Genomic DNA, 54,085 nt, shown 5'->3' on the forward strand with positions numbered 1-54,085 from the left:
CAAACGCGTAATCAATCGCTACTTGATATCTTGAAGGAGGTTTATGACGGTGCACGCCTTTAGAAGACTGCTGTTAACCGAAATTCGTAATCGGAGAAATGTGTTATGGATTCTGCTATGCGCCCACATCCTCCTGAATATCGCGATCATCTTCCTTACATCGCATACAAGTTCAGATCAGCTTTCGTATTTGATGTCGCTGAATATCACGCTGCTATGCGCCATGCTGATCCTTCCTTTTTTACGCTCCTTCTCCACTTGGCGGGATGAATGGAAGCAGCATTCCATTTACCAACTATTTGTTTTACCCGTTCCTCGCTCCTATCTGCTTCTAACGAAATCCTTCGTTATTCTTCTTGAGGCCTGCATGATCTTCACTATCACAGCGATTTCATTATGGATTCAATACAAGGTTAGCCATGGACTACTATTCCGCGCGGAACCCTTAATCACAATCGATGGTCCCAAACTATTGTTCATCATTAGCATCGTACTCAGTGCCGTTTCTATCGTCCTGCTGTGTGCCATGAGCCTATTCATTGGTCAATGGGTCGGCAAGCTCCCGCTCCTCCTCACCTTCATCAGCTTTGTCGCTGGATTACTCTTATGGTTCATGGTGTTCTCGTTATTCCCTTATTTCTTCACGGTGCTCATGCTAACGATCGGATTAGGCTGGTTCAGCCATTTTTTACTGGAGAAGAAGGTGTACGCCGAATGAGAAAACCTTCCTTTATCAGAGAATTTCTTAGCCATGCAGGACAAGTGGGGAGTATCATCCCAAGTTCACCGTTCCTAACCCGCAAAATGCTGCCGAAAACGATTCCTTGGCATAAGATGCGGCAAATCGCAGAGCTCGGTCCCGGTACCGGTGTATTTACGCAATCGATTCAGCAGCAGATGCCTGCGCATAGTCAACTCTATTTGTTCGAAGCCAACGCTAACTTTCGCGAAATGTTGGCACGGCGCTTTCCATCCTGTTATATGCTGGGCGATGCGCTGCAGTTAGGAGAGGTGGTGAGTGCATCGGGGCGGCCCTTTGATCTCATCGTCTCGGGACTCCCCTTCGCGAATTTCACTGAGACAATAAGAAATCGAATATTTGACGCGATTCATGAATCATTGACACCTAATGGAATCTTTGTCGCCTTCCAATATACCCTACTTCTTAGGCCACAATTCCAGACCCATTTCTCGATGATTGACATCGGGTATACTTGGTTGAATGTGCCCCCCGCATGGGTTTTCAAATGCAAAAAGAGATGCGTTTGATCGCACCTCTTTTACTTGTATCTTCGCATGTCGATAGCATCTCCAGATGCGCTTCGCTGACAACCACTGAGATTATCCTTCTGCTACATCCGCCCGTAATTCTCCCGCAACCTCCATCATCTTGGGAATTACCGCTTCATTGGTACCCGATACGTATATATCCCCTTGATAATACCGGAATGGGATCTTGGTATCATTGTAACTCCACATGAAAAAATCTCCCTCAATGGACATGCTGCCGGTAGCGTTTGTTACTGTAAAAACAGATGTATACGAAAAATCAGGTTTGGATGCAAAATACGCTTGGCACTCTTCCAAAGAAATGGTTTGTGCTGTATTGTCATTTTCCTGAAATTCTCTAGTAATGCGATAGCGTTGACTCATTAAAATGCCTCCATGATCATTCATATTACTCAACTGATGGTTGAAAAATCTTAACATCCTCATGAAAAATTGTAAAGCTGCACATGTCACATCACCATCAGTTCAATCGATGCACCATCTCATTGGCTGCGCATCTCCTCTTCACTGTCCCCATGAATCAGCGAACTTGTTCGAACTGCAATCGTCGCTAGTACTTGTTCCCAGTGCAGCTTCATTTGCTCACGTGTATCTGCATCTGCTAGCTTCTCTTGATGAAAACTGATCGTGATTCTGTCCGGTTTATCGGATAACAGTCGAATTTGCAGTGTAGACGGGCGTTCCCATACCCTCGTGCTCCATGCCATGCGAAGCTGGTGAAGCGGCTTCAATACCCGCAATTGTCCAGAGATGCCATCCCGGGATTCGAAGAATTCCCCGACTTGCAATTGTTGAAGCGTGTTCTCGTCTCCAATCCATAGCGACTTCCCTTCCGAAGAGACGAGATACGCCCACGCCTGTTCTCTCGTGATAGGCAATGTTCGCCTTACACCAACCTGGAAACCGACGCTCGCCGTCTGTCCGACGATTTTATCTGAATTCGAACTTGAAGAGACTTTATGGTTCACCATCACACCTCATCCTTCAATGGATTATTAGCACGAACATAGATGTTCATCAAATAACGAACGTTTGTTTGTATCATAATAAATCTCAAAGGAATTGTCAATTATATCCACAGGATTCACTTCATTTCGATCATTGTTTATCTTCTATACGGATTGCCAATAGAAAACGGCAAGCCACCTCCATGAAGGAAGAGCTTGCCGTTCTTATGCGGTATTAACGATCCACTCGAGCAACGGTGAATCCTGAGGCGAGTGATCGCACACGATTCATCGCCGCTTCAGGCGAAGGACAGTTCGAGTCATACTGCATGCGATAGTGGAATTCGTAGAATCCGCCCACAGTCGCTTTGAAATTGGTCTCCCAATAATTGCTCAATGCCCACACATATAGATGTCTCGGTTCATCACCCGTCTGCTGGGTATGGACAATCCGCTTGTCATGTGCAAGGGAGCCTAACTGAATCAACGGTGTATCCGGCGTCGCTATGAGCAGTGCCTCCTGATCGCCGTTCTCTTGATTCGTAAGACTGAGGCCCTCCTGAATGCAATAGTAATCGAGACACGTGCCAGGCAGTTGATCCACACCCGGTCGAATTGGCGCACCAGCTTTATCGAGCCAGAGCGTCTCGTGGTCTTTCACACCCAGCGTAAACGGCATCGAGATGTAGAGATTCTCCGGATTCCATACGCTGTCCTTATGCAAACGAACGGATACGTCCACACGATTCGAATCAGCATACACCTTCAGATGGACCGAATAATAAGTCATGCCAGCGACTTCATAATGCAGTTCAACCGTTGCGAACAATGACCCTTTGTTGCCTTCCTTCATTTGCACGATTCGTCCAATAGAGCGCTGTACATTCAAGCCCTTACGATTACGGCCCATCTGCCTGCGAACTGCGCACTGGCTTCCCCCATCCCTCGCATCCGCTGCCGGAGTCACCTCATAGATCGGCGTAAACGCATGATGATCACGATCTGCCCGCAGCAGGTCTTCTCCCGTTTCCTTGTTCAACCAGCTTACGATCCCCTCATCGTTCCAGCTGATCCGCACATAATCCGATTCAATCGCATGCCGACTGACCTTAATGCCTTGCTGATCGCCGCCACCTGGATAAATGTCTGCGATATCATAGACTTGATCGGCACCAATCAACTGCACATTGTTCGTTGTTCTCGGTTCAACATGCTTCACGGGCTGCAGATAGAATTCTTTGCTTGCCATTGAATCCAATGCTACATTCACCGTATAGCTCTGATACCCGCTCTTCTGATGAGGAATGACACTCCCCGTAGCCGCATCGATCACTTCCAGCCCATCCTTGAATCGAACGACTTCGTACCCCTCCAGGTTTAATTCAACGAGTTCACGTGAAGGCGTAGGATTTGTATTCAACACCCGATATCGGAAAGGACGATTCGGATACAGAAGTGCTTCACCCTGACTGTGAAGGAGCTTATCCCACGCACGATATGCGAGTGTGCTTGCGTTAGATGCATAAGCTTCCTTGCGAATGCCGAGCCGCATGACCTGCGAATGCCATGGTTCAAAGATCGAAGAATGGAAGCCCCACGTATGTTCCGCGTACATGACCAAAGGCTGCTCGATCGCCGCAATTTCTTGAGACGAAATGACTTCGTGGCTAGGGTCCATCTGCCGAATTTTCCGAAGCGTCCGCTGTGCATCCCGGAACATCTGCGTGTGAAGCGCTGTGGAATTCACGCCGTCCGACCACCAATCCGGCCAATCGCCGCGATACACCGGAATATCGATATCGGATTGTTTGACGATCTCGAAGAAATGGCTTAATGTTGTCATTTCGATTTGAACAGAATCGCCATGCTTCGTATTCCATTCATGGATGAATGCCATTAATTGGCCGTTCGGAGCTCCATTATCTGTCGCAAGGCCCGAGATCATAACAGGGACGAAATCAGCCGGGTACGCTTCCGTTTCCAGCTGCGCCAAATACCGCTGAATCCGTATCTCCGCAATTTCCATCTGATTCTCAACGATTGCAGGCGTCACGAGCTCATCGCGAATCATATAGCTGCCGACCGCATCCGGACAGAGGGCGAGCTCATTGCCGAGCATATAATGATCTCCATTCCAGACGAGCAGCTTGTCCCCGCGGGATGTCTCCCACCAGAATGGGGTCTGCTTGCGGCCTAACGGGAACATCCCGTGATGCGTATGCACGCAAGAGAATAGATGCTGTATTCCTGAATCGATCAAACTCTGCGCATAACCCCAGCTATAACCATTGATATCTGCCGTCATCGCAGAATCCACGTTATGTCCGATACTGCGCCCGTACGTAACCGCCTTGCTAAGAATGCTCCGTAGAAGATGTTCATCTGGCAATTCGGTCATATTCAAATAGGTCCCGGATAGCTCGATATCCCCATTGCGTACTGCTTCTGCAAAATCGGATTGCTCCTGCGGTGTCGCCTGTTCCAAAAATCGTTCCACAGCCCAAAAGGTCTCGCAGCACCATTTGAATCCCTGCCAGGTCGGCTGTCTGCCAGACGATGCATCGCTAAGAATCTGCAAAGCCTGACGAATAAACCCGACATGATACTGCTCGATTTTCTCTTGACGGTCGGTATAACCAATATCGGTATGGGAGTGATGAATCACATAAATTTTCCAAGGTTTCTTCAATGAAATCGCTCTCCTTTGTTCTTCGGTGATGCCCTCATTGTATCGACGATGCGCATGGATGTATTTATGAGAACAAGTCATTTTTTTATAATTTGGAGACATCCCTCGGATCCGGATTTAGATAATAATAGTTCACCATCATATAATCTAAATAGACATTACCCTGATCCCCTGCATCGAATTTGTATTCGCTTCTGCCGGTTACACGAAACTCCATTTCCCGCACAAGTAACATTCAAATTGATCCTATGTTGAAAGGAATGACAGACGATGAAAAAGGAACAAACCGAGGCCGCCATCACAGAACTTTTTTGTAAAAAAGTACATAACGACTCGAAAATCCAGCATGCATCTCTACTGGTGCACTCCGATCGGCTCGGTATTCACTTGAACTTGGCGGAAGGTCGAGCCGAACATCACACGATCCATCCTCAGCAGCCTTTCTACATTGCAAGTATCAGTAAATTGTTCACGTCCGTTCTTATTGGGATGCTGGTAGAAAAGGGGCAGCTCGCCTATGAAGACCCCATCTCACGGTATCTGGACGAAGATCTGCTGCATCAACTGCACTTCTATAAAGGCAAGGATTATACGAGTGAGATCCAAATCAAGCATTTATTAAATCATACGTCAGGGCTTCATTGCTTTTTCGAGGATCAACCGAAGCAGGGGAAATCGATGATTAATTTGATTGTCGACGAACCAGAGCGAACATGGACGCCGCAGGAAGCTCTGCTGTGGGCCAAAGCCCATCTACACGGACATTTTCCACCGGGAAAAGGATTTCATTACTCAGATACGGGCTATCATCTCTTGGGGCTCATCATTGAGAAAGTTACCAGCCTACCTTATCACGATGTTCTGCATATTTATATTTTCGCGCCACTCAGCATGTATGACTCCTATGTTGCACCCGGTAAACCGATGCGCCGAAGTGAATATCCATTAGCACGTTTATTCGTTCGACACATCGATGTGACGGATTATAACAGTATTAGCTTCATGTACGCCGGTGGCGGGATTGTATCGACGACGGAAGACCTGCTGCGTTTCATGCGAGCTCTTGTGCGATATGAGTTGGTTAGCGTACAGACGATAGACACGATGATGAGGGATTGGGCGAGATTCTTTCCAGGGATTGATTACGGCTATGGAGTGATGCGTTTTCGAGCCATCCCCCTCCTTATGCCGGCCAAATACCATGCCTGGGGCAATGCCGGCTCAACAGGGTCCTTCATGTTCTACCATCCCGCTACTGACGCATATCTGATCGGCAGCATGAATCAGTTCCGATACCATCAGAAGGGTATCAGGCTTATGATGCAGACGATCGATAAGCTGCTGAAATGCGATGCCTGAACGAAGCTATCAGATCCCCCCAACGCATCAGAAAGAGCTCCGCGAATCGCGGAGCTCTCGATGCTTATCTAGACTTTCCACTCGCCGGATGGGATCGAATGTACGAGCTAATGCTGCCTATGCTCTATGCAGAAGGACGCTGCAGCTGCTGCAAAATAATAAGCCAATCCCGTCTGCTGACCTTCTAACATTTGAAGATGGAAATCATCCGTTAAGAAAAACTGGGTCTGCGCAGCAAAATCAGTCGGCGTTATCGTATGCCCGTGTGCGTTCAGAAAATCAAGATGACTGTCTATCCGCTGCCGTATCTTCTCATCGTGATGCTTCACGCCATTCCTTAGCGATTCCGCCATTCCCGCCATAAACGTCATTGCTTCCTTGGCTTGTTCATTCATCTCCGGTACATCAATCGGACCCGCTTCATCAAGATCATAATCATAGGCTTGCTTCAAGTGCTGCCGCTGCGCATCCAGCGCCTCTCTCCAGGCTTCGTCACTCTCAAACCCCCGGAATAATTCTTGCGCATCCGTCCGTATCCCATCCTTGGATTCACGTAGAGTCTGAAGAATACGTTCCAGCCTTTGCTGACGTGCCTCAAGCAGCTTCTCCTGCTCAGCCAGAATTTGATTGCGATCGGGTTCACCTTCAAGCAATTGCTTGATTTGTTCGAGCGAGAACTCCAATTCACGATAGAACAAAATTTGCTGCAGACGTTCTAGCGCTTTGGTTCCATATAACCGGTACCCCGCATCGCTGATCTCCGTTGGGATGAGCAAGCCCATTTTATGATAGTGATGTAGGGTTTTGATCGTTACGTTAGACATTTTCGATACTTCGTTGACCGTATAATGCATGTAAATGCACCTCCTTTGCTCAGTGTAAGGTCTCCCTTTAGGTAAGAGTCAAGTCATGAAATTCTCAGTTAAAAAAGCACCCATTCATCCCGAATGGGTGCCTTGCTTCTTTAAATCACCGTTTACTTCACTATCAACTTCGCGATAGCCGCCAAGTCCGCGATATCAATCTTACCATCGCCGCTCAGATCACAAGCCTTAATCGCCGCCCAGTTCGGATCTTGGCTGGTCCGGCCATAATTTGCCGCCGCGATGGCCAAATCACCGATGCTGACCTTGCCGTCACCGTTAACATCGCCAGAATTGCCCGGTGTAACGACAGTCACTTGAATCGTCAGCGATGCGGCCCTAATGCTTGATTCCGCCCCTTGATCGTCTGCGACAAGCGCATTCGATACGGCAATCGTCCCCGTTATCGGCGCCGTTACATTCTTGGCCCGGAATGTCAGCTTCAATACGTTCGCTTTATCGCGAACGCCATGTGGTGCCCCTTCACTCACAACGATGAACCGAAGTTTGCCCTCTGACGTTGTCGTTTTATCCACAATACTCACGCCTGGCAAGATGGATTCTGCACCGACATACGTCATCGCAGCCGCATCGTAATGCAAGGACAAATCTTGTGCGTATACGGAACCGCTCACTCGATCGAGTCCAAGAGTAACCGTGAACTCTTTTCCTGCCACAACCGAGCTTTCACCCGTTAGTGTCGTCGTAGGCGCATCCGGCTTCGGCGGCACGATTGCACTTCTAAACTCCTTCACTGCGTCGCTAAGTGCGTTCACTGCTGCATCAATTTCGGCTTGCTTCGCCGCGCTGTTATCGTACACCGCCTGCGCTGAAGCGATCGCAGCAGCCATCTTCGCATGAACCGCTTCGGAGACTTGCCCCGGCGCTGTGCCAACGCTCGTCTCGTCATGAAGCTTCTTCGCTTGATCGATATCCGATTTCAACTTGCTCTTATCGACCAGTTTATTGTATTCGAATGAGATCTTAACCGGTGCCGACATTCCCTCCATCGAGAGATAAGCGTCGAGTTTCCCCTTTAGATTGTCGGTAAGCTCGATCGTGAATAGGAAGCTTCCCGTTTCCGTACTTGTCGTCTGGCCTTCGTAGCGAACTTTCCCTTCTGAATCGACCACTTTCAAATTCACTTGGGTCAGGCTGCCGTTCATGACAAGACCGTCAATCATCAATTTCTTTGCATCGGCATCCACCACGGCTCTTGCCCCGTCGATTGAAGTTACCTCGCTACCTCCTGCAAGGTTGTAGAGGCCAAACTCATAGAAGGAGTAACCATAATCCGAATTTCTTTCAACACCTTGGAATTTGACGTATCTGGCTTTGCCCGGTTCAAAACGAACGGTTTCTTTTCCGTCATGCGCCGTAATGATTCCGCCATTGTCCTTGATCACGCTGGTCCAGTTCTGATTGTCATCGGAGACTAAGATTTTGTACGTTTTTGCGCGGGCGAATTCCCAGTCGATTCTGACCGTATCGAATGTTTTGGCTTCACCAAGATCGACCTGGAACCAGCTGTCATTGTCGTATTTGCTCGCCCATCTCGTCCAAGCGAATCCGTCCACCGCTTTTTCCGGCGCTAATCTCGGGCCGGCAACTTCAACGGAGGACGCCGTCACTGGTTTCTTTTCCGCCAGATTGCCGACAAGGTTATATACCTCTTCTTTCAGCGCGCCGTATGCCGTGTCCGAAATGATATGATTCGAAGACAGATTTTCAAGCTTCACATTGAATCCTTTTAAGTACTTGTCAAATTGTGCTGCATCCGTTCCTTCAGAACGTTTCATCAGTTCCAGAACATTGTTCAGCGAACGTGGGGCCTCCGCATTCGTGAACTGCCCCTGTTCTGCGAATCGGTTGACAAGGGTTTTCAAGCTATCTACACTCGACGCCGCTTTGATGATATACGTCGTGGTCTTGGATTTAGCAGCGGATACCGTGATCACCAGTTCATGGTTGCCCGGCTTTCCTGCGAGATCAATCGGCGTTCCCTTGGTGTACGGCTTGCCGTCAAAGATGGCCGTTACCTTCGTTAGCCCGCTTCCGTCGTCATCTTTGACTTCCCATGTAAATTGAACGGTTTCCGTATTCGGTACGACCATTTCGTCATGTAACGTGTGTCCGTTGATGAATACGTCTGCCTCCGGCGGCGGACTGTTGTTGATCACGTAAGTTCCGTTCAAATATTGGTACAACCAGTCATACATTAAACGCAACGTCGGATCCTTGCTCACCCCTAAGTTGTACACGGCATTATTGCCTTGGTAATAAGCTCTAAAACCTTTTTGCATCAAACCAGTTGAGACGCCGCTGTTCAAGTAGTCGATATAACGTTCGAGGAATACGCCATCGGTCAGCATCCGGTCATCAAACTCGACTTCGATCCCCATCCCGTACCGCTTAGCATTATTCGCGGCATCTTCCAGACGATCAACATCCATTCCGCCGAAGAAGTAGTTCGGCTGGTAGGCAACGGCATCAAACCCTACATCTTTCCACATATAGCTTTTGTATGCCAAGGAGTGAGGAATCCAGAAAAATTTCAGGTTCATGTCATGGACTTTGCCGCTTACGGCTTTAACTAGGTCCGGTCCCGCAGCGCTTGTGCTGATTTGTTCTTCCAGCCAGTACATGCCGACAAGCTCCAGATTGGAATAATGCTCGGACTGCCATCTTTGGTGGACCTGATCCAACCACCACTTCACCGCTTTTTGCCTGTTTTCTAGCGCTTTCGCTTTGCCGACATCGGAATCGTTGAAGCTTTCGGATACGCCGTCACCGTCAACGTCGCCAAAATTTTTCAAGTATTCGCCTGGATTCGGAATCATTAGTACAACCTTCACTTTATGATCAGGCTGGTTCAGCTTGGCTCCGACTTCCACGGTAGCCTCATTCAACTGCTGCATATCCCCCTTGGCTGCAAAGGTTTTATCTAAATACCATTTCCAGTCCTCCAGGATCGTCTGCCCAACACCGAAATCCCGTCCGGCAGGCGAAGCCAGCCCGAGATATAACACGCCGTCAAACAGCCAATCGGTCGGCTCGCCATTTTTATTCACATAGCTGATGTTCGGGATAATCCGTTCCTTCTTCCAATCACCCAGACCATCCGCATACTGTCCGTTATACAGCAGATTCAGATTTCGGATACCGGCCGTAGCTTCCCCCGGTGCCAAAAAATGAGGCTGCTCGGCAGGAACCTTCACAGCTCCGCTCAGCTCACCGTCCGTACCCATAATTTCGATTTCATCAATGTATTCCCATTGCGATTGATGCATCGTAAAGATGACTTTCACATAACGCGCATAAGCCATCTTGCCATCCGTATTCCCGCCTTTGATTCCGTCCCGGCTGCCGTCCCACACAAAGGTCTCCTGTCTAGGCGGTCCTTCCCCCCAGAGCAGTTGGGTGGCGTTATGGGAGAGCAATCCCCAATTCGCCTTATCGTCTGAGACATACATCGATACCGTCAGCGGCACGAGGATCGAGTTGGTAGGATAATCTTGGAAGAAATGAGCTGAAATCTTTCCGATCGACTTTTCCTTACCCAAATCGAACACGACTTCGCGCGATTTGCCGCGCAGATGTCCTACCCACGCCGGGTCATTCATATCCAACTTGGCGTATTTTCCATCTGTAAGCTTGTGCCCGTCGTCGGGATGTGAGGCTTCCGGCGCTTCTGACCATTCATAGGAAAGGCCTGCCGCGAGATTGCGGAATTTCACCTTGTCCGGGGTAGGGGGTGTTGCAGATTTCCTGCCATCCGCCGGTTGATTCGGTACGGCCTGTGGACTGTCTGTATCATTTCCTTCCATCTGGTCTGCATCTCCCGCCTGCGCGATAGTCACGGCCTGAACAGGCGATTTCGCCTGCACCGCAGAAACCGGGGCCATCAGCAATACTGCCGCCATCAAGACGGATACCCATTTTTTATTCGAATTCATCAAGGCCAGCTCCTTTTAAAATTCTCTAAGTACAGAAATACCTGAAACCTTTACACCCATTTTCCTGTTCCGGGTGAACGCTCGATTTTGATCCCCCCTTTCACGAAACCCGTAATAAAAAAATCGATGAAGTTCTGCAGACCAACCCGTTAGCGCTTTCAAAAGAGAAGAAAGGTTTTCCCGGGTAATAATTCTGAAAAGAGATTTCGGGCCTGTGCTTCCGCATGGATTCATGATAATGGGGGATTTTAAAGGAAGGCAAGCAACATAATTTGATAGGCTGCGCAATATTTTCGCAAGCAACATTAGGCGTATTTGTAAGTATAAAATGGTTAGAAAGTAAAAAAATGTATATCGTTGTAAAGAAAAGTGCATGGTCTTGTGTAAGGAGATAGACACACGAAAAAAGGCCCTGTCCGGAATGGACAAGGCCAATTAAAATATATATCATTCCAAATTTATTCTCTTAATACGATGCATAACGAATGGCATTGCTCAAGCTTGTCCAGATATCGTCGGTTTCCGCTCCTATATACCAAAACGCAAAACCCGCTACCCCTCGCTTGGCTGCCATCATCGTTTTTAGTCCGAGGGATCGTCCGTCTTCCACCCAGATCCGGTGCCCGCTCCCTTGGCGGATGTAACTGAGGACATACTGCCCTAGGTCCGAATCCCATGAGCGGTTATAGGCTACGGAGCGAATGCGATAACCCTGCTGAATCAAAGAGAGCTCTTCGGACGACGCCCCGCCCGGCTGAAGCGTCCAATCCCTCGTATAAAACGGAAGCGCCAGAATAGTTTTGGAAGCCGGAACGACGGAAAGTAGCTGATTTAAGGCCGATTGAACCCAAGGGAACGAGGATACAGAACCCGCCACGGGATCGCCGGCCCAATGCTCGTCATACCCCATCAATACCACATAATCCGCATATCTTCCAAGCGCTTCATAGTCAAAGGCTTCGGTCCAATCTGTACCCAGGTCCGGGGAAACATCAATAGACAGCACCGCCCCTGCCTTCCGCAAGCTCGTTCCAAGTTCGGAAATGAATGCCGTTAGCGACAGCCTGTCCTCTGGACTTACGTTCTCGAAGTCCACGTTAATTCCGGATAATCCGTATGTCTTCACATAACCGGCAAGTTTCTGAATGACAGCAGCCCGCTTTTTTTCATCCGACAGGATCTGATGCGTCAATGCTGGATCCGAATGATTTCCGAGCATAGCCCATACCTTTTTGTTGTTCTGCTTGGCCCAGCTAGAGAGGCTGGCATCTGCATAGTTCGAAAGAGGTTTCGATCCCTTTTCCAGGAAGAACCACCTTGGTACCAACGTATTTACGCTGCTGTTCTTCACCTGCTCCTTAAACTGGGATGTCGTTAATTCGTTTTGCCAACCCAGCTGGATGCCTTCATTCGGCTTCTTGTGGATCGCATTGTACCAAACCTTGTCCTTCAGAACCCTGGCGAGTACCGCAGCCGTTTCCTCGCGACTCATGGCATCCGCCGGACGGAACTTCCCGTTTGCTCCATCCATAAGGCCAAGCGTATGCGCGGCTTGTACATAAGGAGCTGCCCAAGGTGCGATTTGATCCGCATCTGTATATGAAAGACTGCTACCGGAATCGTTACCGGGATCAACCTTCAACGCCCTGACGATCAGTACGGCGGCTTCCTGTCTCGTAATTCGAGCCGACGGCTCGAACGTACGCTTGCTTTTTCCCTCTGCGACACCGAGTTGAACAGCAGCTTCAATCCAGCCGTAATACCAGCTTTTCGGAGTAACGTCGCTAAACGTCGGCATATCGGCAGCCACAGGCGCAAGCTTAAGCAAACGGTCGGTCATGGCCACAAATTCGGCGCGTGTCACGTTTTTTTTCGGTTCAAATTTCCGGTTGCCCGTGCCGTTTACGACACCTTCCTTGATAAGTTCTATAATTTCGTTCTTGGCAAAACTGCCGGCAATATCGTCAAACGGCAAAGAGGTAGACGCAGCCGCTGCCGACGCGTTGGTAAAAGCGCCGAACCCCATGGCCGCCGCCATCCATATAGCTAAAATTTTGTTACGTATCTTCAAAACAAATGCCTCGCTTTTTGATTTTCATAGAATAGATTCATAACCCATAACTTCTATCCTATCAAAAAGGGCACGGAAGGTGGACGACCAAATCATGGAATGATAAGCGTAATGATGGATGGGGAGCAATAAGTCGCTAGGTTGGGCTGATTTCACACTTGGGGATCTTCGTTATACCGGAGCAGCTGGGGTTATTAGCGGAAAGCATGTCGTGGCTTACTATTCCCGATGGCATTGGTGAATTGATCGGAGGGCTGGTGACGTTAACTCGCCTCCAGCCTCCCTCCTCGCTTCATGTTATTGATGAGACTCACACTCTGAAATGATCTGCTCGCCATTTCGTGATCGCTCTCTTGATCGCGTCCGGCTGCATCCCCGTCTCCGCAGCTTTCGAGCATAGCGCTGGAAACTCCTCATCCGCTGCGAACCGAAGCGCGATGATCTGCTTCATGGTCAGACTTGGATCTATTGGCTTCCCGGTTAGGCGATAGTACCGGAAATTCTCCTCTTGACGAATGACTCGGTCCTGAAGCTTGGTACTGTAAATCCGCAGCAGCACAGTAAGCAGCACGATTGCAATCGCCATGCCCAAGAGCAAGACAGATGCGTAGCTGAATGCCTCTTGAATCGCATAAACGATGGACGCAATCAGCACAATTAACACAATCAGGCTCAGCGCAAAATGATACATCGGGTCTACTTTCTTATGATTTTGATAGGTTTGTTGACTCGGTTGACTCATCAATAAATCTCCTCCATTTCAATAGGTAAGACTTTGGCATTTGGCTCAACAATTATCTTGCTAGTAATTTCATTCGAGCAAGGCGTTCAGGTTCCTGCTGCTAGGCATTGGATTCTGAGATAAATCTTCTATTCATTCGATCCCAGACAATTAATAAATAATGGTTGCACAATTAATTGTGTATGTTATATACTGATTACATAATACACAGTTAAATGAAGGGAGCACGACCATGCGAAAATATGCGATTGAAGTAAAAGGACTTCGCAAGACGTTCGGCAGCCAAACGGTACTGAATGGACTGGATCTAACGGTCACAGCCGGTACGATCTATGCGTTGCTCGGGCCTAATGGAGCCGGCAAAACAACACTAATCAACATTCTATCGACCCTGGTTGCACCAGATGAAGGTTCTGTGCGTGTTGCGGGATATGACGTGGAGAAGGAAAAGGACGGCGTCAAACGTTCCATTAGCTTGACCGGACAATTTGCTGCCGTCGACGATATCCTGACGGCGGAGGAGAATCTCCGCATGATCTGTCGGCTCTCGGGTCTATCGAAGGAACAATCCCAAGTTCGAAGCCAGCAGCTGCTCCAGCAGTTTGACCTAATAGCATCTGCTCACAAACGCGTCAAGACCTTCTCCGGCGGGATGCGACGGCGTCTGGACCTCGCCATTAGTCTCGTAATCAGCCGATCCGTTGTATTCCTCGATGAGCCAACGACAGGTCTCGATACGATCAGTCGACGCGCCTTGTGGGATATCATTCTTGGGCTGCGAGACCAGGGCATCACGATTTTCCTCACGACACAATATTTAGAGGAAGCCGACCAACTAGCCGATACGATTGCCGTTATCAATGACGGGCGCGTTGTCGCATCCGGAACCCCGGCAGAGCTTAAATCCCGCATCGGTGGCGAAGTCATTGAATTGAGCGACTCGAAGGACCAAGTCATTCGCACCATCCCTACGTATGGCAATATTCACGATGTCAGTCGAACACTACAGGAGTTATCGCACACACTGCCGAAGGACACCCAAGTGAGCATTCGCAAACCAAGCATGGATGATGTATTCCTCGCTTTAACGACTAAGCAAGAAATGAAAGGAGCCATCTCATGAACACATCTCAACCTACAGTCAAATCCGCCTCTCTCTGGGTAACCAACAGCGTCTTCATCGGACGGAGTCTTCGCCACAGTATTCGCAATACGGAGGCATTAATTATGGCCATCATGCTGCCTGTGATGCTCATGCTGCTATTCACCTTCGTCTTCGGCGGCGCAATAGATACGAGTGGTAATTATGTGAACTACGTTGTACCTGGTATTATCCTCCTCTGTGCAGGCTTCGGATCATCCAGCACGGGGGTCGATGTCTCCAATGATATGACGAATGGTATCATTGAACGCTTCCGTACGATGCCGATTCAAGCGATTAGCGTCATTACCGGCCATGTGGTCGCAAGCCTTGTTCGCAATCTACTCGCCACAGGTGTCGTGATCGCCGTCGCATTGCTCGTCGGGTTCCGTCCCTCTGCGAACGTATTGGAATGGCTTGGCGCCCTAGGTGTCATCTTCTTGTTCATCCTTACTTTCACATGGTTATTCGCTGCAATCGGCATCGTCGCTGGCAGCCCTTCCGCTGCATCCGGGTATGGATTCATCCTGCTGTTCCTTCCCTATCTCTCCAGCGCCTTCGTTCCAACCGATACGATGCCCTCATGGCTGCAAGGGATTGCCGATCATCAGCCGATTACACCTGTTATTGAAACCATTCGCGGGCTACTTACCGGGACACCGCTGCAGCAGCAAGGTTGGATTGCGATCTGCTGGTGTGTAGGGATTCTCCTCATCGCATTTCTATGGAGCATTCTGGCTTTCCGCAAACGGGCAGGTCGAAGATAGGTTCGTATCTCGTCCATAACCAAAAAAGAACAGCGGTTCGATCTGCATCGAATCGCTGTTCTTTATTCTTATTAAGGATATGAACTATTTAGAATCCGGTTGGATTGACTTTTTGGATACCAAATAATGCTCAATGCTATCCAGAATGCGTTCCAATCCAAACTCGAAATCGTCCCCGACATTGTTGTCCTGCTCATTTTCTCCCGTATATGCACCCGATGCAATGACCGGATAGAGGTCCGGATACTGCTCCGGCTTGACTAACTGTTGCAGCGCTTCGCCATAATTCACACCACTGAACTTCTCTGGCGTGGATCCCGCTTCAATCGCTCGGTCCATATCACGAAGCAGCATGCCGCCTGATCTTGAATAGCTGCTCAAGAGGAGGATAAACGACATTTTCTCGAACTGATTTAATGGCAGATGACGCATCGTCCGCAGCGCCCAGTCGATCACTTTAAGATTATAAGGTGCGAGCGGAATACCCATGATGGGAATATCAACGTACCACGGGTGGTCACGAAATACTTGAATACAAGCCCTGACATAGGCCCGTAAATTCTCACGCCAATCCGGCGACTCATCCTCCACATCAGGAATAGGGATATGACACACAGCATCCTGCATCAGATACAACAGGTCATCCTTACTCGATACATAACGATAGAGCGACATGGTCGTAAAACCAAGCGATCCAGCCAGTCGACTCATCGATAAGGCTGCGAGTCCGTCTTTATCAGCAATGGCAATCGCTGCCTCGACGATTTTCGGGATACTCAATTCGCCTTTAGGTCCTCTTGTAGGCGGTTTATTCAATCCCCAGCTGAGCTTCGCTCCGTTGGGCAGATCTTTTAATACGTCTTTATCCTCGGGTCGATTGTCCTGCATGTACGATAGGCCCCCATTCAAATCCAAAAAAGTGTTTATTATATACACAGTATACCATCATTTGGACGGGATATCGAACGCGATTCCTTCCTCGATGTGTGGTCTTACCGTTTCACGGCCGAGATAATCAGGAACATTGGTCGGCGCAATTCATCCCGCATCCCTTCATATTTGTCGAGCAGTTCTACTGCAGGCTGCGGTTCACAGAGTTCCGTGATCATGAATCCAGCGCGAATTAGCGAGTTCAGATGTGTAGCAACGGTTCGATGGTATTTTATAACCTCCGTCTCCAAGAAATTCGCATACCGCGGGCCTTCGCTCTGGTAATCGTCAACAGGCCAGTGCAGGCGCTCGCCCTCTGAACCAACATGCCAATCCTGCGCAGCACGTGCCGTAAAAATCGGATGTTCAAACGATAGAATAGAAGTTCCTCCAGGTACGAGACAATCGTGAATTTTCCGGCAGACATCTTCAAGATTCTCGATATAATGAAGCGCAAGAGAGCTGATCACCACGTCGAATTCCCCTTCAGCGAAATCGATATCTTCCATCGCGATCCGGCGATATTCAATAGCGGAATCCTCTGATAGTTCTCTGGCGCGCTCTAACATATTCTCCGAGAGATCCACGCCCACCACGGACCGTGCCCCATGCTCACGAGCATAACGGCAATGCCATCCGAAGCCGCAGCCAAGGTCTAACACCCTTTTATCCTGAAAATCGGGGAGCATCGCTCGTAATGCAGGCCACTCCCCGGCCTCTTTTAGCCCACCCGTGGAGCGTGGCATCTGACTGTATTTTTCGAAAAATCCGTGATCATCGTATTTATTCTGTTTCATGCCATAGGACTCCTTATTTCTCTAATTATGTATTCCATGCCATAAGTCATGGTCTATTCCTATTTCGATTATACATGGTTCGGAGCGGAAAACGTCGTGATCCAAGTACACGTTGGATTGTGGATGAGATTTGCCAGGTGATCTTGAAGAACTGGCGGCAGTACGTTATGTTGTTTGATATTTTCGGTCTCTAGTTCAATCCATTGAAACGCAAGATGCTCTTCTTGTGATCGGGGGATGGTATGCGATTGCAATAATGCAGAGCTCACTTCAAAGAGATGACTGATCTCATGATGCATGGTACCTTGCTCATCGAATCGATGCGTCTCAAGAACACCTAGAAAACGACCAATGTCACATGCCACGCCTAACTCTTCATTAAGTTCTCTTCGCAGTGCATTTTGCGCGCCTTCACCAAGCTCAATACCGCCGCCAGGCAGGAAAGCATGTGCCCCCTTCATCCGTGCAATTAATAGTTTGTTCTCATGAACGATGACTGCTCGAGCAATATGACGAAACTGGATCTCCATACGAACCACCTCCAACTTTTTCCTGATAGATCTAACAAATTTATATCATATCAAACGGATAGAGACTTTGGGACAATCCTTGCATCCTACCGATGCAGTGATGTCGAATCACGCTAACCAAATGAAAGTACATTGCTTTTGTTAATTTAATATGATATTGTTACTTTATATCAGCTTAGATTTTCACGGTTAGTGCAGTCTTAAATGGGTATTCTAGAAAATGATTTGGGAAACATAACCTGAGGAGGTAATAAGTAATGTCCAAATTAAACATCGGAATTATTCTAGGTAGCACACGTCAAGGTCGATTAAGCCCACAAGTTGGTGAGTGGATTAAGAAAATTGCAGATGGACGCGGAGATGCGAATTATGAGATCGTGGATATCGCAGACTTTAAACTACCACTACTCGGAGAAGTAGATGCAACCGAACAAGCAACGGCTTGGAATGAGAAGCTATTCAAATTAGACGGCTTCGTATTTATCGTTCAGGAATATAACCACAGTATTACAGGCGCACTTAAGAACGCACTCGATTATGCGCGTGAAGCGTGGAACAACAAAGCCGCAGGGATCGTTAGTTACGGTTCTGTAGGCGGTGCTCGTGCAGCTGAGCATTTGCGCGGCATCCTCGGCGAATTGTCTGTCGCAGACGTTCGCGTTCACCCAGCATTATCCCTGTTCACAGATTTCGAGAGTGGATCTGTCTTCAAACCAGCTGACCTGCATTTAACAAATGTCAATGCCATGCTCGATCAAGTTCTTGCATGGAGCGGTGCATTGAAGACTTTGCGTTAAGATATAGGAAGGCCCATGCCCTTGCACATCAAGGGCATGGGCCTTTTTTATTATTTCAATTGGATGAACCACGACAAGCAATACCGCAATCGAAAAGAAATCTCCCTCCACGCCTTATGCTAGGATAATGGAAAAAGGAGGAGTTATCATGTTATTAGCCAATAAAACGGCCGTCATCTATGGAGGCGGTGGAGCGATTGGTAGCGCGGTTGCCCGTGCTTTTGCCCAAGAAGGGGCAGCTGTATTCCTCGCTGGTCGAACTCTATCTAAATTAGACAGCGTTGCGAGCGATATCGCTGCTGCAGGAGGAACCGTAGAAATCGCACAGGTTGATGCGCTTGATGAGCGGTCCGTCGAGAATCATGCAAATGAAGTAGCTGCGAAGGCAGGCAGTATTGATATCTGCCTGAACGCTGTCGGGATTGATCACATTCAAGGCACGCCTGTTATGGAGTTGTCTCTTGATGACTACGAATACCCGGTTCAAGTCTACACACGGACTCACTTCATCACCTCCAGAGCTGTAGCTCGTCATATGGCGAAGAATGGTACAGGTGTCATACTCATGCTTACAACGCCTGCGGCGCGTATGCCGGGGCCCGGATTTATGGGACACAGCGTCGCTTGTGCAGGAATCGAAGCCATGACCCGTCATTTGGCAGGGGAACTCGGTTCCTACGGGATCCGGGTTAACTGTATACGTCCTCATATGATCCCCGAAGCGGAGGCCATCGGCTCTCATAGTCGAGATGTTTTCCGCCGTGTCGCAGATCGGGCCGGTATCACCACAGCGCAAATGCTGGAGGGGGCAGCAGCAGGTACACTGCTGAAACGTCTCCCGACCTTGTCTGAAGTTGCGAACACCGCAGTCTTCCTCGCTTCCGATCATGCTGCTTCCATGACAGGTACCGTGATAAATCTCAATAGCGGCGTGATGTTGGATTAATATTACATAAAAGGACGTAGACACCTTCAAGTGTTCACGTCCTTATTGTAGTTCATTGATCATTGATTCTTAACAATTTCCCCCTCGAAGCATCGGAGGAGGTACTGCCTGACAATGGGTTCTTAGGTATGCTTCCTTGTGCTGAGCCGCTTGCTGAACACAGGATAGATTAAGGTAGACGCAAGCGCGACCACCGTCATTAATGCGCCTGCCATATCCAGCGTCATCATCATGTACACGAGATAGAAGATCGGGGTGAATAATACCAATCCCGGTAGCGCGAACAGCGCTGCAAGCCACGTCCATCGTCCTTCTCTGCACCGAAAAGAAATATTTATCCCGATGAGACTGAACACGAAAGGCCAGAACATGAGATAGCTGCCGCCCGGCAGCATGAATGCCGTCGCCACGCCAAACAGTAACCACAAGAGCAAAATACTCGCCCATACATTCTCCGTACGGACATAACGCGAGAGCCAGCGATACAATCCGATGGTGATCAACGCCGTTACCGCGAGCAATCCGATCAGATAATACACACTAATATCAGATTTCGTCAGAATATCCATATATCGATCTCTCGACAAATTCGACGGGATGAAACGCCATAGCAAAGTAATAACCCCATAGACTAGACCCAGACTGCCTATTGGAATCAGGATACCGCCGACCATCCCCCGAAGTGTTAATCGATGTTGTCGGAACCCGTGCCATAAAGTGAATACAAACATCAAGACACCAAGCGCAATGAATCCAATAGCCCAAGACTGAGGATAGCTGACCATATGCCAGCCGAACACATTAAAATAAACCCGATCCTCTTGCCGCACATTGCTTAAATCCAGCTGACCGAAGTGACGGGATAAGTTCAACATGTATTCGCCATGATGCTGAAGACTTCCCCGATCCAAGTTCTCGGGCGTATCCGTAGGACTGTGGTATGCATCTAACCCCATCCCGAAGGCAAAGTTCAGTCCAGGCAATCCCCCCTGCTTAAACACCGTAAGGTCAGTGTCGTTGGGCATTAGCTTATATACGTTATATATGAGCGAATACGCAATAGGCTGCGGTGCAGCTTTCATGAATTCTTGGATGATCCACCCGTTCTGGTCACTCGTCTCGAACATAAAGACAGGGCCTTTATTTCCCCGTGCCTCAAAATTGAGTACTAAACCGACATCTTGAACCCATGGATGATCCTGAATAAATGCTTTGGCCCCGAGCAGCCCCATTTCCTCCCCATCCGTCATGAGCAGAATGAGGTCATTCTTTAAAGGTTGCCCTGCTTGAATCGCTCGGACCGTCTCCAGCATCGCCGCAATCCCGGCGCCGTCGTCTGCTGCTCCAGGACCCTCGGGTACCGAATCGTAATGCGCAGCTATCATTAATGCCTTGCTGGAATCCGTACCCGGTATGCGCGTAACAATGTTCTCAATGTTCCCCGTGGCGAAATCCGAACTCACCGTAGCCTTTTGGATTTCGGGTTGGTATCCCAACTGACGAAGTTCAGAAATCAGATAATCTCGAACCTCCGTATGACTGGCGCTTCCGATCGGATGCGCATTCTTTGCGATTACCTTCAACTTCTCAAGAGCCCGCTCCGCCGAGAATTGATCTGCAGGCGCATCGTTCCCAACCGGCTTCGGTGCCTGAACTTGCAGCATGCCGACAAATATCGAAGCGGCGATCAACACGAAGATACTTATACGCCTGAACCATGTAACCCATCGAATATGGGTCTGCTGTGAAATCACTGGAGAGATTGGTTGATTCGAATTCACACAACGTCCTCCTCATGTAAATAATGGAAAATATTTCAACGATTTTATCATAGCATGAATTCAACATCTATAGCGTGAATTTCAGCGTTCTGTCGTTCACGTCCTTTTTGTAGTTCATTGATCCTAACGAATCCAGACGCTCTTATTTGACCTAAAAATAGCGTTTTTCACATGTAACGAATCTCATTAACGCTATTTTACGTATAAGGTGGCAATTTTGCCAAAAACCAGCGTCATAACGCTGGTACGGTTCGTTAGCGTGAAGGAAGCGACATTTTCGCAGGAATAAGAACAAAAAAAAGACTCAAGCACGTCACTGCGCTCAAGCCCCTTTTTTGCCTAACCAATTCAACGGATCTACGATTACTTCATTCCTACCCCGCCCAGACTCGCACCTTTCACGAACAATCGCTTGATATGCTCCTCTACCCCAGGGTCTGGAATCAACGGCGGTGCTTGATGCGGCTTCGAACGTGCGTCAATGATGACATTATCGCATCCCCAATGCTTGAAGTCATAGAAGCTGTTCACCCCGTAGATATCATGCGATGGATTACTGCGCGTAAAGGTAACCCAGAGGAAATTATCCAACTCCGCACTCAAATAATCACTGTCATCACAGAAGATGATCATCGGACAAGTCGTCAACGGACCTCTGGAACGGATCGCATCACAGAGCTCATTGATTTGCTGTTCTGCTTCCTTGTAACTCGTAAACTGCGGACCGGAAATCGCGACGATCCCCGGCATGACCAAGCTAACCTGCTCGAACCCTGGAAGCCCGCGCACAAGTTCAGGAACCTCGGTGCACAGCTCTCTCTTCTTCTCACCCGCCGCAGCGAAAATGACCTTACTTCCGGCATTTAATCCTGTTCCCGAATAGTCGAGCGTATCGATCGTCGTATTCGTCTGGAAATGAATATCCCGGTGCAGATCGATCCGCTCCAGCATATAACCTAAGAAATCCTCGATCTGATGCGTACTGACTTCCCGCTTCTCTTCGGCCGTAATGAATAGGAACTTCGCGAGACTCAGTTGGCCGGTCCCTAATATCCGATTCGCCTGTGTAAGAATCTCGGCTGGCTGCTTCACCTGCTGGTACGGCGTATACCGCTCGCTGCCTATCGCGAACAACAACGGATGAACACCCGCCGCATCGATAGCATGTACTTCTTTTACCCCTCGAATCTCGTTTTGAATCGCTCCGCCCGTCAATCGATGAATTAACTCGCCGAAGGAAGTATCCTCCTGCGGCGGACGCCCAACGACTGTGAACGGATAAATCGCATTTTCTCGCGCGTACACTTTGTGGACTTTCATCACCGGGAATGGATGGATTAAGCTGTAATACCCCAAGTGATCGCCAAAAGGCCCCTCTGGCTTCGTGTCCCCCTGATGTATTTCCCCCGTAATAACGAAATCCGCGTCCAGACTAATACAGTAGCCATCGACATACGTGTAACGGAAGTGACGTCCAGACAAGAGTCCTGCAAAAGTTAACTCACTCATTCCTTCCGGTAATGGCATAATGGCGGATAACGTGTGTGCCGGCGGGCCGCCAATGAACACACTTACCTTGAGCGGTTGCCCCAGCTTATTGGCCTTGTCCTGATGGACTCCAATTCCCCGATGGATCTGGTAATGGATGCCGACTTCCTTGTTCACTTCATAGTCATTGCCTGTCAACTGAACACGGTACATCCCCAGATTGGAGTTCATAATGCCCGGTTTCTCCGGATCTTCTGAATAGACCTGTGGCAGCGTCACAAAAGCCCCGCCATCGCCTTGCCAATGTTGAATCAGCGGCATATCCGAGATTTGAATCTCTTTAAACCCGGCCGGACCGCTACTCATTTTTTTGAGCGGTAATGCTTTTCTCGCTGCAAGCCCCGTTCCAATGTATTTGAAAGGGTTTTTGAGCGCCTTCACCGGATCATTACGTAGTCCAATGACGTTCTGCGTCGAATCCCATGTTTCTCGGAAAATAAACTTGCTGCGCTCCATCGTACCGAACAAATTAGAAACCGCGCGAAATTTTGAACCTTTCACGTTCTCGAACAATAACGCCGGGCCGCCCGCTTCATAGACTTTCATATGTATCGCAGCCATCTCCAGGTGCGGATCAACCTCTTCAGCGATCCGAACCAAATGGCCATGTTTCTCTAGATCAATAACACATTCTTCTAAATTGCGATATCTCATAGGATGACTCCAATCTCTAGAAATATAGAAATAGATAAAACAAGTACAACTTCTATTATGTGAAAAAAGAAACGAAATCACAAGGTGCTGTCATATATTGATGAAAATGACTATCGGAGGTACGACGTTCATGCGCAATCTATCCAGCCAAATCGATCAGGAAATTCAGCGACTCACCATGAACTTGATTCATGAGCAGCACCAAGACGGGAGCTGGCATTTTTGTTTTGAGAATGGCATCCTTATCGATGCCCATCTGATCATTCTCCTTCGAACACTGAATATGCCGAGCGAAGATCTGATTAAGCGACTGCATGAACGCATTCTAGCAGAACAACAGGCTGACGGGGGGTGGAGATGGTATACCGATGAGAAGGGCGGGAACTTATCCGCCTCCGTGGATGCCTATTACGCGCTGCTCTATTCGGGGTATAGCCAAGCAAACGATGAGCCTATTGAGCGGGCTAGGCGTTATATTCAATCCAAGGGTGGACTTGAAAAAGTAACGAGCATCCTGACCATAGCTCTTCTCGCTGCGACAGGACAACGCAAATGGCCCGCATCCATTACTTCGATCCCGCTGGAAGTATTGCTATTGCCAGCATCTTTTCCGATCAGTATTTATGATTTCTCTGGGTACTCCAGGGTCCATCTCGTCCCTCTGCTGATTATGGCAGATCGTAAATTTGCTATGAAGACAGCTGCTACACCTGATCTCTCAGACCTTCGTGTAGTGTCTACACAGGCGGAGGAATCTTTCACAAGAGAATTTCAGGATATACTTGCGGGCATCCAGTCCGGATTAGGCCGGCTTATAGGCACCCCTCGCTCCCTGCATGAAGCCGCCACAACCAAAGCCGAGCAATTCATGATACAGCGAATTGAATCCGATGGAACCTTGTATAGCTATGCAAGCTGTACGTTACTCATGATCTTCGCCTTCCTTGCACTCGGCTATGATTCGAAGCACCCTCTGATCACCCATGCCGTTCAAGGTTTGATCGCGATGCAATGCCTCTCGCGTGGAAGAACGACGATCCAGAACTCCCCTTCCACCGTCTGGGATACAGCGCTGCTCACCTACGCCCTGCAACAAGCCGGGATGTCCGATGAACATGAGACGATTCAGCGTGCGACGAAGTACCTTTTAGCTATGCAACAGCACAAGACAGGCGATTGGCAGATTCAAAATCCGAATGCACTGCCAGGCGGATGGGGATTCTCGGAGACCAATACGATCAATCCCGATGTTGATGACAGTACGGCAGCCTTACGTGCCATTCATAGCCTATCCCATCGCGATCCAACCTACCGTGACGCATGGAATCGCGGCATCCAATGGGTCATTTCCATGCAAAATAATGATGGGGGCTGGCCGGCTTTCGAGAAAAATACCGATAAGGAAATGCTCACCTGGCTCGCCATACCAGGGGCCAAATCCGCAGCCATCGATCCTTCCGAAGCGGACCTTACAGGTCGAACCCTGGAGTATCTCGGGAATTTCGCAGCGCTTGACATCAAGCACGAGTTCATCGGGCGGGGCACTCACTGGCTCATTGAGCATCAAGGACAGGACGGATCCTGGTACGGCCGATGGGGGATTTGTTACATTTATGGAACGTGGGCAGCATTAACCGGGTTGACGGCTACGGGCATTTCACCGGATCATGCTGCGATACAAAAAGGAGCAAATTGGCTGCAACGCATTCAAAATCCGGACGGGGGCTGGGGGGAATCTTGCCAGAGCGACCAGCTGCGGCATTATGTGCCTTTGGGAGCAAGCACGCCTTCGCAGACCGCTTGGGCACTCGATGCCCTTATCGCGGTTAACGCACAACCAACGCCTGCGATTGATCGAGGGATTCATCGACTAATCACATTGCTTCATGAAGACCATTGGGCAACCACCTATCCGACCGGCGCGGGCTTACCCGACTTTTTCTACGTCCATTACCATAGCTACCGAACGATTTGGCCGCTTCTTACATTAAGTCACTACCGAAGCAAATATAAGAGATGAACCGTTCTCCGCACGAACCGGAAAAATAAATCAATCGTCCTCGCCTACACTTCCATGATATAGTGTTATAAATAAATTCATAAATTTTACCAATTTTGCAAGGAGGGGTTCAATGGACTACATACGCGACTACGTCATGTACGCAGCTATTTTTGGCATGTTTAGTTTTAGTTGGTTCGGTTGGGCACAAGAGAGACCGCGGGTGAGCTGGCGCATCTATATTGGCATCGCTTCAGGTATCGCACTACTCGTCTGCCTATTCGGTGTATATTTAAGTATGACGCACTGGGATGCACCTTCCGCTCTGAACGACAAGACCGCCTTCGGAAATTATTTAATCTCCGTGTATGTAGAGTTTTTCCTTGCTGCCATCGGAGCCGTCGCACTCATTCGATGGAGGCGTAAAGATTATGTTGCGCCCTGGATCGCATTGATTGTGGGGATTCATTTTATTGGACTGAAATCGGTATTCGACGATCCCAGTCTGTACGTCCTAGCTGCCCTGATGGTTATCGTCTCCATTGTTTCGGTATTACTAGCTCCCAAGCTAAAGGTAGCAAACAGTGCGATTACGGGGATCGGTTCGGGTACGGTGTTGTTCGCTTTTGCAGTTATAGGATTAATTCGATACTTTTCGGTATAACGCTAACGAACACCGATTTTTTGAATCATTTCCATAAAGTTAAGAAAATTAGAACAGGCCCTGCCATTCCTGTAGGGAATGGCAAACATGTACACTTCGTCACTGGAATGACAACATTAAACGATGGACATGTACACAACTTTAATTTCGCTACATTAATTCAGAAACCACTCGTATAAGATCATGCACGCTGTACAAAAAAAAGAGCACCCAGACCATAAGTCTGGGTGTTCGTCGTTCCAACACGAAATTGTCTTTTTTACATTAACTATACCGATACAATCGCATCAAATCGATATCGTCATCCTTTGTCTGTTGCCATATGATAATCACATAAGGAGGAATGCTGAATGACTGACCTGAACGCTCTATTTCGCCAGCGGATTGGATTACCAGAGGAGGTGGAGATCACATTTGACCTTCTGGATGAGATTCTCGTGAGCGCAGCCAAAACCATCCCTTTCGAAAATTTCTGCATTGTCAAACATAGACCCTATCCTATTACGAGAGAAAGCTTAATTCGTAAGATACTCATTCATCAAGAAGGCGGGCTCTGTTATGAACTGAATATGCTGCTCAATTTCTTCCTAACCGAGCATGGATTCCACATGACACCTATGCGTGGCATTGTCTTCAATCATGAAATGCAAGCCTATCTCCCAGTCGGAAGGACACATGTCACCTTGCTCATGACGCATGAGCACCAATCCTATGTCATCGATACGGGTTTTGGAGGAAATTTACCGCTGACCCCTGTTCCTCTAACCGGTGAAACCGTCGCTTCCGGGAATGGGGAATTTCGAATCACACCAGGAGATGGCGAGCACGGGAACTATGTTCTTGAAATGAAAATGAAGCATAAACATACGGATTGGCGAATTGGATATGCCTTCGACACTCAACAACTGATAACCGACCTATCGGAATTGAACACGGTCCAACAGATTATCTCGGAACACCCTGATTCAAGATTTAATCGATATCCATTAATTACAAGACGTACGGATCAGGGCCAAATCACCTTAACCGATACCTCCTTTACACAATGGGAGGATGGCATCATGACCAAAGAGCCGATAGACCGCATACGGTTCGGAAAGCTGTTAAGTCTGCATTTCGGACTAGTTTACTGAAACGACATCATTTCACATGCCTTAACTTCTCTGGATTGGCCACATTATAAATCGCTTCAATTTGACCTTTACGGAAACCGAACGAATAAATATAACGAAGCCCATCGTCCAACGTCAACTGGATACCCGGCATCCCATTTACGGTCATGTAGGCAAGGTTGAACTTCCCTGTATACATCTTAAGCAGATTTTGAAGTAATAGCACCACGTGATTGGACCCCGTAACGGGAACCTGAGCCGCATGCACTTTACCGCCACCATCCGAGTAGAAGACCACATTTTCACTCAATAGCTCTAACAATCGATCCTTATTCCCCTGTACGAGAGAGCTAACGAAATCTTTAATCTGCGACTCAGCAACCGAAATCGAAGGCACCTGATCGGGATCATAATGAATGCTACGCTGAGCACGATGGAAAATTTGACGGCAATTGCTACTTGTCTTTCCCACCATCTCTGCAATCTCATCATACGAATAGTGGAAAATCTCACGCAGCAGGAAGATCGCGCGTTCAACGGCATTAAGCTGCTGCAAAAGTAAAAGATAGGCTGTCGATATCGATTCATGCTGCAAATAAATATCAGAAGGGTCCGCATCCTGATTGCCCTGATCGATTAAAGGCTCGGGAAGCCATGGGCCCACATAGAGCTCTCTCTTTTTAGCGGAAGAGCGCAATAAGTCCAGACAGCGATTCGTTACAACTTTGTAGAGAAACGCTCTTACATTCTGAATTTCCTCGGGATTTGGCAATTGATTATACGCAATAAAGGCTTCTTGGACGATATCTTCCGCATCCATCACACTGCCTAACATTCGATAAGCCAGCGCAAACAAAGGCTTTCGATAGGTTTTATACAATATTTCTGTGGTTATCACCCTGTACCCGCTCCGTTCCCTCGTACGCGAGAATATGTTGTACCGCTCTCTTGGCACTTGCTGTCGCCGCATCGACCAATAATTCTCCATGGGAAGCCCATTCCCCTGCCGCATACAAACCTTTGATTTCAGGAACAGCAGGACCTGGGTCAACTTGACGCTTCATATGTGCAAAATCATAGCATACCGGAATTTTAGGAAGATACTGTTTGTCTACAAGCTCATTCCGCCAGCCTGGCTGTATTAAGTCCAAAGCATGCTCTAAATCGTGCAAATCCTTTTTCGCATCCTTCTCCGTTCCTTGGTACTTTATCAGAGATAAGACTTGCGCATTGTCTTCATTCATTAATGCTGCACGCGATTGATTGCTAAGAAAGACGGGATGATCCAGCCCATATACGAACTGCTGCTTCGGCTTGGGCAGACGACGCAGCACCACATCCAGACAAGCCCCTGTGACCTCAATCGCTTGCTCTTTCCAGGTATGAATCGCCGTAGCTTCAGCACGAGGCACCAACTGATGCAGGACCGCCGGCGGTGTCGTGACGATCACATGCGTCGCTTCAATTTTCGTCCCATCTTCGCATAAGACATGACGCACAATCCCTTCACTGTGTTCGATGGAGACAACCTTGCTCTTCGTGATGATCTGCACCCCCAGCTTGGAAGCGACCTGTCGCAATTCTTCGACCATCGATCCCCAGCCGCGATCAAGGTACAACACACCACGGAGTGCACTCTTGAATTGCCGCAATACCGGTCCTGCGGCTTGGAGATCTGGCGCCATCACATAACTCGCCGTACGAAGCAGGGAATAGAAAATATGACGGACCATCGGGTCTTGTATATGTCCCTCAATCCAGTCGCGAAGACTGATCTTGTCATAAGCATGCGTATCCAGCTTGCCAAATTTGGCGAGCCAGCCCGCGAACTCCACTTTCCCTCTCCATGAGAGTAGCGGCGTTGTCATTAATGAACCAATCCCTGTCGGCAGTACCTGAAGCTTATCCTTCCAGATGCCAAATGCATCAATCGAAGGTTGGTTTCCTTGCAGACGTAATCCAAACTCCCGGAACGTCTCATAGGCATCACTTTGATACAAAGCATGCCCGCCTAGGTTAAAATACGTTCCATTCTTCTTGTTCGTCATCCCCCGACCACCTAAACGCTCTTGCTTCTCAATGAGTATCGTTCTCTTCCCTGCTCTTCCAGCATAAATGGCTGCGGTTAATCCCGCTATCCCTCCACCTACAACAGCCACGTCCATTTTTAACATCTGAACCATCCCCTTCGCGTTTTATATCCGTATGACGGGCGAGCGAATCCAGATGTGACAAAACACCCCTTAGAAATTCATTGGATAACTCAAAAAGTTCTCCAACGTCTATCTAAGGGGTGCTGCTTTTAGGAATGAATCCGTTTTTTCTTAAACACAAACAGGGCTACACCTAGCAGCATCACACTTAATCCCGCGAGTTGCATCGGAAGATGACTATCTTCCCCTGTCTTCGGCAGGTATTGACCGGGCGTTCGGTCGTCCTTGTGTCCTGTTATGTGGTCGCTATCATCTTCTTCCTTGATAGCTGGAGGCTGTTGATCTTTACCCCCATGGTCCGTCGTTCCTGCATCAGAACCACCATCTGACGTACCCTCTTGCCCTTCCGTCGATTCATCCGATGTATCCTTACCAGGTTTAGAAGGATCCTCTGGATCTACCGGATCAATAGGTTTGGTTGGATCTGGCGACTCAGGAGGATTTGTCACATGGTTATCCCCGTCTTTTCCCCCGCTAACATAGCGATCATTCGCAACAACAACTTCGGTTTCTTGCCCTTTCACCACTTGAAATGAGGTATAACGATCTTTGATCGTGTATCCATTCGGTGCTTTTGTCTCTTCGAAGTAGTATGTTCCAGGTCTGAGATCCGAAATTTTCACTTCTCCGTTACGATCCGTTATGAACAGCTTAAGTTCGTTGCCATCTTTATCTTTCACAGGCTTCTTATTTGCATCCAACAGTCTGAACATTGCATCTTGCAATGTTTGATCCAGCCGTCCTGATTCCACCTTCGTTAGCTTCACAGCACCTGGCGTCTTGTTGTTCTCGATACGAATTTTCACTTGGTCTTCGCTCTCGATTTCGAACGGTACAGGATCTGTTAGCGCATCATAATCAGCTAGAGGTGTAACCTCTACGAATTGGTAACGTCCTGCCTTTAGGTCATTCATTGTGATTTTGCCGCTTGAATCAGTCATCAGATTGGATTTCACAGGCTGACCATATGCATCCTGTAGTTCGAACGCCACGCCCTCAAGCGGTGCAGCATCAAACCCATCCACCTTCGTCAATTCAACAGAGCCATTATCGATCACATCGTTCGTCATCGTATATTCTTTGATCACTGTCTGATTCGGATCAATCGTGAAGTGGATTGGCGTTAGGTCCCGTTTATATCCCTTCGGTGCCTTAATCTCCGTGAGCTGGTAGTCGCCCACATCCAAATTAGCCAAGATGACTTGCCCTTTATGATCGGACGCCACGGCTTCCATACCAGTAACGACATGCATGCCGCCTGCTTCCTTCTTCTCCAATTTAAAGACGGCACCTTCTAGCGTTCGTGTGGGCTCTTCTTTTGCAACTTTCGTTAGAATAAATGCTTGCTTGATCTTTTTATTTTGAATCACCAACATTTGCGTCGGATCCTTCGCGTCAAACTTCACACTTATCCACTGCGTATCAGCGACATACCCTGTTGGGGCAACGATCTCTTTAATCATGTAATCGCCTGACTTGAAATCTTTGAATTGTACTTTCCCATCGCTATCCGTCAAGTCTGAAGTCGCCAGAAGCTTGTCCCCTGCCGCATTATAGAGTTCAAACTTAGCGCCTGCCAGCTTATGATTCGGGTCCGAGAAATCTTCTTTCACGATCGTGATATTCCCTTTCACCGCATGGATTGCTCCGCCACCGGCACCTGAATAATCAGCTACAATTTCCTGGTTCGCAGAATCTCCTATTTCTTGTGCGGTCTTCCCGGCAAACGATACGCTATTCCTTACTTTTTCGAGATGCACCGCATTCATATAGGTCTGATATTCCAGGACATACGCACTTTCGAGCGCTTTATGGAACGTAATCGTAAAGGTGGGATCGCCCGCTGCAGCGTTATCGTTAAATTCTAAGGTATAATCCTTTGGATCAACCTCTCCCACTTTACTGAAATGCTCATTGGCATCTGCTTTCAGCTTGTAAAGTCTAAACGTATCCTTTAGCGGGATTTGATTCGGCGACATCGTATCTTCTAAAACGGCATTTTCTGCAATATAGGACTGGCTTCGATTGATATGGATCGTCCAATACGCTTGATCGATATCATTAACCGAAGCCCCCTGTCTCCCTTTTTTATCGATAGATTCGCCACCATACACCGGAACGATCGTTTTGGATTGTTCAAAAAGCTTTGTGCCCGACCCACCCGTATTGTCATACAGCGTTGCATGGTTCGAGTATTCACCTTCTACAGGCAAGGATTTTAGGCTTGTTTTATACGTAATTCGGTACGATGAGTCGATTGGACCACGGAACGTTATTTTGAACCCCTCCGAGGTACCATCCTGCGATTTCGTAAATTCAACATCATACTGATCTACTTGCTTTTCAACAACGACCTGACCTTTGGCATCGATCGAGGTCTTATTAATTACGAGTGAATTCTCAACGAAAGTCTGTGCACCCTTTAGCTGATCCGTTACGACAGCATTCTGAATCACATGTTGGTTGTAGTTGATATCAATTGTCCAAGAAATTGATTTGTCTTCCGCGTTATAGGAGCCTGTTTTATTTCCGTTATTCTGCATGTTCAATATTGGCGTCACATAAGCCGTCTTACCAATGGATTGAGGTGTGCCCGACGTATCCTTCCAGGTCATATCCACTCGATTCTTATAGGTTTTGACGTTCTGCGTATCATATGCCGTTGAATCGAATTTTGTTGTGTACGTTATGGTATAGTGATTGGTCACAGGCTTCGTGAACGTAATCTGAAACCCTTGCGTGTAATCCGGATCAGGCGTCACGGTGTACGTCTGATCTGATTCAAGCCCCGTAATACTCAGGCTTCCTTCTACATAAGTCAGGCCTTGACCCGCAAACGTATCCTTAAGAACCACTTGATTCATCGTCTGCAAATCACGATTCACCTGCAGAGTCCACTCGATTTCTTTATCTTTATAGCTCGTGATCTTTCCCGTTTTCGATAGGATGACTTCTTGAATATCCTTTGAATCATGGCTTTCTTTACCATCATGCATAACGACAACATTAGATGCTTTTCCGTCCGTATATACACGATCCTTCAGTTTTGTCTGATAGCGAATGTAATAGCCTTCACGAATATCTTGGTTGAAGCTTAATTTGAACTGTGAAGCTGACTTATCCTCATGCAGCGTATAATTCACCACTTGTTCAATAGGCGTCGCGCTGCCATCCGAATTAATACGTACTTTATAGACCTCTATAGAGTCCTTTACAAGTTCCTGCGCAGGGGTATCATACGTATCGATCAGATATGCTTGCTCCTTCGGGATCAGCTGTTCATTGTAATTGTATTCGATCGCCCAATTCACCGTTTGCTTCGAAGGGTCATAGGCTCCTGCTTTTTTCGTCAGCGATTGGCTAAAGTTCACCGAAACCTTGCCCGTACGCTCCATCAGAGGCTTTTGGCCATGATCGTCGTACCCTTCAACCAGCATCGCATGATTGCTGTAAGTCGCTTGATCGGTCTTGCTGATCGCAGTCGAATAGCTTATGCGGTAAGCATGATCTATATTGTCATGAAAAGTAAGCGTGAGCCTTTGCTGCTTCTTACCATCAGCCGTCATTTCTTCCGTTAATTTATGCGAATATTGATGATATACGCTGTTCGTTACGCTAACCGTGCCATCCAAATGGACCTGCAGTGGTTCTACCTTAATGGAAGCTTCATCCAACACCAATCCCTCCGGGATGATATCTTCCATGCGCGGCTCCCGAATGATACGCTCATCCTTGTTCAAGTCGACGATCCAATCGATCTTGCTTGGATTGAATGCCTTATCCGTGATCCCAGACTTATCCATGGCTGAACCCTTATTTTTGAAATGCACGGATACATCCTTGACTTCGTCTTTAAACGGAAACAGGATTTTCTGCTCCGTTCCTTCCTCCAATTTCGATGAATCGAATTTTCGCCATACATAAAAATACCCATGTAATTCAAGGTTATTTTCAATGCTATCATTAAACAGCAAAGTCACTTTACCTTCTGGCGTTACTGTATATGTACCTACTCCGCCCGTCAGATCGCCTGATAGCGGCTGACTCAGTGTAAACTTGTCCGGCAGATCGAATGTAAAGCTGGAATTCGCTTTGTACCCGTGGTTAGCAGGGAGTGCCCAATCCAAATATATCTTCACGCGTTCCCCTGTATCCAATCTCACCTCTGAAACGTCTTGTTCATGTCCCTCTTCACCGACTGTCATCCTGACGCCGGTAATCATATTATGTGTAATCTCATACACAGCCTCCGTTACACTGCTTCCTCCGGTTCCAACTGACTCCTTCGACAGATCAGCAGCATAAGCCATCGGCATCATGACGTTCAATAATAATGCAATAACAAAAAATATAGATAGTGTTTTCTTCGTTTTCCTCGTATTCAACCTTTTCACCTCTTCTGCGACATCTAGATCGAGATTTCGCGGCTTCTAATCTAATAATTTTCCTTTGATGATTAATCGATGTGTCGGATTAACCATCGGTTCACAAGTCACAAGCGTTATTTCTTTTTCGATACCTTCCGGTTCTAGCACCCATACATCATCTGGCTTCACAGTCATTTTTTCGGTGACGACATATTGGTACTGCTTATTCTCCGTCTCAATTTCAATAATGTCGCCATACTCCACTTCTGCGAGTCGGTTGAAATTTCTCCCGTACGTTCGGTTACGGTGACCAGCAATCGCCATATTTCCCACCTCACCCGCCTTACCTGTCTTCTCAATCTGGGCCACAGAGGTTTTCATATTTTTGCTCGTCGCCCCATACAAGATCGGTAGATTTAAATCGATCTTATCAATTTTGAGAATACCTTCTACGTCAGATTTGCTAGATTTCAACGATGCAGCACGTTCAACATCATCTGATGGATTCAACCACGCAGCAGAATCGCCTGGATCGATGTTTAGCAGACTTGTCTGCCATTCCGCCGCCAATCGCTGCTGCTGCCGATCTTCGATCCATTCGGATAGGCCGGGATAACAGAAAATAAATAGGCCAATGACAATGAGGAGGGGAGCCATCACTTTGCTTTTCATTCAACATTCCTCCTTCACTTGATACGAATTTCTTATCCCTCGCTGGTAGATTACCGTACGCAACTTCTGCGCGTTAATCATCCTCAGGCCATGGCAAAATAATCAGTATCTACTTACTGACTTCATTTGAAATGCCTTATTACGGGCCAGTAAAAATCAAAAAGCCCTATTCATCCATAGGGCGCGAAAAACAATTCAATTAGGATGATACGATGTAAATCTACTTACCACTGCCATGCCATTGACAGATTCTACATACATCACTAAACGAAGTCAAGGCGGCTTTTGTAACCAATTGAGGTAAACACGTCAACCGCGATGGTTCATGCTATCTTGGTAATTTTTTCTTGTTAGCACCTTAAACTAAGACGGGACCCCCCAACTTGGCTCCGATGTCCTCGGCTTGGAGACCCGGTTCCAGAATCGAAAGCCAAGCGTGGCTATCAGCATGAAGCGGATAAGTTCGGCATCGCGTTTTAACAAAAAATTACAAAAATCTGTGCGATAACGTATAATGGATAATGAACTTGATTCATATCATTGATGATTAAATTGGAGGCATATTCATGCGGCAAACAACGCTTATATGGGTACAAAATTTAGGGGAAGACGCATCATTGACCCTATAAACTGCGCAATTCCCCTTGATGTACGAAGGGGCTATTTCTTTGAATTATCTAAAATCAATCGCATGGCTTAGTTTTCTTGCTTTCTTCAGTGTGCTTAACGAGACCGTATTTAACGTATCTCTACCTGACATCGCCGTACAATTTGGCATTTCACCCGCAGCGGCGAACTGGGTCAATACGAGCTTCATTCTTACGTTCGCCATCGGTACAGCTGTATATGGGAAGTTATCCGATGTATACGGCGTCAAGAAATTGCTCCTGATTGGATTGCTGCTATACGGGACAGGATCGATTGTTGGGGTTGTGTTCCATGTCTACTATCCTGGCGTGTTCGCCGCAAGATTCATTCAAGGTGCAGGAATCTCAGCGGTTCCAGCATTAATTATGATCATTGTGGCGCGTTGTATCGAGCCGAATCAACAAGGAAGAGCCTTTGGTCTCATTGGTTCTATGGTTGCCTTCGGCGAAGCCATCGGCCCAGTGATCGGTGGGATGATTACAAATTATTTGCATTGGTCCTACTTGTTCATTCTACCGATATTGACGCTATTAACGCTTCCGTTTTTTATTCAGACGCTGCCTGGCGAATCGATGAGAGAAGGAAAGACGGATGTCCTCGGGGCAATACTGTTATCTCTTGGGATTCTTACGTTTACTCTCTTTACAACGATGTTTCAATGGTCCTTCCTAGCGATCAGCATATTGTTGTTTATCGGGTTTACTTGGCGGATACGACGTGCAGAGCAGCCTTTTATTGAACCCTCTTTGTTCAGCAGGAAAACGTTTATCGTCGGTGTACTTACTGGCAGCATCCTGTTAGGCACAGCAGCTGGTTATGTAGCGATGGTTCCTTACATGATGAAAGATGTATATCAGATGCCCACCAGTTTAATTGGTGCTGGTATTCTATTTCCGGGGACTGTCAGCGTGATCCTATTCGGCTACCTCGGCGGGATCTGTGTCGATCGACGCGGGAATCTATTCACAATGGCGATTGGCATTGGGATGATCACTGTAAGCTTTCTGAGCGTTGCGCTGGTCGCAGATCGAACACCCTGGCTCATCACCTGTGCCATGATCCTGACATTCGGTGGACTTGCCTTGGTGAAGACCGTAATTTCCACCAGTGTCGCAGGGTCGCTGCATTCCGAGGAGTCTGGCTCCGGAATGGGGCTGCTGAACTTCGCCTGCTTCCTCGCCGAAGGCATGGGTGTGGCCATCGTCGGAGGACTACTCACGAAACCTTGGTTAGCTGTTTCCTTCCTCCCAACGGTTACAGATGCTGCAGCATTTCTGTACAGCAATATGATGCTGCTCTTCATCACAGCAATCATCATAGGAAGCATCGTATACTTTTCCGTATACGGTCGACTGCCAAGCGCATCAGAACAACCATCGACATCTGAATAAAAATGAACGATAGGCAAAAAAATGCCTTGATCCCTTACGTTATGGGATCAAGGCTATTTTCACTGCAACTTGAACTGTTCGTTACGATGTTACCGTTTCTTTATAGGGAATGCTCATTTCATGGCTGATCATGTGCTGGGCCAAATCAATAACTCTAGAGGCATACGCCCATTCGTTGTCATACCATGCCAACACTTTCACTTGTCTGCCGCTGGTCATGATCGACATGCCGTCAATAATCGAAGACTTCTCGTTCCCGACGAAATCAGAGGAGACGAGCGGTTCATCGCACAATGCAACATAAGGAGCATATTTCCCTGCCACTGCCTGCTTAAATACGCTGCGCACTTGCTCAGATGTCACCTCATACCGTGTCTCCACAGTCAAATCGATTAAGGAGACATTCGGTGTCGGAACACGAATGGAGATGCCTTGAATCACAGGAGCAAGATGCGGAATGACCTCGCCTAACGCTTTACCTACCCCTGTTGAAGTCGGAATAATGGATTGCGCGCACGCTCTGGCACGACGCAAATCTTGGTGTGGATTATCCAGATGCTTCTGATCATTCGTATAGGAATGAATCGTCGTCATCCAACCCGTCTGAACTTGAAAAGCATGGTCTAGAATTTGAAGCACAGGCGCTAAGCAATTCGTTGTACAAGATGCGGCGGATACAATCGAGTGTCGATCCAGATCATAGTTGTCCTCGTTGACTCCCATCACAACCGTGATGTCGACACCCTTACCCGGTGACGACAGGATCACTTTGGACGCCCCAGCCTCTAAATGCTTCGCAGCTTGTGACCGTTCTGTAAATTTCCCTGTCGCATCAATGACCGTATGGATGCCAAGCTGCTTCCAAGGTAGGAAAGCTGGATTCGCCTCACTTAATACTTCAATCCGTTGCCCTTCAATAATGAGCGCGTTCGGTTCCACCGTAATGTCTCGATCCCATTTCCCATGCACGGTGTCATATTTCAATAAATGAGCAATTGTCGATGCTGGATACAGACAGTTTATTGCACGCAATTGCCACGATTCCTGTGGATGTTCGAATGCTCTGCGGACTAGCAAACGTCCGATTCTTCCCATACCGTTAATCCCGATCAACATGAGTTAGACCATCTCCCTGTCATAAATTCCATTCGCACCTAACGGGATTAATGTATCATATTAACTAATATTACACAATATTTATTTGATTATTTATATTTATAGTACAACATATACTTCATATTTTAACAAAATCGTCAAAAAAGCTGTTATTAACATCTATTAACTACCATTTATTTCTAATTTAATATATATATGACTCATAATAGTTATAACATCGCGGAAGCCGTGAAGAAAGGCAGATCTATAAGCCGTCCTGATTATTCAGACCGCAACGTCGTTCTATGCTTGGACACCTCATGGACTTACGTCTCAAGGGTGGAGATCACTTTAGCTTTACGCTCTTCTTCAGCCATGAGGCCAATTCCACCCGATGGGTGTAAACAAGAATCGCAAAATTTCCAAGCCACACGAGCAGAATCACTGCCGAGAACATGTTAAGAAGCAAATAGATGAACACAAGCAACAACCCGCTTACCACCTGCAAGCCGTCCGCCTCCGTGGATGTTGGCTTGTTTTTGTTGATCCAGAAGCTCCCTGCCTTCATAACCGCCAATACCACCGCATATACCAGCGAGACCTCGAAGCCTATAAGCCCGCTCCAGACCCCAAAGGTTACCGCGATCGCCTTTCCTCCCTTGCCCCGTAAAAACGGTGAGAAGGCATGCCCCGCGATGGGAGCTAGCGCAAGCGGAATGATGAGATAACCCGGGGCGTACCCGCTTGAGATCCCCCATATCACAGGCACGTAACCTTTAGCAAAATCCAACAAGATACCAAAAATGCCGACTTTATAGCCTCGAGCCTTCCATAAGTTCATAGCACCGGGGTTGCCATCGCCCACAGCCTTTAAATTTTTGCGACCCGCTAGACCCAGCCAGTACGAGAACATGAGTGATCCCGATAGGAAAGCACAGGCGATCCACAATAATATCATCATCGATTTCGCCTGCCCCCCACTTGGACGAGCCTACCTTTCCATCTGACCTCCCCTAGGACAACGACCTGATACATCGAATACAACATGATGACGACGAAAAACAGGGAAGCAATCACATGCAGCACCGGAATCAGCAACCCGAACACACCAACATATCGAATGAAATAGAAGAACTGAGCCATATATAGGATATAACCTAGGAACAATGACAAGGCCCAAGACGTGTTCGCAAAAACAAATGCAGCATCTGATACAAGGAGGCCAACCACCCAGACCGCGATAGGGATAATCGTCCATGGACTTAATGTCGACGTGCTTAAAATAGCCCCCTTGCTAAAGCCTTCAACCTCGCTTCGGATCCCTTGCGGGTACATCCGGAAGGAGACCATCCCATATCCGATAAAATTGGTGACAGGAATACCTGCTTCCACGAATTTCGATCCGATGAGCAAATCATCCAATACTTCCGATTTGACGCTCTCATGGCCTTTGATCTTCTCATAATCCTCTCGTGAAGCAAGGATACAAGAGCCGTACAGACCTTTCTTGGGATTCCTCTTCTCAAAGACTGACGTAAACGTAAAAATACCCAGCATATTCATGACCAGCGCGAGCTTCTCGTACAGCTTCTCCGTATGATGAAAGGGGACCACTGAAATGACGCCCTTCGATCGTTCACGTACCTTCATCAAGGAGCCCAATGCGTGGTGCGCCATTCGGATATCCGCGTCCAAAAAAGCAAAGACATCGCCGGAAGCATGCAAATAACCATTCCATACCGCCCAGCTCTTCCCTGTCCATCCCTCCGGGAGCGGAGTGCCCGCAATCACCGTGACACCTGCATAGCGTTCAGCGATTTCCCTCGTCCGATCCGTCGAGAAATCATCCACCACGATGATTTCGTAAGGTAGGGTGGTCTGCGACATCAGCGAATCGAGAAGATAAGGCAAGTTACATTCTTCATTTCGAGCAGGAATGATAACGGAGAGCTTATGTAAGCCTCGATAGGGTACATCATCAGGAGGTACGATATTTTTTCTGAATAGTATGAATCCACAGAGACATCCGGCAACCATTAGCATTATAATCCACATGTCCGAATTCCCCCTTCTGGCTCTATGTATATGAGGAATTGCGAATAGACATTACATTTCTGATCCCCTATAATATCTAGTATCATTCAACAAAAATACGAACATTAAGGTGTATATCATGACTAAATATTCGCAAATCTTTCTAGGGACAGCTTTTTCTTCCAAATCACCAAAAGAAGTACACATCTTAAAAGATTATCTTTTCTGTATTAATTCGGATGGGATGATCGAACAAATCGTTGCCCCCGAAAACAACGATTATCAAACGTTATTGGACACTTATCAACACCAAGCAAACTTCCATCGACTTGCTGAAGGCCAATACTTCTTGCCTGGTTTCATCGACTTGCACGTTCATGCCCCGCAATGGGCTCAATCCGGTACGGCGCTCGATATTCCGCTTTATGATTGGCTTAACACCTATACCTTCCCGTTAGAATCGAAATTCGCAAATTTGGATTTTGCCGAGAACGTCTACCAAGACGTCGTTAGCACACTTCTTGCCAACGGAACGACGACAGCCCTCTACTTTGCAACAGTTCATAAAGAAGCAAGTATTCGACTTGCTGAGATCTGTGCCGAACAAGGACAACGCGGTCTGGTTGGGAAAGTGGTCATGGATCATCCTGAGAATAACCCTGATTATTATCGTGATAAGGATACGGCAGCCGCACTCGCGGATACCGAGGAATTCATCCTTGCGATTCAGGAATTAGCAAGAACAACCAAACAAGGTGTCTACCCTGTCGTAACACCGCGCTTCATTCCTAGCTGTACCGACGAAGGCTTGCAAGGACTTGGCGCATTAGCGGCAAAGTATGATACCTATGTGCAATCACACTGCAGCGAGAGCGACTGGGCGCATGGCTATGTGCAGGATCGCCACAATAAGAACGATGCATTTGCATTAAATGATTTTGGACTCCTGCGTGAGAAATCTGTCATGGCGCATTGTAACTTCCTGAATGATGAGGACGCAGATCTATTCGCGGAGAAGGGCACGGCGATCTGCCATTGTCCGGTCTCGAATAGCTATTTTGCGAATAGCGTGATCCCGATTGCGCATTTACAAGCCAAAGGCGTTGAGATTGGACTTGGATCCGATATCTCAGGCGGATTCTCACCAAGTCTCTTCGATAATACGAGACAAGCTGTGATCTCTTCGCGCATGCTCGAAGACGGCGTGAATCCAGCTCTTCCTGCAGCCGAACGTGGTGTTCCGAATTCACGTATTACCATTAACGAAGCTTTCTATCTGGCAACTGCCGGGGGCGGTGAGAGTCTTAGCTTACCGATCGGCCGCTTGGAAGCGAACTATGCATGGGATGTACAGATGATCGACACGACATTAGCGACAGCTAAATTGCCGATCTATCAAGCGGATGAGGATTTGAATGATGTGTTCCAGAAGATCATGTATCTGGCACGTCCGGAGAATATTCGTGAGGTGTGGGTACAGGGCGAGAAGGTTCATACGCGGTAAGTGGATGCTTCTAGCGTATAATTAGTGAAACTATATCATTTATAACGTTTTCTATGAGAAAGCCCTGAGTGTTCAGGGCTTTTTTCGTTCATTTATTAATATAGTGAATTAACCAGTAACAACTACCCAAACAAAGAGAAATCAGTCTTCATACCATAACGAGTAATCAAAATAAGGTTTTGGGAGGTGTTCACATGTCCGGTCTAGTTGGTGGAGCTTTTACAAGTACAGGTACAATCCTTGTATTGTTCATCTTGTTAGTAATTGTCGCTTGTGCTTGTGTTGGTGGTATCGGTATCGGTGGTGTTGGATGCGGTTGTTAGAGCCTAATGTCGATCATACTACGACTTAACACATTGTTACTCACAATATATCTCTAGATGTTCACTTCCCAAAAAATGGTTTATATTCGCAGTCGTCGCTTGAATTCAAATAAAAATGCACTCCTTAGAATTCATCGGATTCCCCTGTGGGTTTTTCCAATGCCTATTCTTAGGGGTGCACTTCACTTGAAATATTGGGTTGCTTTAATTTCGGATTGGACGAGACTCGGATTGCTGAAGTGTTCCAAGCGATAACTTGATGTGGACGGTTCTTAGGGATCGTCCGCATTTCAGAGTGTAGTATCGACTTCGTTGATAGAATACAGAAATCGTTGATAAGGAAAGTAGTTATACCTGTTGAGAGACTATAAAATATAGTACATAAGGCGGTGCTAGTGACATTTCAGGAATCGCTTTCATAACGAATCTAGTAGATGATTCTATACCATAAATGAGCGGAGGGTATTACTGTGTCTATATTTGCAGTGGAAGGTAATCAATTTGTTTTTGACGGCAAGCCGGTCAGGCTTATTTCAGGTGCAATCCATTATTTTCGCGTCGTTCCCGAATATTGGCGAGATCGTCTGATGAAACTGAAGGCTTGCGGCTTCAATACGGTAGAAACCTATATACCGTGGAACTTGCATGAGCCAAAGGAAGGACAGTTCAACTTTGAAGGCATCGCCGACATCGTCAAGTTTATCGAGACGGCCGGCGAATTGGGGCTGTATGTTATCGTTCGTCCAAGTCCGTATATTTGTGCAGAGTGGGAATTCGGCGGATTGCCGGCATGGCTGCTGGCCGATCCCGGCATGCGGTTGCGCTGTTTCCACCAACCATTCCTCGACAAAATTGACGCTTATTACGACGTCTTGTTGCCGAAGTTTGTTCCACTGCTCTGTACCAATGGCGGGCCGATCATCGCGATGCAAATCGAGAACGAATACGGCAGTTACGGCAACGACACGCAATATCTAGAATATCTAAAAGAAAGCAAGATCAAGCGCGGTATCGACGTATTGCTGTTCACCTCCGATGGACCGGGAGACTTTATGCTGCAAGGCGGCATGGTGCCGGGAGTCCTCGAGACTGTCAATTTTGGTTCGCGGCCAGAGGAATATTTCCCTAAACTGCGCGAATATCAGCCGGAAGGCCCGATCATGTGCATGGAATATTGGAACGGCTGGTTCGACCATTGGTTCGAGCAGCACCATACTCGCGATGCCGCTGATGTGGCGAAAGTATTCGACGAAATGCTGGCGTTGGACGCTTCGGTCAACTTCTATATGTTCCATGGCGGAACGAATTTCGGCTTCTGGAGCGGCGCGAATGACGACGGCACCACGTATATGCCGACAATCACAAGCTACGACTACGATGTACCGATCAGCGAATGCGGCGATTTGACGGACAAGTTCTATGCGGTACGCGAGGTTGTATCCAAATATGTCGACCTCGGACCGCTCGAGCTGCCTGAACCGATCAAGAAGAAAGCTTACGGCCAAGTGAACATGTCGCAGCAGGTTTCACTGTTCGAATCACTCGATAAGCTGTCGACGCCGGTGCAAAGAACTTGCCCAGACCCTATGGAGCTGCTCGGACAAAACTACGGCTTTATCCTGTATACAACGCGGATATCCGGACCGCGCCCAGAGACGAAGCTGAATCTGCAGGATGTGCACGATCGTGCACAGATCTTTGTCGACGGTGAATTCAAAGGTGTCATTGAACGCTGGAACAAAGACGCGGAGCCGATCACTTTCAGTATCCCGCCAGAAGGTGCGCAATTAAGCGTGCTAGTCGAAAATATGGGTCGAACCAACTACGGTCCATCCTTGCGAGATGTGAAAGGGATTACGGAAGGAATTCGCTTCGGGGCGCAGTTCCTGTACCATTGGACGATCCATACGCTACCTATGGAAGATTTGTCGAAGCTGGAATATACGCCTACAACCGCGAAATGCGAAGGCAAGCCGACATTCTACAAAGGGACGTTCCAAGTGGATGAGGCGGCAGATACGTTCCTTGAGCTGAAAGGCTGGAACAAAGGCGTCGCGTACATTAATGGCTTCAATCTTGGCCGATATTGGGAAACAGTAGGTCCGCAAAAAACGTTATATATCCCGGCTCCACTTATTCGCAAAGGAGTGAACGAGCTCGTGCTGTTCGAGCTGCATGGTGCTGAAGAGCCGGTCGTAACACTTCGCGATAGCGCTATTCTCGGGTAACATCATCCTTGTTTTCAATATACTTCAGCAGATAGAGAAATCCGCAAGAAAAAAGGAGAAGGCGATATCACGCCTTCTCCTTTCCCAATTGGGGGGCCTTTACTCAATAATTTTCTGTGCCAGTATTGCTAGGTCTTTAATGTCTACTTGGCCATCGTTATTCAAATCGGCTTGCTTATATTTTGCCCAATCTGGATCCGCTGAGGTCTTGCCATAAGCTGCTGCGACGATCGCAAGATCCCCGATCGAATATTTGCCGTCTCCGTTCAGATCGCCCGGCTTCCCTTGGATCATGCTATCGGTAAAGGCCTTCAGCGCAGCTGTCAATGCCGATACCGCTTGCTCGACCTGCTCCTTGCTCGCATCGCTAAGATTAGCTACGGCTTTGGCTTGATCGATCGCCGCTTGAAGTATCGCTTTGGAGCCTACTGGATACTGTCCAGCGCTCGAACCTTCCACAGCCGCATCATGGATATGCTGTGCTTCTGTAATTAATGCGAGGAGGGCTCCTTTGTCGACTCCTTCTTGAATGATAATCTTATACGTCAAACCGGTAAGCGACATTTCCTTACCTTCACCATCCGCCAACACAAGATTCGAAAGTCCAACCGAGGCTTCACCCATAGATTTGGCAGTAAACCGCAGTTTTAATAGATCACCCTGAACTTGTGCACCCGATGTATTCGCCAAGAGGAGCCGCAGCTTCCCATCAGACGCTTTCTTCTCGACTATTAACGTCTTCTCTTCTACAGTGCTGACGTCCATCAATTCCAACTGCTTCGCATCATAGTTGAACGTTAGATCTTGAGCATATACGCTCTGCGTTACATTGTTTAGACGATACGATAGATCAAAGGTTTGACCTTTAGCGATTATCGCAGGTCCTATTAGGGATGCCTCAGGTTCAAGCTTGATGCTAGGAACAAGAATGGCATCCGCCCAATCGCCATGGTCTTCGGAAATGCCGTCACCGTAATCCGAAACGACAAGCTTCAGTTCCTTGACGCCTTTCACAGGGACTTCAATCGCTTTCGCCACCGTCGTCGCCCGCATTAAGCCGCTGTCGTAAGCCTTCACGCCGTCCAGGAACACTTGGAAGACAATCGTGTTGCGATCCGATCCTGTTCCACCGATTTCCTGATCCACCCCGATGACGGCCTTAAAAGCTTCGTAGCTCCGACCGCTTAGATCATAGACGATTTCGGAGTTCGCATGCGTACCGAGCCCTTTATCGTAAGTTACCGCACCCGAAGGACCACGCAGTCGAATCGGATTGCCTTCTACGCTCTGATCCTTCTGCACTGTAAGCCACCCTGACGTAGCACGAACCCACTCCATGTCGCTTAAATATTGATCCGTCACATTGAAATGAATCTCATACGTCTTCGAGAGCAGACCATCCGAAGAGCTTGCCGTAACAATCGTCTTACCGGATAGATCTGCAGCCGGCGTTACCGTAATCCGTACATCTTTGCTCGTCGCAATGGCTTCAACTGTAGGTACCTTCTGTGTGCCTCGAAGCACGTTGTGCGTGTAGCTCGTTTTCTCCGGATCGAATCCAGTGAGCGCCCGCCCATCTACTTGTATTGAGCTGATCAAATTGACGGTCGAGATCGCTTTGCTCAGTTCCATCAAATTCGAAGTGCCATCCGGGATCGGACGAAGTGTGTAGCTGTAGCTATATTCTTTGTTCGGAAGCAGCATGTACGCTGGATGCGGTTTAGCACCCCAGCTGTTGTCGCCGCCGACGCCCATTTGCTTATAATTCACGCGCAAAGTGATGTCATCACGATGCGTAACTTGATACGGATGCAGCGGTCCATCCAGATCGTCTGGCGTGTAATGCAGCGCATTCGCCTCGATCGTCGGGGAGCCGATGGCCATAATTCCCGCGCCTTCTGGATTGGTTAACGCTACGAATCGCACGTCGGTCTTGTTTCCTGTCTCCGACGGCTCGATATAAGGGAAGAATTGCTCCTCTACTGTACCGTTGTACAACCCGACATCCGATCCCGTGTTGCGGTCCTGATAATTCTCGTGAGGTCCGCGGCCATACCATGTCATTTGCTCAAATTCCTGCGGAATGGTCATGAGGCTTCCCACTTCAGGGATTTCCGGAAGTGTGCTTGCACCCGGCTTCAAGCTGTTCGTAACTTTAATGTCGCCATTACCGAAGATCGTGTAAGACGTCTTATACGAGGAGACGGTCGTCGTTGGCAGCGTCCCTTCCACATCGATCCGCACGATTTTCTCGCCGATCTTCGTCACATTCACCTTGCTGACGCTTCGATTCTTGCCTGCGTTCTTCCATGTCGCCATCCGGGATGGACCGCCGTTACCTTTGTCATTATCAATCGGGGCGCGCCAGTAATTCGGAATTGGCCCGTTCTGAATCAATGTTTTGCCCTTATAATTTAAGGCCTGAATCGTCCCAGTCGATTTATCGAAGGTCAAATTCATGTCGGTATTCTGGATCTTCACTTGCGTACCCTGCTCTTCCGTCGTCAGATTCGGCATCTTCGACAGATCAAGTGCGGTCTGCCCTGGCGTATTCACCGGTAATTTGAACTGCTGCTTCGCCACCACATGGCCCTTGGAAGCCCATAACGTATTGCTCTTTAGCGTGAAGCTGATATTGAGCCAATACTCGACACCTGGTTGCTCTTTCGGCCACACATAAGGAACTGTAACTTGCTTGGACGTTAGCGCCGGGATATCCAATCCCGATAGGTCTCCGTGCTGAACGACTTGATGATCTGCTCTTAACTCCCAGGTCACATCGTATTGATTAACATTGCTAAATAAAAATTCATTCTTAATCTCGACGAGCCCTTTCTTAAGATCTACGTCCTTCACGTTAATGTTCTGGTAGACCTGCTTGACTTCCCATAGCTCAGGCTGTACGGTGCGATCAGCGGAAATCAAGCCATTGGCCATAAAGTTGCCGTCATTCGGATTGTCGCCGAAGTCGCCGCCGTAAGCGAGATATTCATGCGACTCCAGCGGGATGGACTTGGCATCCGATACATTGAAATCCATCCATAACACCGTATTCGAATCTGGTGTGCGGTCAGAATTATTTAACTCTGTCAAAGATAATCCTCGATTGTATACACGAATTTTGTCAAAGCTCATGTTGGAAGTTCGACCTCTCTCCGCATCTTTGCCGATCGTAAGCGGATATGAACTTGCGGCAATACTTCCTGTATAGACTTTAGTTGAGACGATTTGTCCATCAAGATAGAGACTCAAGTTCGAGCCGTCATAAGTACCTGCCACATGATGCCATTGATTCAGCCAATTCGCAGGCAAGTTCGCCGTCGCCGCGGTCCAGACGCCACCTTTGTAGACGAAAAACTCCAATTTGTCCGTACCATTCATTTTCAATGCGAATTGTGAATCGCCCTTGGCGATGATCGGACTATTCGCAATGTTCGCAACCGGCTTCACCCAAGCCTCGACGGTCAACGGTCCGCTCAGGTTATATTTGGCATCATTAGGCATCGTCACGGAAGCAGAAGCCCGATCTTTCGCCTGTAGGACGCCAGTTACACCATCAGCCTGTTCCACGACACTTCCAGTGTAATCCGCTTGATAAGACTGATTCGCATCCGTCAGATAGAGCTTTTCTGACGGTGTCTTCATGCGTACGGCTTGATCGACCCAATCCCAAATAAACCCGCCTTGCAAGTTCGGATACTTCTTGATCATATCCCAGTATTCTTGAAGATTGCCTGTACTGTTCCCCATCGAATGCGCATATTCGCACATGATGTAAGGCCTTGGATCACTGCTCTTCGCATACGTTTCAAGTGTCGAAACTGCTGGGTACATATGGCTAACCATGTCTGTTACCTTCGCGTCATTATATCCTTCATAGTGAATTGGACGCGTCGGATCCAGACTGCGGATATAATCCGATTCCGTCTTGAAGTTAGCTCCTTGGCCGGCTTCATTGCCAAGCGACCAGATGAGGACGGACGGGTGGTTCTTATCGCGTTCGACCATGCTGTGGGCCCGATCCTTAATATTCTCGGTCCACTCCGCTTTGTTCGTCGGAACAGATCCGTTGACGCCGTGCGTCTCCAGGTTCACCTCGTCCAAAATATAAATCCCATATTGATTCGCAAGATCATACCAGAATGGATGATTCGGATAATGCGAAGTGCGAACCGCATTCACGTTAAACTGTTTCATTAACTTAATGTCTTGAATCATCAGATCCAGATCAATCGCATGACCCGTATCCGGACTGCTCTCATGCCGATTAGCACCTTTGAGCATGATCGGCTTCCCGTTAAGGAGCATTTGCTGCTTGCCGCTGCCGTCGGCCATCACTCTCACTTCGAATTCCCGAAAGCCGACGCGTGAACCAGCTGTCTCAATGACCTTCCCCGTGTCATCTTTCAAGCTAAACACCAGAGTGTATAAGTTCGGTGTCTCGGCTGACCACTTGAGTGGATTCGCGACGAGTTGTGAGCCGCTAGCCTGAACTTCAGCTTGACCGTTCAGATCTGCCTTCATCACGACGGGCTCCGTCAGCACGGGTTGATTGCTCGCGTCATAGAGCATCGCTTCAACGGTATGCTTTTCCTCTGACGCGCTCGCACCATCTTTTTTTACGTTGACCTTTAATTGCAGATCTGCATCTTTATAGTCCGTGTCCAAGTCCGTCACGATTGTGAAATCCCGGATATGAACCGACGGCGTACTGTACAAGAACACATCGCGTTGAATGCCACTAACGCGCAAGAAGTCCTGGTCTTCAAGCCAACTACCATCTGACCAACGGTAGACTTCTACGGCGAGGGAATTCTCGCCTTCTCTTAAATACGGCGTAATATTGAAATCCTTAGCCGTATAGCTGTCTTCAGCGTATCCGACCTGCTGGCCGTTCACCCACACATAGAATGCGCTTTCAACACCTTGGAACGAAATAAATGTCTGCCGATCCATCCAATCTGCCGGAATCGTGAAGGTCCGCTTGTAAGAACCGACTGGGTTGTACTGCGTCGGCGCAAAAGGCGGCTGAACATTCGTCGTATTACCATTGCCCCAGAACGGGTATGTGACATTGGTGTAAATCGGAAAATCATAGCCTTGCATCTGCCACTCCCCTGGCACTTTAATGTTCTTCCAACCACTGGAGTCATATGTATCCTGGTAGAAATCCACTGGGCGTGAGGCTGGGTTATTCGCCAGATTGAATTTCCATTCGCCGTTCAACGAACGATAATAAGGCGACGGATGTTCGGTCATCGCTGAGATCATATCTGCACCTTTCAATGCGGAATCGACATCCCCAAAGGGAATAAAAGATGCATGTGCTGGCTCACGGTTCACCTGAAAAACGGTCGGATTGTTATTCCATTCGGGGTAGCCATTCGCAGGTGCAGCCCCCGCAGTTAATCCCCAGAATGTATTCGCCACCATGAGCAGCATGAGTAGTAACGACAATCTTTTTTTCATCAACGTTACAAAGCCTCCTTCTCAGATAATTAATGCCGTCCTCCTCTAAATTCTAGCTGCGTGCCTTACAATACCATTATTACGTTGCCCCCGTCGCAATTAAATCCAAAATCCTCATATCTTCTAGGAAAATTCTCATCAATTCGTAGTAAAAGAAAAAAGGCAACTCCGTCGAAAGGAAGTTGCCTTAACGTGCATGTCTTCGTTTGGTTCGTCACTACTGATTTGCAACCATTAAAACTGAAGAGACACCTTTTGATCTTTGCTTATCTCCAAGGACAGATAACCTTCGATCGGTTCAAGGGTCCAGTCTTGCTTCCCATCTTCTTGGACAATTGCCGATTTATCGGATTTCATTCTAAACGTATTGTCGACACAGCAAGAGACCTCCAGCTGACAGACTTGCATGCGATCCCAGACAAGGGATATTTCGAACCCTCCGCGAACGCGAACGCCTGATAACGATCCACTCTGCCAAGCGGAAGGAATTGCAGGCAATAATTCGACATACCCTCTGTGGGATTGAACTAGCATCTCTGCAATGCCCGCCGTATAGCCGAAATTTCCGTCAATTTGAAAAGGAGGATGGGAGCCGAGAAGATTCGGAGATATACCGCTGCCTCTTCCCCCATAGGCTGTAACGACGTTAAAAATGCGCTCTAGTAACAGAAAAGCGCGTTCCCCATCCTTCAAACGAGCCCATAAACAAACCTTCCACCCAAGACTCCAACCTGATCCAGCATCGCCGCGCCTGTTCAACGTTTGCCGGACGGCATCCAGCAAGACACCGTCAGTCAGTTGATTCCCCGGAAAAACTCCGTAAAGGTGGGAAACATGACGATGGTCTTGATATTCATCCTCATAGTCTATGAGCCATTCTTGCAGTTGGCCGTATTTGCCGATTTGCATCGGATGCAGACGTGCCTTGGCCGCAGCCATTTGCTTCACCCATTCATCCTCAACACCAAGAATAGCGACCATTTTAAAGCCATTTTCGAATAAATCGTTGATCATCTGAAGATCCATCGTCGCTCCCTGTGTGACAGCTCCCAACTGACCTTCATTCGAATAAAAATGATGCTCCGGTGAGGTCGACGGCGATGTAATCAAATATCCGCTTTCATCCTCCACCAGCCAATCCAGACAAAATTGAACCGCGCCTTTCATTAACGGGTACACTTCTTCGGCAAGAAATTGTTTATCCTGCGTGTACTCGTAGTGCTCCCATAAGTGGCGGCACAGCCAAACCCCGGACATCGGCCAGAACGCCCACGCCGGATCTCCGTGCCGCTCTGCGCCTACAGGCTGTGCATGTCTCCATAAATCCGAGTTGTGATGCGCCGTCCAGCCCTTTAGTCCAAACCGCTCCTCAACCATTTTTCTGCCGTTTACAGACAGCTCCTGAATCGCCTTAAGCAGCGTACGGTGGCATTCGGATAAATTCGTCACTTCCGCAGGCCAATAATTCATTTCCGTATTAATATTCAACGTGTAATTGCATCCCCATGGCGGCCGCACCATATCGTTCCATATCCCTTGCAGGTTGGCCGGCTGCGTCCCTTCCCGGGAAGAGGCAATCAGTAAGTAACGTCCGAAATGAAATAACAAAGCAACCATTGCCGGGTCGTTAGCGCCATATTTTTGGATCCGCTTATCGGTATCAAGCATTTCGTCCCTCTGGTCAGTTTCACTTAGAGTGAAATCGACTCGATCAAACAGCTCGCGGTAATCGCGTATATGCTCTTGTTTCAATTGATCGTACGGAACTTCCATCGCTTTCGAAAGAATCGACTCATTCAGACGGGTCAGCACGTCAAAATCGGTGCCGGGCAATTGATCGTAGCCGTTGAAGGATGTCGCGGCAGCAAAGTAAAGAACGACGTTTGTCGCGTGTTGAACGGATAGCTTGCCGTTTCGGTATGCAGCTTGGCCATCTTCGATCGAAGCACCCAATCTCCCCTCGAAATGAATCGCTTTCGTGTTGCCGAAATCTCCGTACACAATCGGCTGCAAATCCTCTTCATAATAACCCGGTGCGCAGTATTCGGGACAAATCCCTTGCACGAACAATGCATTGTCATCTTGCAACGTAAATGCTCTGTGCGGACTGTCCAAGGTCACATCAAAGTTAAGCTGCTTGGGAATGGAGCTTGTCAGTCGGATTGCCAACACTTGATGGGGATTGGATATGAAAGCTTCACGCGTATATTCGACCGGACCAATCGTGTACGTTACCGAAGAGAGCGCGCATTCAAGATCTAGCGACCGTTTATACCGCCGGCCTTCCTCGCCGTGCATAAAGCGTATGGTCAAGTTCCCAAGAGGCATATACACTTGCGCAAAAGGGCCGAACATGTTTTTCGTCTCCTCGTCCGCCTCACTGTATTGGTGTTCTCGAAGGAGCTGCCTCACTTTCTGCAACGATTCCCGGTCATCATGAGGCTTATACCGACTTGGGGGACCAGACCACAACGTATCTTCGTTCAGCTGAAAACGATCCTCTCCTACGCCTCCAAAATGCATGGCACCTATTCTTCCGTTGCCAAGCGGCAATGCCTCCGACCAATGCATCGCAGATTTGCTGTATGATAAACGTTTCATATCGTTCTCACAACTCCTCATCCAGAATACAACAAGGAGCGTGAGAAACTCACGCTCCTTCGTTCAACTCAAGTGATATCCATTATTTCTTAAAAGTCTCGTCATAGGCTTTATTAATTAGTTCCAGAGCTCGGTCAGAGCCAAGTTTTTTAACCTGTGGAATAACTTCCGAATCCCAGGTATCAATGCTTTTCTTACCGATAATCACATTTACCGAAGCTTCCTCTACGTAGGTATCAATAGCCGTTTTGAGGTCGGTATATTCTTTTTTCTCATTCGTATCGCTGAATTTTGCATCAAAGACCGGCTTGCCAAAACCTTTGTTTTCTTCCAAAAATTGTACAGATTTTTTCATAGCAGCACCATTTAACTCAAACGTATTAATAGCAGCTTGATTTACAACGGTGAAAAGGTCTTGGTTGTTTAGCCCCGCATTCTTGATCGTACCATTCGGTGTAGCAGGCGTTTGAAAATCCTTTAAAAATTTAACACTACCATCAGTATTCTTTTGATAAGATTCGCCTTCGATACCAAATTGCATGGCATCGATACCCTGCGGACTGTACATCCAATTCAGGAAATTAACCAATTCATCTTTGTATTTCGTTTGGTTTGAAATTACTTTGTAACTCCCTAAATAGCCGCTTAAAACACCGGTACCAACTCTTTTATCGTTATACGCAGGTTGAAGCATCGCCGTAAATTCAAAGCCCTGTGGAATTTTGCTTCCCATTTGTTGAATAATCTCGTCGCCAACTTGTGGGTAGTCAAAGGTTACAAAACCTTTGTTGGTAGCTAAAAGTTCATTCCATTCTTCATCGGTAATCGTAGCAAAGTTTGGATTTAATAAGCCTTCAGAATATAATTTATTCAAGTAAACCAACGTATCCTTGTAGGCTTGGCTTTCTGGACCAAATAAATATTTTTGTTGATCTGGTTCAAGATAGAAAGAGGTGCTCGTTCCTCTAAAGTAAGCTTGGTTGCCAATGAGGTGAGGCGTCCCCCATCTTACAAAATAGGGGTAAGAATCCGGGTACAGTTTCTTCAGTTGAACTAAGGTATTGTATAAATCGTCAAACGTTTCGAACTTCGTGGATAGATTGTTTTTTGCAAAAATATCAGTTCTGCCAAGCATAACTTCGTCGGCACGATATGGCACATCATAAATTCTTGGGAAGCCATAATATTTTCCGTTAGGCGAACGAGTCAGATCCATGGCAGGTGGATATTTTTCTAACATCGCTTTGTAATTATCAAGCTTCCCTGCTTCCATATAAGGCGTTAAATCTAAGAATGCTCCTTGTGGACCATAACGGTCCGCATTATCTCTAGATAACGTAATCAAATCCGGTAGTGATCCAGATGCTAACACAGTATTCAGTTTTTGCGTAACGTCAGCACGGGCTACGCTAATGGGTTTGATTTTAATATTTGTGTACTTTTGAATTGTCTTAAAAATTTCTTCGTCGCCAGTGTATGGGGTATTAGACATAAAAAACCAAGAAACTTCAATTGGTTCTTCGCTACCTTTTTGTGTAGGTTCTTTGGCAGATTCGCTTGGTTTGCTGCTGCACCCTGCAGCAAACAACATCATGACAGCTAAAAATAAGACTAAAATTCTTTTCATGATAAATCTCCTTGTTAGTAAATTTTTTGAATTATCCTTTAATTGAGCCAACCATAAGACCCTTAACAAAGTACTTTTGTATAAAAGGATAAATACACATAATAGGAAGGGTAGTAATGACAATGGATGCCATTTTTAAAGATTCCGTTGCCGAGTGATTTAATTGAGCATAAGCGTCTTTTTCGCTTGGATTGAAGGTTGCAGCGACCAAAATACTTCTTAAAATCATCTGCAAAGGATACTTTTCAGTGTCATTTAAGTAAAGCAACGCATTGAAATATCCATTCCAAATGCCAACAGCTGTAAATAAGCCGATGGTTGCCAGGATTG

At 47.6% G+C, this 54,085-nt stretch carries 38 protein-coding genes and 3 pseudogenes (1 of these 41 cut by a window edge); 17 read left to right on the forward strand and 24 right to left on the reverse strand.

Features of this window, described 5'->3' with window-relative positions:
- The 3 genes in view from ACFQZR_RS21995 to ACFQZR_RS22005 are tightly spaced (each overlapping or abutting the next) and all read left to right on the forward strand, a layout consistent with a single transcriptional unit that may run on beyond the window.
- Positions 1-63, forward strand: partial view of an ABC transporter ATP-binding protein gene (locus ACFQZR_RS21995; RefSeq protein WP_379349911.1) — the final stretch only. It extends 639 nt beyond the left edge of the window; the window shows 63 of its 702 coding nt (coding positions 640-702); its start codon lies off the left edge, out of view; its stop codon occupies positions 61-63.
- Positions 50-718 carry an ABC transporter permease gene (locus ACFQZR_RS22000; RefSeq protein ID WP_379349913.1) on the forward strand — a complete coding sequence of 223 codons (669 nt, stop codon included), beginning with the start codon at positions 50-52 and terminating at the stop codon, positions 716-718. The genes ACFQZR_RS21995 and ACFQZR_RS22000 overlap by 14 nt, the downstream gene beginning before the upstream one ends.
- A complete protein-coding gene (locus ACFQZR_RS22005) occupies positions 715-1,269 on the forward strand; it encodes a class I SAM-dependent methyltransferase (protein WP_379349915.1) in 555 nt (184 codons plus the stop codon). The genes ACFQZR_RS22000 and ACFQZR_RS22005 overlap by 4 nt, the downstream gene beginning before the upstream one ends.
- A gap of 72 nt (positions 1,270-1,341) precedes the next feature.
- Here the strand turns inward: ACFQZR_RS22005 and ACFQZR_RS22010 are convergent, their stop codons facing one another.
- The 4 genes from ACFQZR_RS22010 to ACFQZR_RS22025 form a co-directional block, all read right to left on the reverse strand.
- On the reverse strand, positions 1,342-1,653 hold the full coding sequence (locus tag ACFQZR_RS22010; RefSeq protein ID WP_018755909.1) for a hypothetical protein: 312 nt from the start codon (positions 1,651-1,653) through the stop codon (positions 1,342-1,344).
- A 119-nt stretch (positions 1,654-1,772) separates the two neighbouring features.
- Complete coding sequence (locus ACFQZR_RS22015) at positions 1,773-2,261, reverse strand: SRPBCC domain-containing protein (RefSeq protein ID WP_379349917.1); 489 nt, start codon at positions 2,259-2,261, stop codon at positions 1,773-1,775.
- Positions 2,262-2,472: 211 nt separating this feature from the next.
- Positions 2,473-4,926, reverse strand: coding sequence for a glycoside hydrolase family 38 N-terminal domain-containing protein (locus ACFQZR_RS22020; protein WP_379349919.1), 2,454 nt, complete (start codon positions 4,924-4,926; stop codon positions 2,473-2,475).
- An 85-nt stretch (positions 4,927-5,011) separates the two neighbouring features.
- The gene (locus ACFQZR_RS22025; protein WP_379349921.1) at positions 5,012-5,161 is read right to left on the reverse strand and encodes a hypothetical protein; all 150 of its coding nucleotides are present in this window, start codon (positions 5,159-5,161) and stop codon (positions 5,012-5,014) included.
- A 35-nt stretch (positions 5,162-5,196) separates the two neighbouring features.
- Here ACFQZR_RS22025 and ACFQZR_RS22030 point away from each other — a divergent pair, with 35 nt between their 5' ends.
- On the forward strand, positions 5,197-6,285 hold the full coding sequence (locus ACFQZR_RS22030) for a serine hydrolase domain-containing protein (RefSeq protein ID WP_379349923.1): 1,089 nt from the start codon (positions 5,197-5,199) through the stop codon (positions 6,283-6,285).
- Between the two features lie 107 nt (positions 6,286-6,392).
- Here the strand turns inward: ACFQZR_RS22030 and ACFQZR_RS22035 are convergent, their stop codons facing one another.
- From ACFQZR_RS22035 to ACFQZR_RS22045, 3 genes are all read right to left on the reverse strand, one after another.
- Positions 6,393-7,139: a MerR family transcriptional regulator gene (locus tag ACFQZR_RS22035; RefSeq protein WP_379349925.1), complete on the reverse strand. Its 747-nt coding sequence runs from the start codon at positions 7,137-7,139 to the stop codon at positions 6,393-6,395.
- Positions 7,140-7,261: 122 nt separating this feature from the next.
- Entirely contained in the window at positions 7,262-11,104 is a 3,843-nt protein-coding gene (locus ACFQZR_RS22040; protein ID WP_379349927.1) for a DUF4855 domain-containing protein, read from the reverse strand.
- A 466-nt stretch (positions 11,105-11,570) separates the two neighbouring features.
- A complete protein-coding gene (locus ACFQZR_RS22045) occupies positions 11,571-13,175 on the reverse strand; it encodes an S-layer homology domain-containing protein (RefSeq protein ID WP_379349929.1) in 1,605 nt (534 codons plus the stop codon).
- 118 nt (positions 13,176-13,293) lie between these two features.
- Between ACFQZR_RS22045 and ACFQZR_RS22050 the strand changes: the two genes are divergently transcribed.
- The gene (locus ACFQZR_RS22050) at positions 13,294-13,416 is read left to right on the forward strand and encodes a hypothetical protein (RefSeq protein ID WP_379349931.1); all 123 of its coding nucleotides are present in this window, start codon (positions 13,294-13,296) and stop codon (positions 13,414-13,416) included.
- Positions 13,417-13,485: 69 nt separating this feature from the next.
- On the opposite strand, the gene ACFQZR_RS22055 is transcribed toward ACFQZR_RS22050, so the two are convergent.
- Positions 13,486-13,917, reverse strand: coding sequence for a DUF6526 family protein (locus ACFQZR_RS22055; protein WP_379349933.1), 432 nt, complete (start codon positions 13,915-13,917; stop codon positions 13,486-13,488).
- A gap of 232 nt (positions 13,918-14,149) precedes the next feature.
- On the opposite strand from ACFQZR_RS22055, the gene ACFQZR_RS22060 reads away from it, so the two are divergent.
- Both ACFQZR_RS22060 and ACFQZR_RS22065 read left to right on the forward strand, forming a co-directional pair.
- Entirely contained in the window at positions 14,150-15,040 is an 891-nt protein-coding gene (locus ACFQZR_RS22060) for an ATP-binding cassette domain-containing protein (RefSeq protein ID WP_379349935.1), read from the forward strand.
- Entirely contained in the window at positions 15,037-15,825 is a 789-nt protein-coding gene (locus tag ACFQZR_RS22065) for an ABC transporter permease (RefSeq protein WP_379349937.1), read from the forward strand. Before ACFQZR_RS22060 ends, ACFQZR_RS22065 begins: the two co-directional genes overlap by 4 nt.
- Positions 15,826-15,909: 84 nt before the next feature.
- Here the strand turns inward: ACFQZR_RS22065 and ACFQZR_RS22070 are convergent, their stop codons facing one another.
- From ACFQZR_RS22070 to ACFQZR_RS22080, 3 genes are all read right to left on the reverse strand, one after another.
- Positions 15,910-16,713, reverse strand: a complete 804-nt coding sequence (locus ACFQZR_RS22070) for a TetR/AcrR family transcriptional regulator (protein ID WP_379349939.1) — start codon at positions 16,711-16,713, stop codon at positions 15,910-15,912.
- 104 nt (positions 16,714-16,817) lie between these two features.
- The gene (locus ACFQZR_RS22075) at positions 16,818-17,552 is read right to left on the reverse strand and encodes a class I SAM-dependent methyltransferase (protein ID WP_379349941.1); all 735 of its coding nucleotides are present in this window, start codon (positions 17,550-17,552) and stop codon (positions 16,818-16,820) included.
- A gap of 68 nt (positions 17,553-17,620) precedes the next feature.
- A complete protein-coding gene (locus tag ACFQZR_RS22080; RefSeq protein ID WP_379349943.1) occupies positions 17,621-18,082 on the reverse strand; it encodes an NUDIX domain-containing protein in 462 nt (153 codons plus the stop codon).
- Between the two features lie 257 nt (positions 18,083-18,339).
- Here ACFQZR_RS22080 and ACFQZR_RS22085 point away from each other — a divergent pair, with 257 nt between their 5' ends.
- Positions 18,340-18,879: an NADPH-dependent FMN reductase gene (locus ACFQZR_RS22085; protein ID WP_379349945.1), complete on the forward strand. Its 540-nt coding sequence runs from the start codon at positions 18,340-18,342 to the stop codon at positions 18,877-18,879.
- A gap of 148 nt (positions 18,880-19,027) precedes the next feature.
- The gene (locus tag ACFQZR_RS22090) at positions 19,028-19,825 is read left to right on the forward strand and encodes an SDR family NAD(P)-dependent oxidoreductase (RefSeq protein WP_379349947.1); all 798 of its coding nucleotides are present in this window, start codon (positions 19,028-19,030) and stop codon (positions 19,823-19,825) included.
- Positions 19,826-19,947: 122 nt separating this feature from the next.
- On the opposite strand, the gene ACFQZR_RS22095 is transcribed toward ACFQZR_RS22090, so the two are convergent.
- Together ACFQZR_RS22095 and ACFQZR_RS22100 are read right to left on the reverse strand one after the other, a co-directional pair.
- Positions 19,948-21,606, reverse strand: coding sequence for a M20/M25/M40 family metallo-hydrolase (locus ACFQZR_RS22095; protein WP_379349950.1), 1,659 nt, complete (start codon positions 21,604-21,606; stop codon positions 19,948-19,950).
- A 363-nt stretch (positions 21,607-21,969) separates the two neighbouring features.
- On the reverse strand, positions 21,970-23,808 hold the full coding sequence (locus ACFQZR_RS22100; RefSeq protein WP_379349952.1) for a UbiD family decarboxylase: 1,839 nt from the start codon (positions 23,806-23,808) through the stop codon (positions 21,970-21,972).
- Between the two features lie 130 nt (positions 23,809-23,938).
- On the opposite strand from ACFQZR_RS22100, the gene shc reads away from it, so the two are divergent.
- From shc to ACFQZR_RS22120, 4 genes and pseudogenes are all read left to right on the forward strand, one after another.
- Positions 23,939-25,828, forward strand: a complete 1,890-nt coding sequence (shc, locus tag ACFQZR_RS22105; protein ID WP_379350947.1) for a squalene--hopene cyclase — start codon at positions 23,939-23,941, stop codon at positions 25,826-25,828.
- A 112-nt stretch (positions 25,829-25,940) separates the two neighbouring features.
- On the forward strand, positions 25,941-26,471 hold the full coding sequence (locus tag ACFQZR_RS22110; RefSeq protein ID WP_379349954.1) for a hypothetical protein: 531 nt from the start codon (positions 25,941-25,943) through the stop codon (positions 26,469-26,471).
- A pseudogene (locus tag ACFQZR_RS22115) lies at positions 26,468-26,650 on the forward strand (YmaF family protein); the annotation flags it as partial. The gene ACFQZR_RS22110 and the pseudogene ACFQZR_RS22115, both read left to right, overlap by 4 nt.
- A gap of 171 nt (positions 26,651-26,821) precedes the next feature.
- Positions 26,822-27,604 carry an arylamine N-acetyltransferase family protein gene (locus ACFQZR_RS22120; protein ID WP_379349955.1) on the forward strand — a complete coding sequence of 261 codons (783 nt, stop codon included), beginning with the start codon at positions 26,822-26,824 and terminating at the stop codon, positions 27,602-27,604.
- 7 nt (positions 27,605-27,611) lie between these two features.
- On the opposite strand, the gene sigJ is transcribed toward ACFQZR_RS22120, so the two are convergent.
- The 4 genes from sigJ to ACFQZR_RS22140 form a co-directional block, all read right to left on the reverse strand.
- On the reverse strand, positions 27,612-28,463 hold the full coding sequence (sigJ, locus tag ACFQZR_RS22125) for an RNA polymerase sigma factor SigJ (RefSeq protein ID WP_379349957.1): 852 nt from the start codon (positions 28,461-28,463) through the stop codon (positions 27,612-27,614).
- A complete protein-coding gene (locus tag ACFQZR_RS22130; RefSeq protein WP_379349959.1) occupies positions 28,456-29,757 on the reverse strand; it encodes a phytoene desaturase family protein in 1,302 nt (433 codons plus the stop codon). Before ACFQZR_RS22130 ends, sigJ begins: the two co-directional genes overlap by 8 nt.
- 128 nt (positions 29,758-29,885) lie before the next feature.
- Positions 29,886-34,181, reverse strand: coding sequence for a collagen binding domain-containing protein (locus tag ACFQZR_RS22135; protein ID WP_379349961.1), 4,296 nt, complete (start codon positions 34,179-34,181; stop codon positions 29,886-29,888).
- Positions 34,182-34,226: 45 nt separating this feature from the next.
- Complete coding sequence (locus tag ACFQZR_RS22140; protein WP_379349963.1) at positions 34,227-34,835, reverse strand: class D sortase; 609 nt, start codon at positions 34,833-34,835, stop codon at positions 34,227-34,229.
- A 647-nt stretch (positions 34,836-35,482) separates the two neighbouring features.
- Between ACFQZR_RS22140 and ACFQZR_RS22145 the strand changes: the two genes are divergently transcribed.
- On the forward strand, positions 35,483-36,874 hold the full coding sequence (locus tag ACFQZR_RS22145) for an MFS transporter (protein ID WP_379350949.1): 1,392 nt from the start codon (positions 35,483-35,485) through the stop codon (positions 36,872-36,874).
- Between the two features lie 81 nt (positions 36,875-36,955).
- Here ACFQZR_RS22145 and gap read toward each other — a convergent pair whose 3' ends face one another.
- The 3 genes from gap to ACFQZR_RS22160 all read right to left on the reverse strand — a co-directional run bounded on the left by gap (position 36,956) and on the right by ACFQZR_RS22160 (position 40,024).
- The gene (gene gap / locus ACFQZR_RS22150) at positions 36,956-37,990 is read right to left on the reverse strand and encodes a type I glyceraldehyde-3-phosphate dehydrogenase (protein WP_379349965.1); all 1,035 of its coding nucleotides are present in this window, start codon (positions 37,988-37,990) and stop codon (positions 36,956-36,958) included.
- Positions 37,991-38,315: 325 nt separating this feature from the next.
- Positions 38,316-38,930 (reverse strand): glycerol-3-phosphate acyltransferase, encoded by a 615-nt coding sequence (locus tag ACFQZR_RS22155; protein WP_379349967.1) that lies wholly within the window; start codon positions 38,928-38,930, stop codon positions 38,316-38,318.
- Complete coding sequence (locus tag ACFQZR_RS22160; protein WP_379349969.1) at positions 38,927-40,024, reverse strand: glycosyltransferase; 1,098 nt, start codon at positions 40,022-40,024, stop codon at positions 38,927-38,929. Before ACFQZR_RS22160 ends, ACFQZR_RS22155 begins: the two co-directional genes overlap by 4 nt.
- A gap of 118 nt (positions 40,025-40,142) precedes the next feature.
- Between ACFQZR_RS22160 and guaD the strand changes: the two genes are divergently transcribed.
- The 3 genes and pseudogenes from guaD (at position 40,143) to ACFQZR_RS22175 (ending at position 44,058) form a co-directional block, all read left to right on the forward strand.
- The gene (guaD, locus tag ACFQZR_RS22165) at positions 40,143-41,507 is read left to right on the forward strand and encodes a guanine deaminase (protein ID WP_379349971.1); all 1,365 of its coding nucleotides are present in this window, start codon (positions 40,143-40,145) and stop codon (positions 41,505-41,507) included.
- Between the two features lie 194 nt (positions 41,508-41,701).
- Positions 41,702-41,791: pseudogene (locus ACFQZR_RS22170) on the forward strand (YjcZ family sporulation protein); the annotation flags it as partial.
- Positions 41,792-42,300: 509 nt separating this feature from the next.
- A complete protein-coding gene (locus ACFQZR_RS22175) occupies positions 42,301-44,058 on the forward strand; it encodes a glycoside hydrolase family 35 protein (protein ID WP_379349973.1) in 1,758 nt (585 codons plus the stop codon).
- Positions 44,059-44,157: 99 nt separating this feature from the next.
- Here the strand turns inward: ACFQZR_RS22175 and ACFQZR_RS22180 are convergent, their stop codons facing one another.
- From ACFQZR_RS22180 to ACFQZR_RS22195, 4 genes and pseudogenes are all read right to left on the reverse strand, one after another.
- Positions 44,158-49,527, reverse strand: coding sequence for a glycoside hydrolase family 2 TIM barrel-domain containing protein (locus tag ACFQZR_RS22180; protein ID WP_379350951.1), 5,370 nt, complete (start codon positions 49,525-49,527; stop codon positions 44,158-44,160).
- Positions 49,528-49,761: 234 nt separating this feature from the next.
- Positions 49,762-52,128, reverse strand: a complete 2,367-nt coding sequence (locus ACFQZR_RS22185; RefSeq protein WP_379349975.1) for a glycoside hydrolase family 95 protein — start codon at positions 52,126-52,128, stop codon at positions 49,762-49,764.
- 82 nt (positions 52,129-52,210) lie between these two features.
- Positions 52,211-53,755, reverse strand: coding sequence for an extracellular solute-binding protein (locus ACFQZR_RS22190; protein ID WP_379349977.1), 1,545 nt, complete (start codon positions 53,753-53,755; stop codon positions 52,211-52,213).
- Between the two features lie 31 nt (positions 53,756-53,786).
- Positions 53,787-54,085: pseudogene (locus ACFQZR_RS22195) on the reverse strand (carbohydrate ABC transporter permease); the annotation flags it as partial.

This window comes from Paenibacillus sp. GCM10027629 (genome assembly GCF_042676425.1).
Classification (GTDB): domain Bacteria; phylum Bacillota; class Bacilli; order Paenibacillales; family Paenibacillaceae; genus Paenibacillus_K; species Paenibacillus_K terrigena.

What these genes read in the sequence shown, in the direction of transcription:
- ACFQZR_RS22005 (WP_379349915.1), top strand. Translation starts at nt 715, where the DNA reads ATGAGAAAACCTTCCTTTATCAGAGAATTTCTTAGCCATGCAGGACAA.
- ACFQZR_RS22010 (WP_018755909.1), bottom strand. Translation starts at nt 1,653, where the DNA reads ATGAGTCAACGCTATCGCATTACTAGAGAATTTCAGGAAAATGACAAT.
- ACFQZR_RS22015 (WP_379349917.1), bottom strand. Translation starts at nt 2,261, where the DNA reads ATGGTGAACCATAAAGTCTCTTCAAGTTCGAATTCAGATAAAATCGTC.
- ACFQZR_RS22025 (WP_379349921.1), bottom strand. Translation starts at nt 5,161, where the DNA reads ATGTTACTTGTGCGGGAAATGGAGTTTCGTGTAACCGGCAGAAGCGAA.
- ACFQZR_RS22030 (WP_379349923.1), top strand. Translation starts at nt 5,197, where the DNA reads ATGAAAAAGGAACAAACCGAGGCCGCCATCACAGAACTTTTTTGTAAA.
- ACFQZR_RS22035 (WP_379349925.1), bottom strand. Translation starts at nt 7,139, where the DNA reads ATGCATTATACGGTCAACGAAGTATCGAAAATGTCTAACGTAACGATC.
- ACFQZR_RS22040 (WP_379349927.1), bottom strand. Translation starts at nt 11,104, where the DNA reads ATGAATTCGAATAAAAAATGGGTATCCGTCTTGATGGCGGCAGTATTG.
- ACFQZR_RS22050 (WP_379349931.1), top strand. Translation starts at nt 13,294, where the DNA reads ATGGGGAGCAATAAGTCGCTAGGTTGGGCTGATTTCACACTTGGGGAT.
- ACFQZR_RS22055 (WP_379349933.1), bottom strand. Translation starts at nt 13,917, where the DNA reads ATGAGTCAACCGAGTCAACAAACCTATCAAAATCATAAGAAAGTAGAC.
- ACFQZR_RS22060 (WP_379349935.1), top strand. Translation starts at nt 14,150, where the DNA reads ATGCGAAAATATGCGATTGAAGTAAAAGGACTTCGCAAGACGTTCGGC.
- ACFQZR_RS22065 (WP_379349937.1), top strand. Translation starts at nt 15,037, where the DNA reads ATGAACACATCTCAACCTACAGTCAAATCCGCCTCTCTCTGGGTAACC.
- ACFQZR_RS22070 (WP_379349939.1), bottom strand. Translation starts at nt 16,713, where the DNA reads ATGCAGGACAATCGACCCGAGGATAAAGACGTATTAAAAGATCTGCCC.
- ACFQZR_RS22075 (WP_379349941.1), bottom strand. Translation starts at nt 17,552, where the DNA reads ATGAAACAGAATAAATACGATGATCACGGATTTTTCGAAAAATACAGT.
- ACFQZR_RS22080 (WP_379349943.1), bottom strand. Translation starts at nt 18,082, where the DNA reads ATGGAGATCCAGTTTCGTCATATTGCTCGAGCAGTCATCGTTCATGAG.
- ACFQZR_RS22085 (WP_379349945.1), top strand. Translation starts at nt 18,340, where the DNA reads ATGTCCAAATTAAACATCGGAATTATTCTAGGTAGCACACGTCAAGGT.
- ACFQZR_RS22090 (WP_379349947.1), top strand. Translation starts at nt 19,028, where the DNA reads ATGTTATTAGCCAATAAAACGGCCGTCATCTATGGAGGCGGTGGAGCG.
- ACFQZR_RS22100 (WP_379349952.1), bottom strand. Translation starts at nt 23,808, where the DNA reads ATGAGATATCGCAATTTAGAAGAATGTGTTATTGATCTAGAGAAACAT.
- shc (WP_379350947.1), top strand. Translation starts at nt 23,939, where the DNA reads ATGCGCAATCTATCCAGCCAAATCGATCAGGAAATTCAGCGACTCACC.
- ACFQZR_RS22110 (WP_379349954.1), top strand. Translation starts at nt 25,941, where the DNA reads ATGGACTACATACGCGACTACGTCATGTACGCAGCTATTTTTGGCATG.
- ACFQZR_RS22120 (WP_379349955.1), top strand. Translation starts at nt 26,822, where the DNA reads ATGACTGACCTGAACGCTCTATTTCGCCAGCGGATTGGATTACCAGAG.
- ACFQZR_RS22130 (WP_379349959.1), bottom strand. Translation starts at nt 29,757, where the DNA reads ATGTTAAAAATGGACGTGGCTGTTGTAGGTGGAGGGATAGCGGGATTA.
- ACFQZR_RS22140 (WP_379349963.1), bottom strand. Translation starts at nt 34,835, where the DNA reads ATGAAAAGCAAAGTGATGGCTCCCCTCCTCATTGTCATTGGCCTATTT.
- ACFQZR_RS22145 (WP_379350949.1), top strand. Translation starts at nt 35,483, where the DNA reads ATGTACGAAGGGGCTATTTCTTTGAATTATCTAAAATCAATCGCATGG.
- gap (WP_379349965.1), bottom strand. Translation starts at nt 37,990, where the DNA reads ATGTTGATCGGGATTAACGGTATGGGAAGAATCGGACGTTTGCTAGTC.
- ACFQZR_RS22155 (WP_379349967.1), bottom strand. Translation starts at nt 38,930, where the DNA reads ATGATGATATTATTGTGGATCGCCTGTGCTTTCCTATCGGGATCACTC.
- ACFQZR_RS22160 (WP_379349969.1), bottom strand. Translation starts at nt 40,024, where the DNA reads ATGTGGATTATAATGCTAATGGTTGCCGGATGTCTCTGTGGATTCATA.
- guaD (WP_379349971.1), top strand. Translation starts at nt 40,143, where the DNA reads ATGACTAAATATTCGCAAATCTTTCTAGGGACAGCTTTTTCTTCCAAA.
- ACFQZR_RS22180 (WP_379350951.1), bottom strand. Translation starts at nt 49,527, where the DNA reads ATGAAAAAAAGATTGTCGTTACTACTCATGCTGCTCATGGTGGCGAAT.
- ACFQZR_RS22185 (WP_379349975.1), bottom strand. Translation starts at nt 52,128, where the DNA reads ATGAAACGTTTATCATACAGCAAATCTGCGATGCATTGGTCGGAGGCA.
- ACFQZR_RS22190 (WP_379349977.1), bottom strand. Translation starts at nt 53,755, where the DNA reads ATGAAAAGAATTTTAGTCTTATTTTTAGCTGTCATGATGTTGTTTGCT.